The sequence below is a fragment of the Streptomyces sp. NRRL F-4489 genome, assembly GCF_001509485.1.
In the GTDB taxonomy this organism is placed as follows: domain Bacteria; phylum Actinomycetota; class Actinomycetes; order Streptomycetales; family Streptomycetaceae; genus Streptomyces.
The window spans coordinates 1-55,694 of sequence record NZ_LLZI01000268.1 but is presented as its reverse complement, the minus strand read 5'-3'; the positions used below and the strand labels follow the sequence as shown (position 1 = coordinate 55,694).

The window sequence follows — 55,694 nt, the reverse complement described above, 5'->3', positions numbered from 1 at the left end:
CTGTCGTTCCTGGACACCGAGGGCATCGAGGAGCGGATGCGGCAGGTGCTGACCACCGGCCGGCCGCTGCTGGACGACTTCTCCATCGGCCGCACCGCCAGCCACCCCGACGCCGACCAGGCGTGGTCGGTGTCGTACTACCGGCTGGAGGACGCCAAGGGCCGGGTGCTGGGCCTGGCCACCTCGGTCGTGGACGTCACCGAGCAGCACCGGGCGGCCACCGAGGCGGCCCGCGCCCGCCGCCGGCTGGCGGTGATCGCGGACGCCTCGGCGACCGTCGGCACCACCCTCGACGTCGGCCGGACCGCGCAGGAGCTGGCCGACGTCATCGTCCCCGAGCTGGCCGACCTGGCCGCCGTCGACGTGCTCGAAGCCGTCCTGGAGGGCCGCCGGCCCAGTCCGCCGGGCCGCGGCGGCCCGGCCCGCTTCCAGGCGCTGGCGGTGGCCGCGACCGGCCGCACCCCCGCCGTCCGGGCCGCCGACCCCACCGGTCAGCTCGCCGCGTACGAGACCGAGCGGCTGATCACCCGCTGCGTCACCGAGGCCCGGCCGGTGCTGGTCGCCGACGTCGGCCCGGACGATCTGCGGCATATCGCCGCCGACGCGCAGGGCGCGGAGCTGCTGCGCACCTGCGGACTGCACTCCTATCTGGCGGTGCCGCTGATCGCCCGCGGCGAGGTGCTGGGCGCGCTCTCCCTCTACCGGCTGGACAATCCGCTGCCGTTCGACGACGACGATGTGGTGCTGGCCGTCGAACTCGCCGCCCGGGCGGCCGTCTGCATCGACAACGCCCGCTCGTACCAGAGCGAACGCCGCACCGCGCTGACCCTCCAGCGCCATCTGATGAACCACCGCCCGCCGCGCCCCTCGGGCATGGACATCGCCTACCGCTACCAGCCCGCGCAGGCGGCCAGCGAGGTCGGCGGCGACTGGTTCGACGTGATCCCGGTGCCCGGCGACCGGACCGCGCTGGTGGTCGGCGACGTCATGGGCAGCGGCCTCAACGCGGCCGCCACCATGGGCCAGTTGCGCACCACCACCCGCGCGCTGGCCGATCTCGACCTCGCGCCCGACGAGGTGCTGCGCCACCTCGACCACATCGCCGGCGGCCTCGACCCGGCCTTCGCGACCTGCCTGTACGCCGTCCACGACCCGCACCGCGAGGAGTGCACCATCGCGGTGGCCGGCCACCTCCCGCCGGTCGTGGTCCGGCCCGGCCGCCCGCCGGAGCTGCTGGACCTGCCCACCGGCGCCCCGCTCGGCGTGGGCGGCGTCGGCGCGGTGGCGTTCGAGCAGACCACCGTGGAGCTGCGCCCCGGCGATCAGCTGGTCCTCTACACCGACGGGCTGATCGAGACCCGCGACGAGGCCATCGACACCCGGCTGGACCGCTTCCTGGCGCTGCTCGCCGAGCCCGAGCGGCCGCTGGAGGAGCTGTGCGACCGCCTCCTGGGGGAGCTGCGGCACGGCAACGACCACGACGACGTGGCGCTGCTGATCGCCCGGATCCGGGGCAGCGCGGACTGACGCCCGCCGGGCACGGCCGCCGCCCGCGAAATTCGCCGTCCGCCGGGGCGGAAGAATCCGCAGAACCCCAACCTCCCGCGAAATCCGCGCAGATCGTGGAAGAAAGCCGTGGATAGGGCCGCCATGTGGTTGATCGGCTGCGGATTCCGTTGCCATACAGCCTTAACGAACCCTTGACGGGAGGGGCCCGCGGAGGTTGTATTCCGGTCACCGCAGCGGCCCCGCGCAGTCATCCGACACGGCCGCTCGACCAGGCACGCACCCCCGTGACCGTGCCGCTTCCTGCCCTCCTGCACCGATGGGACACGGATGACCGATATGCCTACCACGCCAGTCGCTCCCGCCCCCGCGGCCCCGGAAATCCGGGGCGCGACACCGGCGGACAGCCCCAAACTCACCCGGTCGATCGGTGTGGTCGGCGGCACCCTGCTCACCCTGTCCTGCCTGACCCCGGCGTCCTCGCTCTTCGTCATCGTGCCGGACTCGTTCGCCACCCTCGGCACGGGTACGGCGCTCACCATCGCCATCGCCGGGCTGCTCTGCATAGGCGTCGCCTTCACCTACTCCGAACTGGGCACCCTGGTCCCCAGCTCCGGCGGCGAGTACGCGATGGTCGGCACCCTGATGGGCCGGCTCGCCGGATGGCTGGTTTTCATCCTCTCGCTGATCGTTGTCATGATCGTGCCGCCCATCATCGCGCTGGGCACCGCCGACTACCTCGCCCCGGTCGTCCACCTCGACAAGCAGATGACCGCCGCCGCGGTGATGCTGCTGGCCACCGCCATGGGCCTGCTCGATCTGCGCGCCAACGCCTGGATCACCGGCATCTTCCTCGTCCTGGAGGTGGTGGCCGCCGCGGTCGTGGCGTTCCTCGGCTTCACCCACACCCACCGCTCCGCCGCCACCCTCATCCACCCCGTGATGGACAGCGGGCACGGCACCAGTACGGCGGTCACCGGCGGGCTGATCATCACCGGCCTGGCCACCGCGCTCTTCATCCTCCAGGGCTTCTCCACCGCCGTGTACCTGGCCGAGGAGATGGAGAACCCGCGCCGCAACGTCTCCCGCACCGTCCTGTGGACGCTCGCCATCGGCGCCGCCGTCGTCCTCGTCCCGGTCATCGCCATCACCCTCGGCGCCCCCGACCTCAAAACCCTCGGCGCCGGCGACGTGGCCGGCATGGTGCAGAGCTGGAGCAACTCCGCGATCGGCACCTTCGTCAGCCTCTGCATCGCCCTGGCGATCATCAACGCGGCGATCGTGATGGTGATCCAGAACTCCCGGGTGGTCTTCTCCTCCGCCCGCGACGGCGCCTGGCCGACCCCGGTCAACAAGATCTTCTCGCACGTCGGCAAGCGCTTCGGCTCCCCGTGGGCCGCCACCCTCGCGGTCGGCGTCCCCGGCGCCGGGCTCTGCTTCGCCACCCTGGACACCCTCAACGAGGTCACCGGGGTCGCGGTCGCCGGAATGTACGTCTTCGTCGCCCTCGGCGCGCTGGTCTCCCGCCGCGGCGAGCACAAGCACCGGCCCGCCTGGCGGATGCCGCTGTGGCCGGTGATCCCCGCGCTGCTGATCGTCGTACTGGCCTGGGTGCTGTGCCAGCAGAGCGCCAAGAGCCTGCTGATCACCGGCGGGCTGGTCGCGGTCGCCACGCTCTACTGGGCGGTCTACCTCCGCCCGCGCCAGGCCACCCACTGGGTCATCTCGGTCCCCGAGGACGAACTCCCGGCCGCCGCGCCGACCGGCACCTGACGCCCCCGGCGCCTACCGGCCGCCCTCCGGCCGGGCCAGCGCCAGCGCGTCCAGCAGCAGGCACACGTGGTCGACGGCGTCCCGCCCGGCGGGGCCGTCGGCCGCGTCCGTGTCGTCCAGCAGCCCGGCGGTGCCGCGCAGCAGCGCCAGCAGCCCGGCGCTCACCGGCGCCGCCGGGTCCGCGGCGGCCAGCGCGGCGCGGATCTGCTCGCCGCCGAGCGGCCGCCCGGTCTCCAGGAAGCGGAACAGCGCGCCGGCCGTCCGGCGGTCGGCGCCGTTCGGCCGCCACACACCGCGCGCGTGGTGGTCGATGAGCACGGCCGCACCGGCACGGATCTCCTCTGCTGCAACATGCATGCCCACGAACGTCTCATACGCGCCCGGCGGCCCCCGGAACGCCTTCTTCCGCAAGGCCGCCGCCCCCGCGCCCGGCCCGACTCCCCGGTAACCGCCGCTGACCAGGCCCCTTGGCCGGCCCGCCGGGACCGCCCGGCAGATCCGCCGCCCCTCCGCAACCGTCCGGCGCTGTGGGAAGAGTTACACGCACCCGACGGGGGAGCGCACACCCGTAGCCGGGAAACATACCGACAGGTTTTACTGGCGGGGCACGCCGCACGGCCGCCCGGCGCCGCTGCGCTGCGCAGTGCGCGGCTCGCCCACCGTATGCGGGAGGTGTAGAAAGAGGACATGGCCGGACGCTACGGCCGCCCGCGTTCGGTTCCGAGGATGCGAACTGTCGCAGGCCAGGTCTTTCTCCTCCAGGTCGCGATCGTGGTCCTGCTCGTCGCCGCCGCGCTCGTCGCCCTGGTGCTCCAGTCCCGGACCGACTCCGACCGCGAGGCCCGCAACCGCTCGGTCGCCGTGGCGCGGACGTTCGCCGCCGCGCCGGGCCTCCCGGCCGCCCTGAAGAGCCCCGACCCCACCGCCGTCCTCCAGCCGCGCGCGGAGGCCGCCCGCAAGGGCTCCGGCGTCGACTTCGTCGTGGTGATGAACACCCGCGGCATCCGCTACACCCACCCGCTCCCGGACCGCATCGGCAAGAAGTTCGTCGGCGACATCGGCCCGGCGCTGAACGGCGGGATGGTCACCGAGAAGATCACCGGCACCATCGGCCCGCTCGTCCAGGCCGTGGTACCGGTCACCGGACCCGGCGGCAAGGTCGTCGGCCTGGTCGCCGCCGGCATCACCATCAGCAAGGTCAGCGGCGTCGTCAACGACCAGTTCCCGCTGATCTTCGGCTCCGCGGCCGGCGTGCTGCTGCTCACCACCGGCGGCACCGCCCTGGTCAGCCGCCGCCTGCGGCGCCAGACCCACGGCCTCGGCCCGGCCGAGATGACCCGGATGTACGAACACCACGACGCGGTGCTGCACGCCGTCCGCGAGGGCGTCCTGATCGTCCGCGGCGACGGGCGGCTGGTACTGGCCAACGACGAGGCCCGGCGGCTGCTCGGCCTGCCCGCCGACGTCGAGGGCCGCCGGATCGCCGAGCTGGGCCTGGACCCGGCCACCGCCGCGCTGCTGGAGTCCGGCCGGGTCGCCACCGACGAGGTGCACCCGGTCGGCGACCGGCTGCTGGCCGTCAACCAGCGCTCCACCGACCGCGCCGGCGGCCCGCCCGGCAGCGTCACCACCCTCCGCGACACCACCGAGCTCCAGGCCCTGACCGGCCGCGCCGACATCGCCCGCGGCCGGCTGCGGCTGCTCTACGACGCCGGCGCCGAGATCGGCACCACCCTGGATGTGGTGCGCACCTGCCAGGAGCTGGCGCGGTTCGGCGCCGAGCGGTTCAGCGACCTGGTCACCGTCGACCTCGCCGAGGCGGTGCTGCGCGGCGAGGAGCCCACCGCCGGCGGCCCGGTCATGGAGCTGCGCCGCACCGCCGTCGGCGGCGAGGTGCCCGACGGGTCCCTCTACCCGGTCGGCGAGCCGGTCCGCTTCCCGCCGGTCACCGTGCTCGGCACCCGCCTGACGGCCGGCGAACCGGTTCTGGAGCCCGACCTCGCCGCGTTCTCCGGCTGGCACCTCCAGGACCCCGAGCGGGCCCGGCTGATCGTCGAGAACGGCATCCACTCGCTGATCGCGGTGCCGCTGCGGGCCCGCGGCGCGATCCTCGGCGTCGCCCTCTTCTGGCGCTCGGAGACCCCCGAACCGTTCGACGAGGAGGACCTCTCGCTCGCCGAGGAGCTGGTCGCGCGGGCCGCGGTGAGCATCGACAACGCCCGCCGCTACACCCGCGAGCACACCATGGCGGTCACCCTCCAGCGCAGCCTGCTGCCGCGCGCCCTGCCGGACCAGGAGGCCGTGGAGGCCGCCTTCCGCTATCTGCCGGCCCAGGCCGGGCTCGGCGGGCTGGGCGGCGTCGGCGGCGACTGGTTCGACATCATCCCGCTGCCCGGCGCCCGGGTCGCCCTCGTCGTCGGCGACGTCGTCGGGCACGGCCTGCACGCCGCCGCCACCATGGGCCGGCTGCGCACCGCCGTCCACAACTTCGCCAACCTCGACGTCCCGCCCGACGAACTCCTGTGGCACCTGGACGAACTGGTCGCCCGGATCGACCAGGACGAGGGCGCGGAGTCCACCGGCGACGGCCCCAAGCTCCCGGTCACCGGCGCCACCTGCCTCTACGCCATCTACGACCCGGTCACCGGCACCTGCACCATGGCCCGCGCCGGACACGTCCAGCCGCTGCTGCTGCACCCGGACGGCGGCGCGGAGTTCGTCGACGTGCCCGGCGGCCCGCCGCTCGGCCTGGGCGGGATGCCGTTCGACACCTGCCGGCTGGAGCTGCCCGAGGGCAGCCGCCTGGTGCTCTACACCGACGGGCTGGTCGAGGACCGCGCCCGCGGCATCGACGAGGGCATGGCCGTGCTGCGCACCACCCTCGGCGACGCGCCCGCCCGGAGCCCGGAGGAGACCTGCGAGGCGGCGCTCGGCGCCCTGCTGCCGGACCGCCCGGCCGACGACATCGCACTGCTGGTCGCCCGCACCCGGCGGCTGGACCCGGCCCGGATCGCCGACTGGGAGGTCCCCGCCGACCCCGCCTCGGTCGCCCAGATCCGCGCCGCCGCGGTCCGCAAACTCATCGAATGGGGGCTGGCGGACGAGGCGTTCACCACCGAGCTGATCCTCAGCGAACTGGTCACCAACGCCATCCGGTACGCCGCCGGGCCGATCGGCGTCCGGCTGATCCACGACCGCTCGCTGATCTGCGAGGTGGCCGACCGCAGCAGCACCTCCCCGCATCTGCGGCACGCCGCCACCACCGACGAGGGCGGGCGCGGGCTCTTCCTCATCGCCCAGATGGCCGAGCGCTGGGGCACCCGCTACACCGGCGACGGCAAGGTCATCTGGACCGAGCAGGCGCTGCCCGACGGCGAGGCGCGCGCGGCGGACCGCGACGGCGCCTGACCGCGCCCCGGCCGGCTGCTACCCTCCGTGGCGCGCGACGGGCAACTGCCGTGGCAGCAGTGGCACTTGGGACGAAAGTGACGCCTGCCGCGGCCTCCCGCACGGCGCGGCCGCCCCCCCCCCCGCGCCGCGCCCCTCCCGAAAGGTGCTCGATGACCGACGCCCCACCGCCCGCGGCGGTCCCGGCCAGACGCTGGGCCTATGTCATCCCGGTCGCCGCCATCATGTACATGCTGGCGTACCTGGACCGGAACAACGTCTCCGTGGTCCTCCCCTACATGCACGGCGACCTGGACCTCTCCAACGCCGACAAGGGCCTGGCCGGCGGCATCTTCTTCCTCGGCTACGTCTTCCTCCAGATACCCGCGGCGGTCCTCGCCCAGCGCTGGAGCGCCCGGAAGACCGTGCTGATCCTCATGGTCGCCTGGGGGCTGTCCGCGGTGCTCTCCGGACTGGTGCGGACCCGGGGCCAGTTCTACGCCGCGCGGTTCGTGCTGGGCTTCTTCGAGGGCGGCGTCTGGCCCGCCGTCCTGATCCTGCTCGCCTCGTGGTTCCCGCTCCGCGAACGGGCCCGCGCCAACGCCCTGTGGATGGCCTGCCTGCCGCTGTCCTCGGTGCTGATGGCGCCGCTGTCCGGCTGGATGCTCGACCACGCCAGCTGGCGCTGGGTGCTGGTCCTCCAGGGGCTGCCGCCGCTGCTGTGGGCGGTGGTGTGGTGGTTCACGGTCGCCGACCGGCCCGCGCGGGCCCGCTGGATCTCGCCGGCCGAGGCCGCCCACCTGGAGTCGGCGCTGGCCGCCGACGAGGCCGCCAAGCCCGCGTCGGCCGGCGGCTCGTACCGCGCCGCGGTCCGCCAGCGGTCCGTCCTGGTCCTCATCGGCGTCTACTTCTTCTGGATCACCGGCTTCTACGGCTTCAGCCTGTGGCTCCCGGCCGTCATCAAGGAGCTGACCCACGACGGCTCCGCCACCGAGGTCGGGCTGCTGACCGCGGTCCCGTTCACCGTCGCGCTGGCCGCGATGATCGCCACCGCCGCCTGGTCGGACCGCACCGGGAACCAGCGGCGCGCGGTCGCCGTCCCGCTGGCCGCGGGCATCGCGGCGCTGCTGCTCGGCCAGGTGGTGGACGGGGCGCTGCCCCGGATGGTGCTGCTGTGCGTCACCGCCGCCGCGGTCTACGCGCCCTACGGCCCCTTCTGGGCGATCCCCGGCCGGCTGCTCCGCTTCGAGGTGGTGGCCGTGGCGATGGGCCTGATCAACGCGCTGGGTAACCTCGGCGGCTTCGCCGGTCCGTACCTGGTCGGGTGGCTGACCGACGCCACCGGCACCAGCCTGACCGGTTTCGCGGTGCTGGCCGGCTTCCTGGCGGTGGCGGTCATTCTGGTGATGTTCGGGTTGCGGCCCCCACAGCGGTTGCCCCGGACGGAGCCGGACGAGACCGCCGACCCCGCCCTCAATTCCCCTGCGGCATCCGGGAGTTGACGCCGCGGCGGCCCGGAGGTGCGGCGCCCGGGCCGCCGGGCGGCCGGGGAACGACCACACGATTGGCGGTAAGGCAGGTTTTAATAGCTTTCGCCAGGGTGATTCCTGAAAAGGTCGATATCCCCCCTCGATACTCCTGAGGAGCAGACATGCGCATCCGCGCCGCGATCGCAGCCAGCGCCCTGGCCACCACCATTGTCCTGGGCGGAGCGAGTGCCGCACTCGCCGGTGGCAAGCACCACCACGACCACTACGGCAAGGGCTGGTTCGGCGGCTGCTCGCTCTCCGCCGCCGTCCTCGAAGGCAACCCGGTCTTCAGTGAGGGCTGCGGCAAGGGCGGCTACGAGCACGGCAGAGAGCACCACCACCGCCGGTGAGCGGGCGGGCGTAGCTTCTGCGACGTAATCGGACACCCCGGCAGCGGGTGCCGGCCGGGACCCTCCCCCTCGGGGGCCCGGCGCCGGCACCCGCTGTTCCTGTGCGGGCCGCCGGTGCGCGCCCGGTCCCGGTCCGGTCAGGCGTCCGCGGCGGGCCGGTGCGGGGGGATCGCGGGCAGCGCGTGCAGGGCCAGCAGCGCCCGGACGAAACCCTGCCGGTCGGCGGCCGGCAGCCGGGCCAGCAACTCCTCCTCACCGCGCCGGATATCGGCCTGGACCGCGTCCCGGAGGCGCCGGCCCTCGGGGGTGAGGGAGAGCAGCCGCACCCGCCGGTCATCGGGGTCGGGGCGGCGGTCGATCAGCCCGCGCGCCTCCAGGTCGTCCAGGACGGGGATGATCCGGGTCTTGTCCGCGCGGATCGCCTCGGCCAGGGCGGCCTGGCTGCGGAACGGGGTCTCGCCCAGGCGCAGCAGCACCCCGTACCCCCACATCGTCACGCCGTGCGCGTCGAGCACCGGCCGCTCGGCGTCCACCAGCGCCCGGCACAGGGGCACCAGCAGGGCGGCCAGGTCGGGGCGGTCCGCCGGCCGCCCTCCGGTCGGGGTGTCCCGCTCGCTGTCGTTCTCGGCCATGGACAGGAAAATACCCGTTGACACATCGTGCGCCGGCGCCCATCGTAAGCGCATGCATACGAATAATGAGGGGGCGGCCCTGGACCGCCTGCGCGCACTCGACGCCCGCGCGGTACGCGGCAGCGTGGCCCTGGTGGACCGGCTGGCCCCCGGCGACCTCGCCCGGCCCACGCCCTGCGCCGGCTGGGACCTGGCCGCCCTGCTCGGCCATCTGACGGCCCAGCACCGGGGATTCGCGGCGGCCGCGCGGGGCCGCGGCGCCGATCCGGGGCACTGGGCGGTGCACCCGGTCGGTGACGACGTCCCGGCGGCGGTGGACCGCTACCGCCGCGCCGCCGAGGACGTCCTCACCGCCTTCGCGGCGGTGGACGGGCCCGGCCGGCCGTTCGCGCTCCCGGAGGTCAGCACCGAGCGGCCCGTACCCGCCGCCCGGGCCATCGGCTTCCACCTCGTCGACTACGTCGTCCACAGCTGGGACCTCGCCCGCGCCCTGGACCTGCCCTACGACCCGGACCCCGAACTCCTCGACGCCGCCCTGCCGATCGCCCGCGCCGTGCCCGACGGCGCGTCCCGGCAGGCCCCCGGCAGCTCCTTCCGTCCGGCGCTGCCCGAGCCGGACGGCGCCGGTGCGCTGGACCGGATCCTGACGATGCTGGGGCGTGCGCCGGGGTGGCGGGCAAACTGACGACTCGTCACATTGCCTTCTCTCGCTGCGTACTTGTCGGAGACGTGCGGGCCGACCGCCGCGACACCGCCACCCCCGCCAGGCACAGCGCGCCGCCGGCCAGGGTCAGCGGCCCGGGGACCTCGCCCAGTACCGGCCAGGACATCAGGACCACCAGCACCGGCACCGCGTAGGTGGTGGCGCCCATCCGGCCCGCGGTGCTGCGGGCCAGCGCGAACGCCCAGGTGGTGAAGGCGGCGGCGGTCGGGAAGACGCCGAGGTAGAGGACGTTCAGGGTCTGCGGGAGCGGGGCGCGGGCCGCCTCGGAGACCAGGGTGCCGGCGAACGGGAGGCAGGCGGCGGCGCCGGTCAGGCAGCCGTAGAAGGTCACCGTCAGCGCGCCGGTGTGGCGCAGCGCGGGCTTCTGCGCGACCACCCCGCCCGCGTAGCAGACCGCGGCCAGCAGGCACAGCGCCACGCCGAGCAGCGAGGACCGGCCGCCGCCGGACATCGACAGGCCCACCACCACCGCGCCCCCGAACGACACCGCCATCCCGGCCAGGAGCCGCCGCGGCAGCCCCTCGCCGAGCAGCCGGGCGCCGAGCAGCGCGACCAGCAGCGGGCCGGTGTTGACCAGCAGCGCGGCGGTGCCGGCGTCCACCTCGCGCTCGCCCCAGTTGAGCGCGACCGTGTACGCGCCGAACCACAGCAGCCCGGAGCAGAGGATGCCCGGCCAGGCGGCGCGCGGCGGGCGGCCGCCGCCGCGTATGAGCACCAGCACCCCCAGCACCAGGGAACCGGTGAGGAGCCGGCCGAGGGCCAGGGCGCCCGGTGAGTACGCGGCGCCGGCGCCGCGGATGGCGACGAAGGCGGAGGCCCACAGGACGACGGTGACGGCCGCGGCGGCCACCGCGGGCCAGGCGGCGGGGGAGCGGCCGGCGCGCGGTGCCCAGGGGCGGCGGACGGGGGTCCGCGGAGGGGTGGTCATGCGGGGAGGGTAGACCGGCGGCCGTTCGGTATCCGGCGAACTGTCGCCGTATTGCGAGGAGTTGGGAGGAGGTCTCGGCCAACCGGCGGCTGGTTTCGGCTGGTTCGGATCGGGGTCGTTAACAGGATGTTCATCAAACTGTTGAAACGGAAAGGGGTGGGTGGGCGCCGCACGGGAGTGCCGGCGCGTTGTCGGAGTGACCGGTGTGACGGAAGGAAGGCTTGCGATGGGCAGGGCCACGGCCGTGAACGGGGTACTGGACGTACCCGTCATCGACATCTCCGCATGGGCGGGCGGAACCGCCGCCGACCGGGACCGCATCGCGGCCGAGGTCGACCGGGCGGCCCGCACCGTCGGCTTCATGCAGATCGCCGGACACGGCATACCGGACGCCGCGGTGGACGCGTTCGCCGCGGCGCAGGACGCGTTCTTCGGGCTGCCGATGGCCGAGAAGAAGGCGCTGTGCGCGCCGTCCCCGGACGTCAACCGCGGCTACACCCCGCCGCGCACCGAGAAGCTGAGCCTGAGCCTGGGCGTGCCGGCGGCGGCCGAGGATCTTTTCGAGGCGTTCAACGTCGGTGCGGAGGCGGCCGCGTTCCCCGGGCTCGGGCTGCCCGAGGAGCACTACCCGGCCAACATCTGGCCGCCGCTGCCGGGCTTCCGGGACGCGGTGGAGGAGTGGTGCCGCCAGGCCGGCGGGCTGGCCCGGCGGCTGACCGGGATCTTCGCGCACGCCCTGGGGCTGGCGGTGGACCATTTCGTTCCGTTCACCGACCACTCCCTCGATGTGCTGCGGATGAACCACTACGCGCTGCCCGAGACGGAACTGGTCATCGACCGGGACCGGATGGGCATGGGCGCCCACACCGACTACGGCATCGTCACGGTGCTCTGGGCCGACCGGGTGCCCGGGCTCCAGATCCTCGACACCGAGGGCCGCTGGCACGATGTGCTGCCCGAGCCGGGCTGCCTGCTGGTCAACCTCGGTGATCTGCTGGCCCGTTGGACCAACGACCGGTGGCTGTCCACGCTGCACCGCGTGCTGCCGCCGGCCGATGCCAGCGGGCGGGTGGGGCGCCGCCGGTCCGCCGCGTTCTTCCACGACGGCAACTGGGACGCGGAGATCGCCTGCCTGCCCGGCTGCGTCCCGGCCGGCGCCGAGCCGCTGTATCCGCCCACCACCGTCGGCCGCCACCTGGCGGAGAAGCTGGGCGGTTCGCGCGCCGGGAAGCTCAACGCCAACTCGCCCCGGGAGGCGGCCCGGCTGCTCGCCGCCCGGACCGACGGCCCGTGACCCTGACCCCGCGCCGCACCACCCCGCGCCGCGCCGCCTCGCGCCGCCCCCGGCCCGTCCGCCCGGGCGGCGCGCACCACCCCGGTGCCGGACGGACCATCGGCCTCGGGGTGCAGCACGCCCTGGTGATGTACGCGGGCGCGATCGCGGTCCCGCTGATGTTCGGCGCCGGGGCGGGCCTGGACACCGCGGCCGTGAGCACCCTGGTCAACGCGGACCTGTTCGTCGCCGGAATCATCACCATCGTCCAGAGCCTGGGCGCGGGGCGGTTCCTGGGCGTGCGGCGGCCATTGGTGACCGGCGGCTCGTTCGTCTGCGTCACCCCGATGATCATGATCGCGCGGGAGTACGGGATGCCCGCGGTCTACGGCTCGATGATCGCGGCCGGGGTCTTCGGGATGCTGGTCGCGGTCCCGTTCGCCCGGCTGCTGCGGGCCTTCCCGCCGCTGGTCAGCGGGGTGGTGATCACCGTCGTGGGGCTGGCGCTGATCGGTGCCGCGCCCGGCATGATCGCCGGCGACGACCCGGCCGCAGCGGACTACGCGCCGCCCGTGCACCTCGCCCTGGCCGGCGGGGTGATCGGGTGCCTGCTGCTGCTCCGCCGCCTGCTGCGCGGGTTCCTGGCGCAGGTCAGCGTGTTGCTGGCGCTGCTCGCCGGGACGCTGGCGGCGGTCCCGGCGGGGCTGATCGACTTCTCCGGGGTCGGGTCAGCGGACTGGCTGGGGATCGTCACGCCGTTCCGCTTCGGGGCACCGGAGTTCCCGCTCGCCGGCGTGGTGTCGATGTGTGTGGTGATGCTGGTGGTGTTCGCCGAGTCGACCGCGCAGATGATCGCGGTCAGCGAGGCGGTCCAGCAGCCGCTCACCGACCGGGAGCTGGGCCGCGGGCTGGCCGCTGACGGCCTGTCAGGTGTGCTGGGCGGCGCGATGAACTCCTTCCCGGACACCGTCTTCGCCGGGAACATCGGCCTGACCATCATGACCGGCGTCCGCAGCCGGTACGTCACCGCGGTCGGCGGCGCCCTGATGATGTTCCTGGGCACGCTGCCCAAGCTCGGCGAGCTGATCGCCTCGCTGCCCCGGCCGGTGGTCGGCGGCGCCTCGCTGATCTGCTTCGCCACCGTCGCCATGGTCGGCGTGGACATCCTGCGCCGGGCCGGACTCGACCGCGGCGACAACCTCCTGATCGCCGCGGCCGCCATCGGTACGGGCATGCTGCCGGTGGTCGCGCCGCGGATCTACCACGCCTTCCCGCAGTGGTGGCAGCTGGTCTTCGGCAGCCCCTCGACCGCGGCGCTGGTGGTCGCCCTGGGGCTCCACCTGCTCTTCCGCCGGCGCCGGGCCGAGGAACCGCCGGAGCGGGCCGCCTGAAACGGCCTGCTCGACAAGGGAGTTGACGGTGCGTCAGGCCAGCTGCTGGATGCGGCGGGCCACCCGCTCGTGCTCCCGCAGCTTCTCCGCCAGGGCCGGCAGCCGCAGTTCACCGCCGTCCACCAGGACCCGGCCGCCGACGACCGTGGTCCAGGCCCGGGACGGGGCGCAGCGCAGCCACGCCTCGACCGGGTCGGTGAGCGCACCGGCCAGCGCGACCTCGGGGGTGTCCCAGACCACCAGGTCACCGCAGGCGCCCGGGCGCAGATGGCCCAGTTCGTCGTCCCGGCCCAGGCAGCGGGCCGAGCCGCGGGTGGCGATGTCCAGCGCGTCCCGGGCCGTCATCGCCGCCGGGCCGCCGCGGTAGCGGCCCAGCAGCAGGGCGTTGCGGGTCTCCAGCCACAGCGAGGCGTGGTCGGTGGAGGCCGAACCGTCGCAGCCGAGGCCGACCGGCATGCCCAGCCCGCGCATCTCCTGGACCGCCGCGGTGCCGCCCGCGATCAGCATGTTGGAACTGGGGCAGTGCGCCACGCCCACCCCGGCGGCGGCGAGCCGTTCGCGCTCCTCCTTGTCGGGGTGGACGCAGTGCGCGACCCAGGTGCGGTCGGTCATCCAGCCGACCGATTCGAAGTACTCGACGGGCCGGCAGCCGTAGTTCTCCAGGCAGTAGGTGTCCTCGTCGGGGTCCTCGGCGAGGTGGGTGTGCAGCCGGACGTCCAGCCGCTCGGCGAGTTCGGCGGTGGCGGTCATCACGTCCCGGGTGACCGAGAACGGCGAGCAGGGGGCCAGCGCGACCCGGATCAGCGCGCCCGGCTCCGGGTCGTGGTACGCCTTCACCAGCCGCTCGCTGTCGGCGAGGACCTCCTCGGCGGTCTGGGTGACCGAGCGGGGCGGCAGTCCGCCGTCCTCGGTGGAGCGGGTCATCGAGCCGCGGGTGGCGTGGAAGCGGAAGCCGAGGTCCCGGGCGGTGCGGATCTGGGCGTCGATCAGGCCGGGGCGGGGGTGGACGTAGTGGTGGTCAGCCGACGTCGTACAGCCGCCCATCAGCAGTTCGGCCAGGCCGACATAGGTGGAGAGGTGGACGGCCTCCTCGTCGAGGCCGGCCCACAGCGGGTAGAGGGTGGTGAGCCAGTTGAAGAGGGTGCCGTTGACGGCGGGGCCGTAGGAGCGGGTGAGGTTCTGGTAGATGTGGTGATGGGTGTTGATCAGGCCGGGGGTGACCAGGCGGCCGGCCGCGGAGAGCGTGCGGGCGGCCCGCTCCGGCTCGGTGCCGGGGGACCCGTACGCCGCGACGCGGCCGTCCCGCAGGGCGATCCAGCCGGCGGGGATCTCGGTGCCGCCGTCGATGACGAGCAGCCGGGCGTCGCGGACGAGCAGGTCGCCGCCGGCGGCCGGCTCTGCGGGGGTCTCCGGGTGGGGGCGGGTGTCGGCCATGCGTGAACTCCTGTGAGGCGGTGTGCCGGTGGGTGCCGGCACGGACTCGTGGGGTGCGCGCGGGGCCCTGTACCGGTGTGCTGCGCGGCCACCGGATCGGCACCGCCGGGCGGACCGGCGGACGGGCACTCCTCGTTGCGTTGTGCGGCGCGGCGGTCGGACGCCGCCGCCGTGGAAGCCCTGCCCGGAATTCGGCCGGGCACTCCCTACGGGCTCACGCGGGCCGTTCGGCCGGCAGCGGGCGGCGCAGGACGTAGCCGCCGACCGCGACCGCCACCGCGATCACGCAGCCGGCGAAGACCAGCCCGGCGCCGCGCAGCCCCAGCCCCTCGGTGAGCGCGCCGACGCCCACCACCGGCAGGGAGATGCCGAGGTAGGCGACGAGGAAGAAGGCCGAGAGGGTGCCGCCGCGGTGTTCCTCGGGGGCGGCGGCGCCGACCGCGGTCAGGCCGGCGCGGAAGGCGAGGCCCTGGCCGGTGCCGCCGCAGATCGCGCCGGCGACCAGCAGCGGAAGCAAGGTCGCGGCGAGCGAGGCGCCGACGAGCACGAGACCGGCGACGAGGACCAGGCAGCCGGCCGGCAGGGCGCTGCGGGGGCCGAGGCGCCCGGTGAGGGCCTGGCCGAGCGTGGAGCCGGCGAAGACCGAGCAGACGATCGCGCCGGACACCGCGAGGTTCGTGACGCCCAGGGTCTGCGCGACGAAGCTCGGCGCGACCGCGGTGAACAGCCCCAGCAGCGCGAATCCGGCGAACGCGGCGACCGCGGCGGGTGCGAACACCCCGCGGACCTCCGGCGGCACCCGCAGCCGCTGGAGGCCCGGCGAACGCGGCCGGTGCGCGACGGTCTCCGGCAGCGCCCAGGTCAGCCCGGCGGCGAGGACGAGCAGTCCGAGGTGGACGAGGAAGGGCAGGGCCAGCGGGCGCGGCGCGTACTGGGCGAGGATCCCGGAGAGCAGCGGGCCGCAGCCCAGGCCGCCCATGTTGGCGGCGGTGGCGGCGAAACCGGCCCGGGACTCCCGGCCGGGGCGGGCGAGTTCGAGGACGGCGGCGGTGGCGGCGCCGCTGAACAGCCCGGCGGCGAAGCCGGACAGCAGCCGGCCGGCCAGCAGCAGCGGCAGCCCGCCCTCGAAGAGGAAGCACAGCGCGCTGGCGGCGGAGAGGGCCAGCCCGGTGAAGAGCACCGGGCGGCGGCCGGTGCGGTCGGAGACGTTGCCGGCCAGGGCCAGGACGGCGATGACGCCGGCCGCGTAGGTGGCGAAGACCACCGTCACCATGAGTTCGGAGAAGCCGAGCTGGCGGCGGTAGAGGCCGTAGAGGGGGGTTGGCAGGGTCGTCCCGGCCATGCCGATCGCGAAGACGGCCGCGGCGGCGGCGCTGCCGGGGCGGTGGTTCCGGAGGCGGGGCACGGTCATGGCGTCAACGTAGGCGCGGGGGACCGCCGGTGCGAGGAGGCGGTGCGCCCGCGCGTGGCGGTGCCCCCGCGCGTGGGCGGGGGCACCGGTGCGTCCTTCCCCGGGGGCGGGGTCAGCGCGTGGGGGTGTTGGCGGCGGTGACGTTGACCGCCGCCCAGGCGCGGTCCACCGCCCGGTACGCCGCGCTGTCCGCGCCGTAGAGGTCCTTGGCGGCCTGGAGGGTCGCCACGCGGGCGCCGTGGAAGTCGGTGGTGGAGACCATGTAGCGGGTCAGCGCCCGGTAGAAGATCGCGGTCGCCCTGTCCCGGCCGATACCGGTGACCTTGCCGCCGTCGTAGGTGGGGGAGTCGTAGGCGACGCCGCCGATGGTCTTGCGGCCGCTGCCCTCGGCCAGCAGGTAGAAGGCGTGCGAGGAGACCCCGGAGCCGGCGTGCACCTCGGTGTCGTAGGTGTCCTTCGACCAGTAGTCGACGGTGCCTTCGAGGGTGTCCAGGGAGGGCCGGTCCATCCGGCGCAGGAACTTCTGGGCCAGGCCCAGCTTCTCGCCCATGAGGTAGTTCGGCGGGTTCTTCGGGTTGTCGGTGGCGAATTCCACCGCGGTGCCGAAGATGTCCGCCAGCGACTCGTTGAGCGCGCCGGGCTCGCCGAACTGGCGGCCCTCGGCGTCGACCCGGGTGGGCTCCAGGCGGGCGGTGGCGTCCACCACGCCGTGGGTCAGCTCGTGGCCGGTGACGTCCAGGACGACCAGCGGCTTGGTGAAGACCTTGCCGTCGCCGTCGCCGTAGAGCATGCAGCCGCAGTCCGAGGACCAGAAGGCGTTGCCGACGTTGCGGCCGTAGTGGACCAGGGCGTGCGCGCCGGCGCCGTCGTTCTTGATGCCGTTGCGGCCGAAGGTCTTCTTGTAGAAGTCCAGGGTGCTGGTGATCCCGTACTGGGCGTCGACCGCGGCGGTGACGCGGTTGGCCGCGGTGCCGTCGCCCCAGCGGTTGGTGCCGCTGGTGACCGGCCGGCCGGCGATGAAGGTGTCCAGCTCCCGGCCGCCGGCGTCGCGGGTCTCGGTGTTGCCGCGGGTGGTGTCGCGCAGCACGTAGGCGTGCGCGGCGGTACGGGTGGTGGACAGCTTCACCGGGCCGACGAAGAAGGAGGCGCCGGTGCCGGTGGCGGGTGCCGGGTAGCGGGCGGCCGGCGGGGCCGGCGGGGTGGCCGGGGTGGTGGCGGCCGGGGTGCCGGGCTTCGGCCGCTCGCCGCGCTGCCGGAGCTTGTGCAGCACGGTCGGCGAGAGGAACGGTTCGTTGACCGGGATGTCGCTCAGTACGCGGCCGGTGGTGGCGTCGATGACGACGGTCCGGGCGCCGCCGGTCTCGTCGGTGCGGCTGTCGGCGACCTGGACCTGGTACGCGAGGGTGGAGCGGCCGTCGCGGGCGTCCACCACGAGGCGGGGCTCGCCGGCCGTGCCCTGGGCCACCGCGGCGGCCTTGTCCGCGGCCTGGCGGCCCGACAGCTTCGGGCTGTCGGCGGGGGGTTCGACCTGGTGGCGGGCGGCCCGGGTGACGCCCTGGTAGGCGAAGTCCGCGCCCAGGTGGATGACCAGGTCGCCGCCGAGCACCGGCATCCCGCGGTGGGTCCGGACGAACCGCACGTGCCGGCGGCCGTCGGGGTCGGTGAGGGTGTCGGTGGCCTGGAGGGTGTCGTCCCGGCCGACGCCGGTGGCCGCGGCGTGGGCGTAGGCGGCGGCGCGGGCGGTGTCGACGACCGAGGGGGTGGCCGCGGTGGAGGCGGCGGGGGTGGCGGTGGCCGCGGCGGCGACGCCCGCGGTGAGGCCGGCCGCCGTGGTGACCGCCAGGGCTATCGCCAGGCGGCGGTTGCGTATGTGGGGTCTACGCACTGATTCGTTCCTTATGTGCTGTGGGCGGCGGTATGCGGCAACCGCCCGTACACGCGGTGCCGTTGCGCACCGCGGGGGCCGTCCGGCCCCGCACCGACCCTGGTATGCCTGGCATGGGCATGTAAAGGAAAATGATCGATTTTCCGCACCAGGAAGCCAAAAATTGATAATTGATCGACTTTGGGTAGTCGGAAGATGACCAATCGTGGTCCGGGAACGGAGACTCACGTCACGGCCCGAAGGTTGCACCGCGCGGGCCGGAAAATTTCCGGGCACGGCGAAGGCCGGGACCGCGCGGACGCCGTCCCGGCCTTCTGCTGCGTCTGGCCGCCGCCCCGCTAGCCCGTGCGGAAGAGCTCCTCCAGCGACGCCTCGGCCTTCTCACCGCCGCGGACGGCCTCCACGACGGCCTGGTGGAAGGCCCGGCTGTCCGCCTCGGAGTGGCAGGGGACGGGGCTGCCGACCATGGTGTACCAGTCCGAGGACCCGGTGTACTGGACGGCGACGTGCGCCTCGTCCTCCGACCACGTGGTGTGGATGGTCAGATCGCCCTGCATCGGGCCGATCTCCTCGGTCTGCACCGCGCCGGGGCGGGCGTGGATCCCGACCGTGGTCCAAGATGCCCAGGTCATGTCGTTCCCCTCGTCCCAGGGCCCCGGCCGGCAGCCGGGCACGGTGCTTCAAGTCTGGCACCCGACCTGCCGCCGCGCACCGCATCGACGGCCCGCCACGACGCCCCCGCACACTGTCACCATCCTCGCCACCGGGCTCTCACCGGCTCGTCACCCCGCCGTCACACAGGGTGCCGGCCAGCCAGTCGCCGATCGCGTCCAGGGCGGTGTCCGCGGCCGGCAGCGCCCCGGCCGCGCCGAGGAAGCCGTGGAAGGTGCCGGGGTGTTCGTCCACCCGCACCGGGACGCCGGACGCCCGCAGCGCCCGCCCGTAGGCGCGCCCCTCGTCCCGCAGCGGATCGCACTCGGGCAGCACCAGCAGCGCGGGCGGCAGCCCGGACAGGTCCCCGGCCAGCCCCGGCGAGGCGTAGGGGTGGTCCCGGTCGCCGTCCGGGCCGAGGTACTGGTCCCAGTACCACCGCATATGCGCCGTGGTGTGGAAGAAGCCGGTGGCGTAGGCGGTGGCCGAGGCGCCCTGGAGGCGGTGGTCGAGGACCGGGTAGACCAGCAGCTGGGCGGCGAGCGGCGGGCCGCCGCGGTCCCGGGCCATCAAGGTGACCGCGGCCGCGAGGTTGCCGCCGCTGGAGTCGCCCGCGACCGCCACCCGGTCCGGGTCGCAGCCCAGCTCCGCGGCGCGCGCGGCGGCCCACCGGGTCACCTCGTAGGCGTCCTCGGCGGCGGCCGGGAAGCGGTGCTCGGGGGCCCGGCGGTAGTCCACCGAGACCACCACCGCCCCGGCGCGCCGGGCGAGTTCGCGGCACAGCCCGTCGTGGGTGTCCAGATCGCACAGGACCCAGCCGCCGCCGTGGCAGAAGACGATCAGCGGGCGCGGTCCGGCGGCGGGCGCGCCGGGTTGGTAGATCCGGACCGGGACGGCGGGCGCCCCGGGCGGGCCGGGCACCGTCCGGTCGGCCGCGGTCACCCCGCCGGCGCCGGGCTCGGGCGGCGCGGCCCGTGAGGCGCGGCGCAGCGCCCCGGCGTCCAGCGGGCCGTCCGCCGGGTCGGGGAAGCCGGCCGCCATCGCGTCCACGATCCGCCGGGCGGCCGGGGAGAGCGGATCGGGGGCGGCGGATCCGGGCGGGGTGGCGGTCATCCGGTCGTCAGCCCCCCGTCCACCGCGAACTCCGCGCCGGTGATGTACGCGGACGCGTCCGAGGCCAGGAAGCGGACCAGTTCGGCCACCTCCTCCGGCTGCCCGACGCGGCGCAGCGGCACCCGGGGCGCCTGCCGCCCGGCGGGGCCCGCGCCGAGGACCTCGGCGATCATCGGGGTGTCGATCATGCCCGGGTGGACGGAGTTGACCCGGATCCGGTCCGCCGCCAGGTCCAGCGCCGCGGACTTGGTCAGTCCGCGCAGCCCGAACTTGCTCGCCCCGTACGCCGAGTGCCCGGGGATGCCGCGCAGGCCGGCGGTCGAGGAGATGTTGACGATCGAGCCGCCGCCCGCCCGGCGCAGCTCCGGGACGGCCGCCTGGATGCCCAGGAACGGGCCGATCAGATTGACCCGCAGCAGCCGCGCGAAGTTCTCCTCGGTCTCCTCCTCCACCGGCGCGGTGCGCCACAGCGCGGCGTTGTTGACCAGGATGTCGAGGCGGCCGAAGGCGTCGACCGCGGTGCCGACGACCGCCCGCCAGCCGTCCGCGTCGGTGACGTCGTGCCGGACGAAGCGGGCCGCGTCGCCCAGTTCGGCGGCGAGCGCCCGGCCCTCCTCCTCGCGGACGTCGCCGAGCACCACCCGGGCGCCGGACGCCGCGAACAGCCGGGCCTCGGCCGCGCCCTGCCCGCGCCCGGCCCCGGTGATCACCGCGACCTTGCCGTCCAGCCGCACGGCGTCGCTCATGCGGTGGCCTCCAGCGCGCGGAAGTGCGGGATGACCGTCTCGCCCCACTGCCGGATGGTCTCCAGGCAGGCTTCCTGCGGGACGCCGCCCATCTGGATCAGGCACATCACCTCGTCCACGCCGATGTCCCGCAGCTGCTCGACGTAGGCGATGGCGTCCTCGGCGGTGCCGTAGGCGTGCCGGGCGTTGTAGGTGCCGGTGTCGACCGGGCGGGCCGGGATGTTGGCCTCGTGCAGCTTGGCGACCAGCTGGTCGCGGCCCCGGTCCAGCGCCGCCACGTGGTCGTCGTGCTCGTCGTGGATGGTGGGCGCCGGGCCGTTGCCGTACCAGTGGGCGATCGCCTCGGCGAAGAACCGCTGGCCGCGGGTGCCGATGCGGTACGCGGCCGGGCCGTCGTCCAGGACGATGGTCGGGCAGAGCGCCGAGAAGTGGTCGTTGGCCTCGGTGGAGACGAACCGCTCCCCGTCGCGGGTGGCGATCGCCTCGTCGTAGACCTTGCGCATCGCGCGGACGTCGTCGGCGCCGGCGAACCCCATCACCAGCGCGCCGATGCCGAGTTCGGCGGCGAGCTTGAGGGTGTCGTGCTTGCTGCACGCCATGAACAGCGGCGGGTGCGGGTCCTGCACCGGCCGGGGCAGGATCGCGCCGGGGCCGATGTCGAGCGTGCCGTGCCACTCGAAGGTGTCGTCCCGCCAGGCGTTGCTGAAGATCCGCAGGGCTTCTTCCATCTGCGGATAGGTGTCCTCGGGCCGGACGCCGTACATCGACATCTCCTGCTTGGTGGCGCCGCGTCCGGCGCCGATGTCGACCCGGCCGCCGGAGAGCACGTCGAGCATCGCGGCCCGCTCGGCGACCCGGACCGGGTGCTGGTAGCCGAACGGCATGGTGACCACGCCGTGGCCGATCCGGATCCGGGAGGTCCGGGCGGCGACCCAGGTGAGGAAGATCTCCGAGGCGCTCATGTGCGCGTACTGGGTGAGGGAGTGGTGCTCGACCGCCCAGATGCGGTCGAAGCCCATCTCCTCGGCGTAGACGGCCTGTTCGACGCAGTCGTGGAGGACCTGGCGCTCGCGTTCGGGCGTCGGGTCGGCCAGCTGCGCCTCGAAGATCATCGAGAACTTCACGGAACTGCCTCCTCGTTCTGGAGGGTGGAGAGACTATTTCTAATAGGAATATGTCTAGCAGGTATACGTGCCCGGGGGAAGGGGGTCCGGTGATGTCCCGTCCGGGCCCGGACCGGGAGGTCGTAGACTGCGGAGCGTGACGGAGAAGAAGGCGCGCGGAGCGCAGGCCGGGGACGGCGCGGAGCGGCCGGCGCTGCCGGCGACCAGCTGGGCGGTGCTCGGACTCCTCTCCTTCGGCGAGGAGTTGTCCGGCTACGACCTCAAGAAGTGGTCGGACTGGTCGCTGCGCTTCTTCTACTGGAGCCCGTCGTTCAGCCAGATCTACGGCGAGCTCAAGCGCCTGGAGAAGGTCGGCTACGTCAGCTCGCGGATGGTCGCCCAGGAGACCGGCAACCGCGACAAGCGGGTCTACGTCATCACCGACGAGGGCATGGCGGCGGTCCGCCACTGGGCGCGCGAGGCGCCGGTCGAGCCGCCGGTGCTCAAGCACGGCGTCATGCTGCGGCTCTGGCTGGGGCATCTGCTGGAGGCCGACCAGATGCGCGAAGTCCTCGGCCGGCACCGGGAGTACGCCGAGACGATGCGGCAGCGCGCCGAGGTGGACGCCGCGGGCGCCCGCGCCGAGGCGGCCTGGGCCTACCCCTCGCTCGTCCTGAAGTGGTCCGAGCGGTACTACGCCTCCGAGCGCGACCTCGCCGACGCGATGCTGGCCGACCTGGATGAGATGGCGGCCGCGGAGGGTGCCGGCGAGGCCGGCGACGCGGGGCGCAGGCGCCCGTAGGTGCGCCGGAAGTAGAGCAGCGGGCCGGTCTCGCGCAGCCGCTCCGGCGGGGTGAGCGCGGTGACCCGGCCGAGCGCGATCAGGTGGTCGCCGCCGGGCAGCGCGTCCACCAGCTCGCATTCGAGGGTGGCGAGCGCCGCGGTGAGCAGCGGGGCGCCGTTGACGCCGGACCGCCAGTCCACGCCGTGGAACTTGTCGCCGCCGGTCACCGCGAACTGCCGGCACAGCTCCTGCTGGTCGGCGGCCAGGACGTTGACCGCGAACCGCCCGGCCTCGCTGATCGCCGGCCAGGTCGTGGAGGTCAGGGCCGGGCAGAAGCAGACCAGCGGCGGGTCCAGGGAGACCGAGGAGAAGGACTGGACGGCCATCCCCACCGGGCTGCCGTCGGGCCGGCGGGCGGTGATCACGGCCACGCCGGTGCAGAAGCGGCTGAGCGCCTCGCGCATCGCGGTGTCGTCGAACGGGACGGTGGGGGCGGTGGTGGACGGGGTGAAGGCGGGCATATCGGCCTCCCGGGAGTGGAGTTTTTCTCCGGACTATTTCTACTAGGTATATGCCTAACAGAAACACTGTGATTGGATACCGGCCACGTCCGCACGTCAAGTAGGCGGCACCGCATCGCAGCCGCCGCCACCTCCGAGCAAGGGAGCGGGAGGGCCAATGACCTGGGCACACCACCACTCACACGAGCCGCCGCAGCCGGCGGCACCGGAAACCGTCGCGGCGCTCGCCGCCCACGCCGCCCGCGTTCACGGCGACCGGGAAGCACTGGCCGACGGCGAAGTCCGCTGGACCTTCGCCCAGTTGGCCGCCGAGATCACCGCCGCCGCCCGTGCCGCCGTAGCCCACGGCATCCGGCACGGCGACCGGATCGCCGTCTGGGCACCCAACAGCCGCCAGTGGATCACCGCCGTCCTCGGGGCGGTGTCCGTAGGCGCCGTCCTCGTACCCCTCAACACCCGCTACAAAGCCGCCGAGGCCGCCGACATCATCCGCCGCAGCGGCGCCACCCGCCTCTTCACCGCGCGCGGCTTCCTCGGCTGCGACTACGACGATCTGCTGCACGACTCCGGGGAGGACCTGGGCGGGCTGCGCGGCACCGTGGTGCTCCGCGACGACGGGCCGCCCGGCCGGCCCGCCCGCCCCGGCACCCTGTCCTACGCCGACTACCTCGCCGCCGGCCACCGCGTCGGCGACGCCGAACTCGCCGCCCGCACCGCCGCCGTCCGCCCGGACGACCTGGCCGACATCCTCTTCACCTCCGGCACCACCGGCCGCCCCAAGGGCGTACTGGCCACCCACGGCCAGACCATGCGGGTCTTCGACGCCTGGGCGCGGCTGGTGACCCTGCGCCCCGGGGACCGCTATCTGCTGGTCAACCCCTTCTTCCACACCTTCGGCTACAAGGCCGGGGTGCTGGCCTGCCTGCTGCGCGGCGCCACCATGCTGCCCGAGGCGGTCTACGACGCCGACCGGATCCTGCGCCGCACCGCCGAGGAGCGGGTCAGCGTCCTGATGGGCCCGCCGACCGTCTTCCACGGCCTGCTCAACCACCCCGACCGGGCCCGGCACCGGCTCAGCTCGCTGCGGCTGGCCGGCACCGGCGCCGCCCTCGTGCCGGCCGAACTCGTCGTGCAGATCCGCGAGCAGCTGGGCATCCCGGACGTGTTCACCGCCTACGGGCTGACCGAGTCCGCCGGCGTGGTCACCGTCTGCCCGACCGACGCCGACGCGGAAACCCTCGCGCACACCGTCGGACTGCCGCTGCCCGGCACCGAACTGCGGATCGTGGACCCCGCCGGCCGGCCGCTGCCGCCCGGCGAACCGGGCGAGGTGGTGGTCCGCGGCTACCACGTCATGCCCGGCTACCTCGACGACCCGGCCGCCACCGCCGCCGCCGTCGACCCGGACGGCTGGCTGCACACCGGCGACGTCGGCGTCCTCGACGACCGCGGCTTCCTCACCCTCACCGACCGCCTCAAGGACATGTACGTCGTCGGCGGCTTCAACGCCTATCCGGCCGAGGTGGAACGGGTGCTGCGCGGCCATCCGGAGATCGCCGACGTCGCCGTGGTCGGCGCGCCGGACGCCCGGCTCGGCGAGGTCGGGGTGGCATTCGTCGTCCCCGCGGCGGGCAGCGCACCCGATCCGGGGGAACTGAACCGGTGGGCCCGCGAACGGCTCGCCAACTTCAAGGTGCCCCGGCGCTACCACCTCGTCCCGGAACTGCCGCGCAACGCCGGCGGCAAGGTCCTCAAGGGCGAACTGCGCCGGACGGCCCGGAACGAAGGGAGGAACGGCGGATGAGACCGACCGGCGAACAGGAGGAACTCCGCGCCGCGGTACGGCAGTTGCTGGCCAGGAACCCCGGCCCGGACGCCTGGGGCCCGCTCACCGGGCAGATCGGCGCGGCCGGACTGGCCGTCCCCGAGGAGCACGGCGGCGCGGGCTGCGGTCCGCTGGAGATCCATGTGGTGATGGAGGAGCTGGGCCGGGCGCTGACCCCCGTACCGTTCCTCGGGTCCGCGGTCCTGACCACCCATGCCCTGCTCGCCACCGGCGACACCGCGCTGCTGCCCGGGCTGGCCGAGGGCACCTCCGTGGGCGCGCTGGCCTGGGCCGAGGACGGTTCGTGGGAGCCGTCCACCGTACGCGCCACCGCCCGCCCGGGACCGGACGGCGGCTGGCGGCTCTCCGGTGCCAAGGACCACGTCCTGGACGGCGCGGACGCCGATGTGCTGGTGGTGGCCGCCCGCACCGCCGCCGGCGTCTCCCTCTTCCACGTCCCGGCCGGCGGACCCGGCGTCCGCCGCGAGCGGCTGGTGCCGATGGACACCACCCGCCCGCAGGCCCGGGTGGTCCTGGACAGCGCCGAGGGCCGGCTGCTGGGCGCGGACGGCGACGGCGAGCGGGTGCTGGCCCGCGTACGGGACCTGGGGTGCGTGGCGCTCGCCGCCGAACAGGTCGGCGCGGCCGAGCGCTGCCTGGAGCTGACCGTCGCCTACGCCAAGGAGCGGGTGCAGTTCGGGCGGCCGATCGGCTCCTTCCAGGCCGTCAAGCACCGGCTGGCGGACGCCTACGTCCAGGTGGAGGCGGCCCGGTCGATCGCGCTGGGCGCCGCGTACGAGGCCGCGGGGGAGGGCGGCGGGGAGGGCCTGGCCCGCTGCGCGGCGGCCGCCAAGTCGGCCTGCTCGGAGGCGTTCTCGGCGGTGGCCGGGGAGATGATCCAGCTGCACGGCGGGATCGGCATCACCTGGGAGCACGACGCCCACCGCTACTTCAAGCGGGCCCACGGCAGTGCCCAGCTCCTGGGGTCCCCGGCCGCCCATCGCGGTCGGCTGGCCGCCGAGCTGGACCTGACGTCACGTCAAGTAGCTTGAAAACGGCGTATATAGCGCGGCCCCGGGCCGCCGGAGGTGATCCGGCGGCCCGGGGCCGCGCTGGTGCCCGGACTGCCGGTTATCCGGCCAGGACCCGGGCCCGGCACTCGGCCGGGGTGCCCCAGGCGTCCCGGAGCGGGCGGGCCTTGCGGATCCACAGGGACAGGTCCGGTTCGTCGGTGTAGCCGACCGCGCCGTGCAGCTGGAGCGCGGTGCGCGCCGCCGCGTAGCACGCCTCGCCCGCCGCCGCCTTGGCCGCCGCGGCCTCCGCCCCGGCCGAGGGCGCGCCGGCCGCCAGGGTCAGGGCCGCCGCGTGCACCAGCGGCTGGGCGAACTCCAACCCGATCAGGGTGTCCGCGAGCCGGTGCTTGACCGCCTGGAACGAGCCGATCGCGCGCCCGAACTGGGTGCGCTGCCGCACATAGGCCACGGTCGAGTCCAGCAGGGCCCGGCCGGTGCCGAGCGCCTGCGCGGCGGTGAGCAGCCGGGCCAGGTCGGTGGCGTGGCCGGCCGCCGCGGTGACCTCCGGGCCGCGGGCCAGGACCGTCCCGCCGAGCGGCCGGGAGAGCCGCCGCACCGGGTCGAGGGCGGGCTGTACGGGGCCGTGCGCCTCGGTGGTGCACACCGTGTCGCCCCGGACGACGAAGACCGTGTCGGCGGCGTCGGCGTCCAGGGCGTACGGGGCCCCGTCGGCGCACAGGCCGACGAGCGCGTCACCGGCGGCGATCCGCGGCAGCCAGGCGGCGGCCGCCGCGCGGTCGCCGAGCCGGTGCAGGAAGACCGCGGCGGCGGCCGTCTCCACCAGCGGACCGGGCACCGCATGGCGCCCCAACTCCGTGAAGGCGACGGCGAGTTCGAGGGGCAGCGGGCCCATCCCGTCGTACTCCTCGGGGGCCGCGAGGGCGAACACCCCGGTCTCCGCGAGCCGGGCCCACAGATCGCGGCCCGGCTTGTGCTCGCCGGCGGCCCAGGCGCGGGCGGCGGCCGGGGTGCCGGCCGCGCCCAGCAGGGCGTCCAGCGTACGGGCGAAGTCCCGCTGCTCCGCGCTCAGCAGGAACCGCATGGCAGCCGCCCTTCGCAGAAGCCGCCGGGCCCGGAAAGGCCCCTGTCCGTACGGCAGTTGACCCTCATCCCCGGGCCTCCTTCGGCAGGCCGAGCAGCCGCTCGGCGATGATGTTGCGCTGGATCTCGTTGGTGCCGGCGTAGACGGGGCCGGCGAGGGAGAAGGTGTAGCCCTCGGCCCAGCCGCCGTGCGCCGGGGCCTCGTCGGCGTCGTCGGCGAGGGTGCCGGCGGGGCCGAGCAGGTCCAGGGCGGTCTCGTGCAGGGCGATGTCCAGTTCGGACCAGAAGACCTTGTTGAGGCTGGACTCGGCGCCGACGCCCGCCCCGTCCGCGAGGCGGGAGGCGGTGGCGTAGGTGAACAGCTGGTAGGCGCGGGCGCCGATCACCGCGTCGGCGACCCGGTCGCGCAGCGCGGTGTCCGCCGGGTCCGCCGCCTCCCGCCACAGGGCGGTGAGCCGGTCGGCGGCGGCGGTGAAGCGGCCCGGGCTGCGCAGGGTCAGGCCGCGTTCGTTGCCGGCGGTGCTCATCGCCACCCGCCAGCCCTGGCCCGGCTCGCCGATGACGTCCTCGTCGGGGACGAAGACCTCGTCGAGGAAGAGCTCGGCGAAGGCCGGTTTGCCGTCCAGCCGGCCGATCGGGCGGACCGTCACACCGGGCGCGTCGAGCGGGAACATCAGATAGGTCAGACCCTGGTGCGGCCGGGGCGTGCCGGGCTCGCTGCGGAACAGGCCGAAGGCGCGGTCGGCGAAGGCGGCCCGGGACGACCACGTTTTCTGGCCGCTCAGCAGCCAGCCGCCGTCGGTCCGGACCGCCGTCGAGCGCAGCGACGCCAGGTCGGAGCCGGCCTCCGGCTCGGACCACGCCTGGGCCCAGATCACCTCGCCGGTCGCCATCGGGCCGAGGACCCGGGCGCGCTGCTCGGGGGTGCCGTGCTCGAAGAGGGTGGGGGCGAGGAGGTTGATGCCGTTCTGGCTGACCCGGCCGGGCGCGCCCGCCGCGTAGTACTCCTCCTCGAAAATCAGCCACTGGAAGAGGGAGGCGCCCCGGCCGCCGTACTCCTCGGGCCAGGAGACCACCGACCAGCGGGCGTCGGCGAGTTGGCGCTCCCACGCGCGGTGCGCCGCGAAGCCCTCGCGGGTCTCCAGCGACGGCAGCGGCGTCGCGGGCACGTGCGCGGCGAGCCAGGCGCGGGCCTCGGCCCGGAACGCCGCGTCGGCCTCGCTTGCGTCCAGATCCATCAGGAACCGGCCTCCTTCATCTTGGCGATGTCCATCCCGCCGAGGGAGTCCCGGGCGGTCTCGGCGTTGTGCGCGTGCGCGAGGTGGTGCAGTCCGAAGACCGAGTCCAGGCCCGGGTGCAGGCCCTGGAGGTCCTCGGCCTGGTTGACCGCGCGCTTGGTCAGCGCCAGCCCCATCCGCGGCATCTCGGCGATCCGCTCGGCCAACTCCCGTGTGCGGTCGGTGAGTTCGGCGCGCGGTACGACGCGGTTGACCCACCCCAGTTCGTAGGCCCGCCGGGCCGGCATCCGGTCGCCGGTGTAGAGGAACTCCTTGGCGATCCGCGGCGGCATCACCCACGGGTGGGCGAAGTATTCGACGCCGGGGATGCCCATCCGGACGACCGGGTCGGCGAAGAAGGCGTCGTCGGCGGCGACGATCAGATCGCAGATCCAGGCGAGCATCAGCCCGCCGGCCACGCACGCCCCCTGCACGGAGGCGATCAGCGGCTTGGGGAGTTCCCGCCAGCGGCGGCACATGCCGAGGTAGACCTCGGACTCGCGGGCGTAGCGGCTCTCCGCGCCGGCCTTGTCCGAGTGGTCCCACCACAGTCCGGCCTTGCGGTCGAACGGGAGGTGGGCGTCCCGGCCGGGGCTGCCGATGTCGTGGCCGGCGGAGAAGTGCCGGCCCTCGCCGGCCAGCACCACGACCTTGACCTCGTCATCGTCCGCGGCGCGGTAGAAGGCGCGGTCCAGGGCGTAGGTCATCGCGGAGTTCTGGGCGTTGCGGTAGTCCGGGCGGTTCATGGTGACGGTGGCGACCGGGCCCTGCCGGACGTAGCGCACCACGGGCGTCTCTTCACCGGCGGTCATCGGCGACTCCTTCCCTAACAAGTGTTTGGTAGGTTAACGTACGGCCATGAGCAGCGTCGAGGCCCCCACCACCGTCGAGAGCTTCCGCACCGAGATCCGCAGCTGGCTGCGGGCCAACCTCACCGGGGAGTTCGCGGCCCTGCGCGGCCGCGGCGGCCCCGGCCGCGAACACGAGGCGTTCGCCGAACGCCTCGCCTGGGAACGCCATATGGCCGCCGCCGGCTGGACCTGCGTCGGCTGGCCCGAGGAGTACGGCGGGCGCGGCGCCACGCTGGAACAGCAGGTCGCCTTCCACGAGGAGTACGCGCTGGCCGGCGCGCCCGCCCGGGTCAACCACATCGGCGAGCAGCTCCTCGGCCCCACCCTGATCGCCTTCGGCACCGACGAGCAGCGGGCCCGCTTCCTGCCGGAGATCGCCGCCGTACGGGAGCTGTGGTGCCAGGGCTACAGCGAGCCGGACGCCGGCTCGGACCTGGCCAACGTCCGGACCCGCGCCGCCTGGGACGAGGAGCGCGGGGAGTGGGTGGTGGACGGCCAGAAGATCTGGACCTCGCTCGCCCAGGAGTCCCAGTGGTGCTTCGTCGTCGCCCGCACCGAACCGGGGTCGGCGCGCCACCGGGGGCTGTCGTACCTCCTCGTCCCGCTCGACCAGCCCGGTGTCGACATCCGGCCGATCACCCAGCTCACCGGCACCTCGGAGTTCAACGAGGTGTTCTTCGACGGGGCGCGGGCGCCGCACGTGGTCGGCGCGCCCGGCGACGGCTGGCGGATCGCGATGGCCACGCTGGGCTTCGAGCGCGGGGTGTCCACCCTCGGCCAGCAGGTCGGCTTCCGGCGCGAACTGGAGGCGCTGATGGAGCTGGCCCGGCGGAACGGCGCGGTGGACGACCCGCTGATCCGCGACCGGCTGGCCCGCGCCTGGATCGGCCTGGAAACCATCCGCTGCAACGCCCTGCGGATGCTGGACGGCGTCGCGGCCGGCGCGCCCGGCCCGGAGGCGTCCATCGGCAAGATCTTCTGGGCGACCTGGCACCGCGAGCTGGGCGAACTGGCCATGGACGTCTGCGGCGCCGGCGGCCTGCTCGCCGCCGGCGAGCCGTACGACCTCGACGACTGGCAGCGGCTCTTCCTCTTCTCCCGCGCCGACACCCTCTACGCGGGCTCCAACGAGATCCAGCGCAACATCATCGCCGAGCGGGTGCTCGGCCTGCCGAAGGAGGCGAAGGCATGACGGGGTCCGGGGCGCCGGCGTATGTGGCCGGGCACGAACTGCTGGCGGGGCGGACGGCGGTGATCACCGCCGCGGCCGGGGCCGGGATCGGCGGGGCGACCGCGCGGCGCTTCCTGGAGGAGGGCGCCCGGATCGTCATCGGCGACGCGCACGCCCGGCGGCTGGCGGAGAGCGCCGCCGCGCTGGCCGGGGAGTTCGGCGCCGACCGGGTCGCCGGGCTGCCCTGCGACGTGACCGACGAGGCGCAGGTGGCGGCGCTGTACGCGCTCGCCGAGGAGCGCCACGGCCGGCTGGACATCGTCGTCAACAACGCCGGCCTGGGCGGCACCGCCGAGCTGACCGAGATGACCGACGAGCAGTGGGACAAGGTCATCGACGTCACCCTCAACGGCACCTTCCGCTGCACCCGGGCCGCGCTGCGCCGGATGAAGGCCGCCGGACAGGGCGGAGTGATCGTCAACAACGCCTCCGTCATCGGCTGGCGCGCCCAGCGCGGCCAGGCCCACTACGCCGCCGCCAAGGCCGGGGTGATGGCGCTGACCCGCTGCGCCGCGGTGGAGGCCGCCGACTACGGGGTGCGGGTCAACGCGGTCGCGCCGAGCCTGGCCATGCACCCGCACCTGGTGAAGGTCACCACCCCCGAGCTGCTGGCCGAGCTGACCGAGAAGGAGGCGTTCGGCCGCTACGCGGAGCCGTGGGAGGTGGCCAACGTGATCGTCTTCCTGGCCGGGGACTACGCCTCGTACATGACCGGGGAGACCGTGTCGGTCAGCTCCCAGCATGCGTGAGGAGCGCCGCGGCGAACTCCTGGCCACCGCGGCCGAGGTGTTCGCCGCCCGGGGCTACAACGCGACCACGGTCCGCCGGCAGCCTCTACTACCACTTCGACTCCAAGGAGTCGATGGTGGACGAGATCCTCTCCGCCTTCCTGGACGAGCTGTGGGCCGGCTACGACGCGGTACTGGCGGCCGCGCTCGGGCCCCGGGAGACCATCGAGGCGCTGGTCACGGCGTCGTTCCGGGGGATCGACCGGCACCGGGCCGCGGTCGCGATCTACCAGAAGGAGGCCCGGCACCTCGCCGCCCGCCACCCCCGCTTCGGCTATCTCGCCGACGCCCGGCGCCGGTTCGCCCGGGCCTGGCTCGGCACGCTGGAGCGCGGGGTGGCCGGCGGCGCCTTCCGCGCCGACCTCGACATCCGGCTGACGTACCGCTTCGTCCGCGACACCGTCTGGGTCGCGGCGTCGTGGTACCGGCCGGGCGCACAGCACAGCCCCGAGGAGATCGCCCGCCAGTACCTGTCGATGGTGCTGGACGGGATCGCGGTGCGGGACTGGGCGGTGCGGACCTGAGCGTTGCGGGCCTGTCCCGCACCTCCGCAGAATGTCAATCAAGGACCAAGGAGTTCACCATGCCCGAGGCGTATCTCGTCGATGCCGTCCGCACCCCGGTGGGGAAGAAGGGCGGCGGGCTGGCCGCCGTCCATCCGGCCGACCTCGGCGCCCATGTGCTGTCCGCGCTGATGGAGCGCACCGGAATCGATCCGGCCGCCGTGGAGGACGTCGTCTTCGGCTGCCTGGACACGGTCGGGCCGCAGGCCGGGGACATCGCCCGGACCTGCTGGCTGGCCGCCGGGCTGCCGGAGGAGGTGCCCGGCGTCACCGTCGACCGGCAGTGCGGCTCCTCGCAGCAGGCCGTGCACTTCGCCGCCCAGGGAGTGCTGTCCGGCACCCAGGACCTGGTCGTGGCCGGCGGGGTGCAGAACATGTCGCAGATCCCGATCGCCTTCGCCAGCCGCCAGGCCGCCGAGCCGCTGGGCCTCACCCAGGGCCCGTACGCCGGGTCGGCGGGCTGGCGGGCCCGCTACGGCGACCAGCCGGTCAACCAGTTCCACGGCGCCGAGCTGATCGCCACCAAGTGGGACATCTCCCGGGAGCAGATGGAGGAGTTCGCGCTCCGCTCGCACCAGCGGGCGGTCCGGGCCGCCGACGAGGGCCGCTTCGACCGGGAGATCGTCGCGTACGGCGAGGTCACCGCCGACGAGGGCCCGCGCCGGAACACCTCGCTGGAGAAGATGGCGCAGCTGGCGCCCGTGGTCGAGGGCGGCCGGCTGACCGCCGCGGTCTCCTCGCAGGTCTCGGACGGCGCCGCCGCGCTGCTGCTGGCTTCCGAGCGGGCGGTGGCCGAGCACGGCCTGACCCCGCGGGCCCGGATCCACCACCTCTCGGTCCGCGGCGAGGACCCGATCCGGATGCTGTCCGCGCCGATCCCGGCCACCGCGTACGCGCTGAAGAAGACCGGGATGACGCTGGACGACATCGACCTGGTGGAGATCAACGAGGCGTTCGCGCCGGTGGTGCTGGCCTGGCTGAAGGAGACCGGCGCCGACCCGGAGCGGGTCAACGTCAACGGCGGCGCCATCGCGCTGGGCCATCCGCTGGGCGCGACCGGCGTCCGGCTGATGACCACGCTGCTGAACGAACTGGAGCGCACCGGCGGCCGGTTCGGGCTGCAGACCATGTGCGAGGGCGGCGGCCAGGCCAATGTGACGATCATCGAGCGGCTGTGACGGCGGCGGGGCGGTGAATCAGCGGAGACCGCCGGGGCGGTGCGGGCCGTCCCGGCGGTCTCCGTGCGTTCCGGCGGTCTCGTACGTCGTGGCGGTCTTATACGTCCTGGCGGGGCCGGGCGCCCCTCAGTGCAGCAGCCGGGCGCGGAGCCGGGCCAGGGTCGAGGTGTGCAGGCCGAGGCCGGCGCTGAGGTAGCGGGGGATGTCGCCGTAGTCCTGCCGCAGTTGGTCGAGGCCGGCGGCCAGATAGCCGGAGCGGACTTCTTGGAGCGGGATGAGCAGGTCGGTGTCCTGCATCAGCCCGGCCTGCTTGAGCTGGGCGCGTACGGCCGCGTCGGCGTCCCGGCGCAGGGTGTTGGTGAGCAGGTAGTCCTGTTCGGCGGTGGCGTGCGGGACGCCGAGCAGCCGCAGCAGGAGGTAGGTCAGCCAGCCGGTGCGGTCCTTGCCCGAGGTGCAGTGGAAGAGCAGCGGCAGCCGGTCCTGGTCCGCGAAGCGGGTGAGCATGGTGGCGAAGGCGGCGCGGTTGGCGGCACTGGTGACGAATGTCGGGTACACGTCACGCATAAGGGCCTCACCGCGGCCGTCGCCCAGTCTGCGCTGCTGCTCGACCGGGTCCTTGGTGGCGATGGCGGCCTGCATCGCGGCGAACAGCCCGGTGTCGTTGACCGGCAGCGAGGTCACCGCGAGCCCGGCGGGCAGCCGGTCCGCGCCGTCGAACGAGACCTCCGACGGCACCCGCATATCGATCACGGTACGCAGTCCGAGGCGGTGCAGGACGGTCAGGTCGTCGGGGGTCAGCTTGGGGAGCGAGTCGGAGCGGAACAGCCGTCCGTAGCGGACCGTCCGGCCGTGGTCGGTGCGGTAGCCGCCCAGGTCGCGGCAGTTGACCGCGCCGTGCAGGGGGACCCGGCGGGCGGGCGGCGGGGTGCTGCGCCGGGCGCGCGGGGTGGCGGCCGCGCCGGCGGCGTCGGCCGGTGCGCCGCAGCCGGCGGCGGCGAGGCCGCCGACGCCGAGGGCGGAGCCGAGGAGGAGGGTGGTGACGCGTCGTCGGGAGGGGAACACGCGGCAGCTCCTGGGGGGAGGGGGAGGGGAGAGCCCTGGGGAGGGCCCCGCTGAAGGGGCCCGGGGGAAGGGGCCCGGGCGCGGGCCGTGGGCCGGTCCGCGCCCGGGTGGCCGGTCAGCGGGGCAGGCCCGCCAGCGTGCGGTGCGCCTCGGTCATGATCCGGGCGACCAGTTCGGCACACGAGGGAAGGTCCTCGATCACCCCGGCGACCTGGCCGGAGGCCATCACGCCGAGGTCGGTGCGGCCGTCCACCATCGACGCCTTGAGCAGCATCGGGGTGTTGGCCGCCAGCAGCACCTGACTCCACGTCAGGTCCTTGCCGTGCTTCATCGCCAGTCCGTCGCGCACCATCCGCGACCAGCTCAGACCGGACAGCTTGCGGAACGACGCGGCGTGCCGCACCGCCCGCACCAGCGCGGACGCCCGCCCGGACCGCTCCAGCGTCCGGACCAGCTCACTGCGCAGCATCCGGTGCGGCAGCCCGTCCACCTTGGTGGTGACGGTGACGTCGGTGACCGCGGCGGCCAGATAGCGGTCCTGGACGGCCGGCGGCACGGTGCTGTCGGAGGTCAGCAGGAAGCGGGTGCCCATGGCGATCCCGGCGGCCCCGTAGGCGAGCGCGGCGACCAGGCCGCGGCCGTCGAAGAAGCCGCCCGCGGCGATCACCGGGATGTCCACCGCGTCCACGACCTGCGGGAGCAGCACCGTGGTGGCCACGCTCCCGGTGTGCCCGCCGCCCTCGCCGCCCTGGACGACGACCGCGTCCGCGCCCCAGGCCGCGACCTTCTCGGCGTGCCGCCGGGCCCCGATGGACGGGATCACCACCACCCCGGCGTCCTTGAGCCGGGCGATCAGCTCCCGGGAAGGCGCCAGCGCGAACGAGGCGACCCGGACGCCCTCCTCGATGATGATCCGCACCCGGTCCGCCGCGTCGCCCGCGTCGGCCCGCAGATTGACGCCGAACGGCTGGTCCGTACGGGACTTGACCTCGCGGACCGCCGACCGCAGCTGGCCGGGCGTCATGGTCGCCGAGGCGAGGATGCCCAGCGCGCCCGCCTCGGCGGTGGCGGAGACCAGCCGGGGGCCGGCCACCCAGCCCATCCCGGTCTGCACGATCGGGTACCGGACGCCGGTCAGCTCGGTCAGCGGGGTGGCGAGAGCCGGGACGGCGCCGGTGTCCGGGTCGCTTCCGGTGGCCGGTGCGGCCTCCCGGCTCATGCCGGCACCTCGCGGTCGCGCAGCCCCCGCGGGTCCAGCACCTCGCGGATCAGCCGCAGCTCCTCCTCGGACGGCTCCCGGGTGTACGGGATCTCGTCCGGGAGGGCGAGCGCGAAGCCGGTGGCGTCCCGCACCTCCGCGACGGTGACGCCGGGGTGCAGCGAGGCCAGGCGCATGCGGTGGTCGGGGGTGGCGAAGTCGAACACACCGAGGTTGCTGACGACGCGGGGGATGCGGTGGTAGCGGGTGGCGGACGGCCCGGCGGCCGCCGCCCGGTCGTAGCCCACCCCGCAGACCATGTCGACCTTCTCCACGAACACCCGCGGCGAATGCCGGGGGACCCAGTAACTCGTCGGATTGTTCAGGGTGTTGACCGGCGCTCCGCGCACGCCGAGGAGCTGCCGGGCGGGCCGCTCCCAGTCACCGATGCAGGAGATGTTCTGGTTGCCGTAGCGGTCGAGCTGACTGGCGCCCATCATCACGTGCCGCCGCCCGCCGGTGACCATGGTCAGGTGCTGGCGGTACGGCAGCCAGCCCTCGGGCCGGCCGTCCGCGTCGACGAGCATCGCCTCGCCGTCGGTCAGCAGCAGGTCGGGGGCGAAGGTGCGCCGGGCGAGCCGGGCGCCCAGACCCGGCACGATGCCCATCGGGCTGGCCAGTACCTCCCCGTCGCCGCGCCAGGCGTCGGCGCAGGCGATCACGCAGTATTCGGCGCGGCTGGTCATCGCGTCTCCTCGTGCCAGGTCTGGACGGCCTGCTGGTAGCTCTTCTCGTCGCCGCGCAGGAACCGCTCGGCGAACTTTGGCCAGGGCGTGCCCGCGTAGAGCTTCTGGAACGCCTCGTCGCGGTCGTAGTCCGGTACGCAGGAGGTGAAGTGCGCGCCGTTGGGCGTCTCCACGACACCGGTGACGGCATGCCGTTTGACCAGCAGCGTCTGCGGGGGCGCGCCGTCGAAGCCGCCCGCGTCCACGAGCCGTTCGCAGGAGACGTACGCGGTGTCCGCCGCCTCGCAGAACAGGTCGTCGAAGTACGGGTCCGGGCCGAGGTACTGGCCGTTGCCGAGCCGGTCGGCGCGGTTGACGTGGACCAGCGCCGCGTCCATCCGCAGCGCCGGCATCGCCACCAGCGTCTCCCCGTCCTCGTACGGCGACGTCACCGTCTTCAGCTCGGGGTTGACCCGCATCACGTCCGAGCCGAGGCCGGCCCGGACCGGCAGGAACGGCAGCCGGTTGGCGGCGGCGTGCAGCCCCCACATGAACATCGCCTCGTCGATCTCCATGAGGCCGAACGCGCCGGACTCGCGGGCCGCGCGGAAGTGCGGCTCCAGCGGGATCGAGTCCAGCGTGGCGAACGCGGTGACCAGCTTGCGGATCTTCCCGGCGGCGGCCAGCAGGCCCACGTCGGGACCGCCGTAGGAGATCACCGTCAGGTCGGTGACGTCGGAGCGGAGCAGCGCGCGGACCAGGGCCATCGGCTTGCGGCGCGAGCCCCAGCCGCCGATGCCCAGGGTCATGCCGCTGTGCAGCCGCGCCACGACGTCCTCGGGGGTCATGGTCTTGTCGGTCACGGTCGATCCGGTCCTTCCGTGTGCCCGGCGCCGCCGAAGGTGTCACGCACCCGGTCGGCGACGCCGCTGAGGTTGGCCTCGAAGGTGAAGCCCTGCTCGAAGCGGTAGCTGCGGCGGACGTCCACCGGGTCGATGCCGTTGATGGCGGCCTTGGCGAGCCGGAGCAGATAGCCGTCCTTGCGGGCGATCTCCCGGGCCAGTTCCAGGGCCGCGTCGTGCAGTCCGGCGCGCGGGACGACCCGCCAGACCGAGCCGTGCGCGTGGAGCTCCTGCGCGGTGGCGGTCCGGGAGGTGTAGTACAGCGCGCGCATCAGGTGCTGCGGGACGAGCCGGGCCAGGTGGGTGGCGGCGCCCAGCGCGCCGCGGTCCAGCTCCGGCAGCCCGAACGTGGCGTCGTCGCTGGCCACGATGGCGTCGGCGTTGCCGACCAGGCCGATGCCGCCGCCCAGGCAGAAGCCCTGCACCGCGGCGACCACCGGCACCTCGCACTCGTAGACCGCGGCGAACGCCTCGGCGCAGCCGCGGTTGGCGCCGATCAGCGCCCCGTGGCCGCCCGCGGCGGTGTCCCGCTGCATCTCCTTGATGTCGACGCCGGCGTTGAAGCCGCGGCCCGCGGCGGCCAGTACGACGCAGCGCACGGCGGGGTCGCGGCCGGCGGCCCGTACCGCGTCGGCGAGGTCGTACCAGCCCTGTACGGGCAGCGCGTTGACCGGGGGGAAGTCCGCGGTGACGACCGCGACGCCCTGGTCGGGTGCGGAGGTGGAGACACCCATGAGCAGATCAGCTACCTTTCCACCAAGCGTTTGTTAGGTAGCGAAGTTAGCAGCGGATCGCCCGCCGCGGGAGGTACCAGTTGTCCCTGATCCTCGATCTCACCGGACAGGTCGCCGTCGTCACCGGCGGCACCCGGGGCGTCGGCGCCGGCATCGCCCGCGCCTTCCTCCGGGCCGGCGCGGAGGTCATCGTCTGCGCCCGGCGGCCCCCCGACGAACCGGTCGCCGAGGTCGGCCGCACCGCCCGCTTCCACCCCGTCGACCTGCGAGAACCGGCCGCGGTGCGGGAGTTCTTCGCCCGCGTCGCCACCGACCACGGGCGGCTGGACTGCCTGGTCAACAACGCCGGCGGCACGCCCTACCGGCTGCTCGGCGAGAGCGCCGCCGAGCGCCACGCCCGGGTCGTCGAGCTCAATCTCACCGCCCCGATGACCGCCTCGCTCGCCGCGTACGAGGTGATGCGCGGCCAGCCGCAGGGCGGTTCGGTCATCATGATCGGCAGCGTCAGCGGCACCCGGCCCTCGCCCGGCACCGCCGCCTACGGCGCCGCCAAGGCCGGGCTGGAGAACCTCGCCCGCTCCATGGCCGTCGAATGGGCGCCCCTGGTCCGCGTCAACACCCTCGTCCTGGGGATGGTCCGCACCGAGCTGTCGGCGCTGCACTACGGGGACGAGGCGGGGGTCGCGGCGGTCGGCGCGACCGTGCCGCTCGGGCGGCTCGCGGAGCCGGCGGAGATCGGCGACGCGTGCGTGTTCCTCGCGTCGGGGCGGGCCGGGTACGTCAGCGGGGCCAGTCTGCTGGTCCACGGGGGTGGGGAGCGGCCGGCGTTTCTGGAGGCCGCGACCGTCAATCGCGTTGAAAACGTCAAGTGAGCCTGAAACGCCAATTGCGTCGAAATCGTCAGTCGCGTTGAAACCATCAGTCACACTGAGGAGTCCTGATATGACCGGAATATGCGCTGGACGCGTCGCCGTCGTCACCGGGGCCGGCCGCGGGCTGGGCCGCGCCCACGCCCTCGCCCTGGCCGCCGAAGGGGCCGCCGTCGTCGTCAACGACCTCGGGGTCGCGGCCGATGGCGCCGGGGCCTCGGCCGGGCCCGCCCAGCAGGTCGTCGAGGAGATCCGCGCCCGCGGCGGGCGGGCCACCGCGCACACCGGCGACATCACCACCGAGGAGGGCGCCGCCTCGCTCGTCGCCACCGCCCTGGACGCGTTCGGCCGGCTGGACGCCCTGGTCAACAACGCCGGGTTCCTGCGCGACCGGATGCTGGTCAACCTCGCCGAGGACGACTGGGACGCGGTGATGCGGGTCCATCTCAAGGGGCACTTCCTGCCGCTGAAGCATGCCGCGGCGCACTGGCGCGCCGAGGCCAAGGCCGGGCGGACGCCGGACGCCCGGGTCGTCAACACCAGCTCCGGCGCCGGGCTGCTGGGCAGCGTCGGGCAGGGCAACTACTCCGCCGCCAAGGCCGGCATCCTCGGGCTGACGCTTGTCGCCGCGGCCGAGATGGGGCGTTACGGCGTGCAGGTCAACGCGATCGCGCCGGCGGCCCGTACGCGGATGACGGAGCAGACGTTCGCCGACACGATGGCCGCGCCGGAGGACGGTGAGTTCGACGCGATGGCGCCGGAGAACGTTTCGCCGCTGGTGGTGTGGCTGGCCTCCGGTGACAGTGCCGGGGTCACCGGGCGGGTCTTCGAGGCGGAGGGGGGCCGCATCACGGTGATGGAGGGGTGGCGGCCCGGGCCGACGGCCGACAAGGGGGCCCGGTGGGCCCCGGATGAGGTGGGTGGGGTGGCCCGGAAGCTGCTGGCGGAGTCGGCGGTGCCGGGGCCGGTGTACGGGGCCGGTTCGCTGCGCTTGGCCTGACTCCCACGTTGTCGGCTTTCCCGCCGGTTCGCTGCGCTTGGCTGGCTTCCCACGTTGTCGGCTGTCCCGTCGTGGTTGTTTTTGCGCCTGCGGCGCTGGAGCCGCTGCGCGGGGCCGGTTCGCTGCGCTTGGCCTGACTCCCACGCTGTCGGCTTTCCCGCCGTGGGTGGTTTTTTGCGCCTGCGGCGCTGGAGCCGCTGCGCGGGGCTTTTGGGGTGCGGTGACGGGCCGGAGGGGGTGGTGTGCCGGACTGCTTCGCTTTACGTCCGGCACACCACCCCCTCCGGCCCGTCCCCTCCCGTGGGTGGGTGATGTTCGGTGGGTGGGGGTGCTGTGGGTGGGTTGGTGCGGGTTGGTGGGGGAGGGGTTGGTGTTTCGGATCGGAATAGGTTGGTGGGGGGGAATTCCCGCTGAGCGGGAACGCGCGCTCCCCGTGCGTTCGTCGTCGCGCTTAGCCTCCGGGCACAGACCTACCCCCGGCCCGCGGAGGACCCCATGCTCACGGACCACCAACGGCACCTCGCGGCACGGCGGTTGCGTGACGCGGAGCGCGCCGGCCGGCCCGTTGACCCGCTCACCGAGACGTTCGGCGGGATGGACGCCGAGGACGCGTACGAGATCCAGCTGATCAACATCCGGGAGCGGCAACGGGCGGGCGCCACCGTCACCGGCCACAAGGTCGGACTGTCCTCACCGGTCATGCAGCGGATGATGGGCGTCGACGAGCCCGACTACGGCCATCTGCTGGACGATATGGAGCTGCACTCCGGCACCGCTGTTTCCCTTGCCCGCTACTGCGCCCCGCGCATCGAGGTCGAGGTCGGCTTCGTGCTCGGCGACGATCTGCCCGGCGAGGGGTGCGCGGTGGCCGATGTGCTGGCGGCGACCGAACGTGTGGTGCCGGCTCTTGAGTTGATCGACAGCCGGATTTCTGACTGGCGGATCACGTTGCCGGATACGGTCGCGGACAACGCCTCGTCCGCCGGGTATGTGATCGGTGAGGGGCGTGATCCGGGTGAGCTGGATCTCAAGGCCATTGATGCCGTGTTGCGGTGCGGCGATGAGCTGATCGCCGAGGGGCGCAGTGACGCCGTGCTCGGGGATCCGGCGGTCGCCGTTGCCTGGCTCGCCCGGACCGTGGCCCGTTTCGGGGTGCCTCTGAAGAAGGGGCATCTGGTGCTGCCCGGTTCCTGCACCCGCGCCGTGGACGTCGCCCCCGGTGCGACCTTCACCGCTGACTTCTCCGGGCTCGGCCCGGTCTCGCTCTCGTTCATCTGAGGACGCGCCCTCGGGCCCCCTCAGCCCTCCTTCACCCGAGGTGATGATGACCCGCACGACCAAGGCCACCGCGGCCATCGTCGGTTCCGGCAACATCGGCACCGACCTGCTCTACAAACTCCGGCGCTCGGAGCTGATCGAACCCCGCTGGATGATCGGCGTCGATCCGGAGAGCGAAGGACTGGCCCGGGCGCGCCGCGCCGGGATCGAGGCCAGTCACGAGGGCGTGGACTGGCTGCTCGCCCAGGACGAGACGCCGGATCTGGTCTTCGAGGCCACCTCCGCCGGCGTCCACCGCGCCAACGCCCCCCGCTACGCCGAACGCGGCATCAAGGCCATCGACCTCACCCCGGCCGCCGTGGGCCCCGCCGTCGTCCCGCCGGCCAACCTCAGCGCGCACCGGGACGCCGGCAACGTCAACATGATCACGTGCGGGGGGCAGGCCACCATCCCGATGGTGTACGCCGTCTCGCGGGTGGTGCCCGTTCCGTACGCGGAGATCGTCGCGTCGGTGGCCTCGGTGTCGGCCGGGCCGGGGACGCGGGCCAATATCGATGAGTTCACCCGTACCACCGCGCGGGGCATCGAGGAGATCGGCGGCGCCGGGCGCGGTAAGGCGATCATCATCCTCAACCCGGCCGAACCGCCGGTCATCATGCGCGACACGGTCTTCTGCTCGATCCCCGAGGACGCCGACCGGGACGCCATCGCGCAGTCCGTCAAGGAGGTCGCCGAGCAGGTCGCCACCTATGTGCCCGGCTACCGGCTGCGCTCCGAGCCGCAGTTCGACGACCCGTCGGTGGTCAACGGCGGGATGGCCCGGGTCGCCGTCTTCCTGGAGGTCGAGGGCGCGGGCGACTTCCTCCCGCCGTACGCCGGGAACCTCGACATCATGACCGCCGCCGCCACCAAGGTCGGCGAGGAGTTCGCGAAGGGCATGGGCATCCAGGCATGAAGAGCTACTCCGACACCCTCGACATCCGCGTCACCGACTCCTCGCTGCGGGACGGTTCGCACGCGAAGCGGCATCAGTTCACGGTGGAGCAGGTGCGATCCGTGGTGGGGGCGCTGGATGATGCCGGCGTGCCTGTCATCGAGGTGACGCACGGTGACGGGCTGGGCGGGTCGTCGTTCACGTATGGGTTCTCGAAGACTCCGGAGCAGGAACTGATCAAGGCCGCGGTGGAGACCGCGCGGCGGGCGAAGATCGCGTTTCTGATGCTGCCGGGGCTCGGGGTGAAGGACGACATCCGGGCCGCGCACGGCAACGGCGCGACCGTCTGCCGGATCGCCACCCACTGCACCGAGGCGGATATCGCCGTCCAGCACTTCGGGCTGGCGCGGGAGATGGGGCTGGAGACCGTCGGCTTTCTGATGATGGCGCACTCCACCACTCCGGAGGCGCTGGCCAGGCAGGGGCGGATCATGGCCGATGCCGGCTGCCAGTGCGTCTATGTGGTGGATTCGGCCGGTGCGATGGTGATGGATGATGTCACCGCGCGGGTTCAGGCGCTGGTCGCGGAGTTGGGTGACGACGCCCAGGTGGGGTTCCACGGGCACGAGAATCTGGCGTTGGGGACCGGGAATTCGATTGCTGCCATTCAGGCCGGTGCGCGGCAGATCGACGGGTCCACCCGGCGGCTGGGTGCGGGGGCCGGCAACACCGCGGTGGAGGCGCTGGTCGCGGTCTGCGCCAAGATGGGGATCCGTACCGGTATCGACGTTCTGAAGATCATCGACGCGGCGGAGGACGTGGTCCGCCCGGTCATGGACGGCGAGTGCCAACTCGACCGGCTCGCCCTCCTGATGGGCCACGCCGGGGTCTACTCCAGCTTCCTCAAGCACGCCTTCCGGCAGGGCGAGCGCTACGGCGTCCCCGCCGCCCAGATCCTGCTCCGCGCGGGCGAACGCCGCCTCGTCGGCGGCCAGGAGGACCAGCTCATCGACATCGCCGTAGAACTCGCGGCGCAGAAGTAGCAGGGAGAGAACGATGACCGCACTCAACGAAGAGGCCCGTGTCATCGAGGCGGCCGCGCCGCCCACCCGGTTCGCCCGGGGCTGGCACTGCCTGGGGCTCGCGGACACCTTCAAGGACGGCCGGCCGCACGAGATCGAGGCGTTCGGCACCAAACTCGTGGTCTTCCAGGGCGAGGAGGACCGCGCGCTGCACGTCCTGAACGCCTACTGTCCGCACATGGGCGGCAACCTCGCGCGCGGCAGCGTCAAGGGCGACACCGTCGCCTGTCCGTTCCATGACTGGCGCTGGTCCGGCAACGGCCGCTGCGCCGGTATCCCGTACGCCCGCCGGGTCCCGCCGCGCGCCCGCACCCGTGCCTGGACGACCCTGGAGCGCAACCAGCAGCTCTACGTCTGGCACGACCCCGAGGGCAATCCGCCGCCGCCCGAGGTGACCATCCCCGAGATCGAGGGCGCCGGGCACCCCGACTGGTCCGCCTGGTCCTGGAACACCCTGCGGGTGGAGAACTCCAACTGCCGGGAGATCGTCGACAACGTCGTCGACATGGCGCACTTCTACTACATCCACTACTCCTTCCCGACGTACTTCAAGAACGTCTTCGAGGGGCATATCGCCACCCAGTACATGGAGTCCTCGCCGCGCGAGGACATCGACATCAGCACGCCTTCCTCGGTCGGCGACCTGCGATCCGACGCCTCGTACTTCGGTCCCTCGTACATGATCGACAAGCTGTGGACCGATGTCGGCGCCGGCGTCGAGATGGAGTCCGTGCTCATCAACTGCCACTACCCCGTCGACGCCAACAGCTTCGTGCTGATGTACGGCGCGATCATCAAGAAGCTGCCCGGCATGTCCGACGAGGAGGCCGCCGAGGCCGCCCGCCTCGCGTCCGAGGGCCTGAAGGTGGGCTTCGAGCAGGACGTGGAGATCTGGCAGAACAAGACCCGCATCGACAACCCGCTGCTCACCGAGGAGGACGGGCCGGTCTACCAGCTCCGCCGCTGGTACGAGCAGTTCTACGTCGATGCCGCCGACGTCAAGGACGAGATGGTGCGCCGCTTCGAATTCGAGATCGACACCGAACGGGCCAACACGGCCTGGCGCGCGGAGGTCGCCGGCAACCTCGCCCGCCGCGCGGCCGGGGCCTGACCGTGCGGCCCGTAACCTGCCGGACCTGCGGCAACGAGGTCCTGTGCGAGAAGTACAGCCCCGCCCACACCCAGGTGCAGTGGACCGGCGACGCCGCCGAGGTCTGCCCCCGGATCGGGGAGCGGGTCGCGGCCGGGGAGCCCAGCGCCCGGGTCCGCTCCTGCGAGGCGCTGCGGGAGAGCATCGCCCGCGCGGTGGCCGACGGCACCCTGGTGATAGCCGACAAGGACGGCAATCCCGTACCGGGCACGGCGCCGGCGGTGGCCGATGCCTGAGCCGCGCACCCACCGGCTGCGGATCGCCGAGGTGGTTGAGGAGACGGCGGACGCCCGGTCGCTGGTCTTCGATGCCGAGCATCAACTTCCTTACGCGCCAGGGCAGTTCCTCACGTTCAAGCTGCCGGGGCGGGACGGGGGAGTGGCGGCGCGCTGCTACTCGCTCGCCAGCTCGCCGGACACCGGGGAGCCGATGAAGGTCACCGTCAAACGGGTCCCGGGCGGGCACGGTTCCAACTGGCTGTGCGACCACGCCCGGCCCGGTGCCGAGCTGGAGGTGCTGGCGCCGGCCGGCACCTTCACCCCGGCCGGTCTGGACACCGATCTGCTGCTGATCGCCGGCGGCAGCGGCATCACGCCGGTGATGTCGGTGCTGAAGTCCGCGCTCACCCGGGGCACCGCCCGGGTCGTCCTGCTCTACGCCAACCGCGCCGAGTCCGCCGTGATCTTCCGCGGCGAACTGCGGGAACTGGCCGAGGACTTCCCGGACCGGCTGCTCGTCCTGCACTGGCTGGAGAGCCTCCAGGGGCTGCCCGACCCGGCCCGGCTGGCCGCCGTGCTCGCCCCGTACGCCGGGCACGAGGCGTATCTGTGCGGGCCGGGGCCGCTGATGGACGCCGTGGAACTGGCCCTGCGGAGCCTGGGCGCGCCCCGCGAACGGGTGCACCGGGAGCGGTTCTTCTCGCTCAGCGGGGCGGCGGCGTTCGAGGGGACCGGTCCGGCGGATGACGCGGGCGCCGACGGTGCCACCGCGCGGGTGGAGCTCGACGGCACCGTCCACGAGGTCCGCTGGCCGGCCGGCACTCCGCTGCTGGACGCGCTGCTGGCCGCCGGGGTCGATGCCCCGTACTCCTGCCGGGAAGGTGCCTGCGCCGCCTGCACCTGCCGGGTGGTCAGCGGCGAGGTGACGATGGACCGCAACGAGGTGCTGGACGCGGCCGATCTCGCCGAGGGGTACGTCCTGGCGTGCCAGGCGCGGGCGGTCGGCGGTGAGGTGGAGATCAGCTACAGCTGAGGGTCGGTGACAGCTGAGGGGCGGGGGTCGCTACGGGCGGCCCCCGCTCCGCCGTTCGTCCGGGTAACCCCGACCGCCTCACACCCACTCGCTGTCGCGCAGCCAGGCCAGGGTGTTGGCCATCGCCGCCGGGGACAGCACCGGGCCCGGATGGGGTGCCTCGGCGGGGCGGTGCGGGCGGGTGGTGCGCCGGCCCGGGCCGAACAGGGCGCGCCATACCGTGCGGGCGCAGTCCGCGACCGCCGGGGCCAGCCGGTCCAGGTCGCGGTGCGCGCCGTTCCCGGAGAGCGAGACCGCGCCGATCGCCCGGCCCGCCCCGCGCAGCGGCGCCGCCACGCAGGACACCCCCCGGTACGCCTCCTCGTGGTCGTAGGCCACCCCGCGCGACCGCGCCGCCGCCAGTTCGCTGCGCAGCACCTCGGGCCGGCAGATGGTGCGCGGGGTGCGGGGCCGCAGACCGCGCCGCACCACCTGCTCCACCACCGCGTCGTCGCCGAACGCCAGGATCGCCTTCCCGGACGCGGTGCAGTACGCCGGCTGCCGGCCGCCCACCCGCGTGGGCACCGCGGTGTCCGCCGCCCCGCCGATCCGCGCCACGTGCACCACCTCGGCGCCGTCCAGCACCGCCAGGTGCACCAGATGGCCGGTGGCCTCGTGCAGCTCGTGCAGATGCGGCAGGGCCGCGCGGCGCAGCCGGTGGTGGTGCGCGGCGAGCGCGCCCAGCTCCAGGACGCCCATGCCCAGGCGGTAGCCGCGGCCCTCCCGCTCCAGCCAGCGCAGCCCGAGCAGCTGCTCCAGGATGCGGTGCGCCGAGGAGCGCGGGACGCCCGAGCGCCGCACCACCTCGGTCAGGGTCAGCCGGGCGTCGGTACTGCTGAACGCGTTCATCACCCGCGCGGCCTTCTCCAGCAGCGACAGCGGCGGACAGTCACCTCCGGCGGACTGCTCCGGCATCGGCACACCTCCCACAGGAACGGCGAAACCCCAGGTCCGGGCCTGCATGGCGGCCGGGTGCCGGGCTTTCGCGGGTTGCCGGGAACGTTGCCAGCCCTCCCGCTGAGTGGGAAGAGGGTATTTCGTTTCGGAATAGTAAAGCGTAGGTTCCTGCCACCCCTGCCGCGGGACGGCGCGGCAGGGGCCCTACCTCACGAACCGAGAGGGGATGCGCATGCGCGACGACGACGTACTCGCAGCGGTCCGCGAACTGGCACCCACCCTGCGCGAACGCGCCGCCGAGGCGGAAAGCCTGCGCCGGGTGCCCGACGCCTCCATCAAGGACCTCGCCGAAACCGGCTTCTTCCAGCTCCTCCAGCCACGCGCCTACGGCGGACTCGCCGCCGACCCGCTGGTCTTCTACCGCGCGGTCCGGGAGATCGCCCAGGCGTGCGGCTCCACCGGATGGGTCGCCTCCGTCGTCGGCGTGCACCCCTGGCACGTCGCGCTCTACGACCGCCGGGCCCAGGACGAGGTCTGGGGCGAGAACCCGCACACCCGGATCAGCTCCTCCTACGCCCCCACCAGCCAGGTCACCGCGGTGCCCGGCGGCTTCCGGATCTCCGGCCGCTGGCACTTCTCCTCCGGCTGCGACCACACCGACTGGGCGCTGCTCGGCGGCCTGGTCACCGACGACGGCGGCAAGCCCGTCGAGGTCTACACCTTCCTCGTCCCGCGCGCCGACTACCGCATCATCGACGTCTGGGACACCGTCGGCCTGCGCGGCACCGGCAGCAACGACATCGTCGCCGACGACGTCTTCGTCCCCGAGCACCGCGCCCTCGGCTTCGGCCCGGTCAGCGCCCGGGACTGTCCCGGCCACCGCACCAACCCCGAACCCCTCTACCGCCTCCCCTACGCCGCGGTCTTCACCACCACCATCTCCACCCCCATCGTCGGCATCGCCCAGGGCGCCCACGACGGCTATGTCGCCGCCACCCGCGAACGCTTCCGGGTCTCCTACGGCCAGAAGGTCGCCGACGACCCCTTCGCGCACGTCCGGATCGCCCGCGCGGCCAGCGACATCGACGCCGCCTGGCTCCAGCTCACCCGCAACATCGGCGATATGTACGAGCGGGTGGTACGCGGCGAGGACCTGCCGATGACCCTGCGCACCCGCGCCCGCCGCGACCAGGTGCTGGCCACCGAACGCGCGGTGGCCGCCGTGGACCTGCTGATGGAGAACGCCGGCGGCAGCGCCATGCGCACCGGCCCCAACCCCGTCCAGCGCGCCTGGCGCGACGTCCACACCGGCCGCGGCCACGCCGCCAACGACCCCGAACGGGCACTGTCCCTCTACGGACAGGGCGCCCTCGGCCTCGACATCCAGGACACGATGCTGTGAGCACCCCGGACGACCTCACCTACGAGAAGACCTCCAAGACCGCCACCGCCGGCGGCCTCACCCTCCACTACAACGAGGCCGGCGACCCCGCCGCGCCCGCCGTGATCATGCTGCACGGCGGCGGCCCCGGCGCCTCCGGCTGGTCCAACTTCGGCCGCAACCTGCCGGTCTTCGCCGAGCACTTCCGCACCCTGCTCGTCGACCAGCCCTGCTACGGCGCCTCCGACAAACCCGAGCCCACCAAGGACTTCTTCTCCTTCGCCGCCGACGCCGTCGCCGCCCTCATGGACGAACTCGGCCTGGAGAAAGCCCACTTCATCGGCAACTCGCTCGGCGGCGGCACCGCCACCCGCATGGCGCTGAACCACCCCGGCAAGGTGGCCAAGCTCCTGCTGATGGGCCCCGGCGGCATCTCCGTCAACCTCTTCGCCCCCGACCCCACCGAAGGCATCAAGAAGCTCTTCGCCTTCAACGGCACCACCGAACCCACCCGCGCCATGATGCGCGACTTCCTCACCACCCTCGCCTACGACCCGGCCCTGGTCACCGACGAGTTCGTCGAGGAGCGCTACTCCCGGGCCATCGACCCCGAGGCCAAGCTCGGCAACGACCGGATGGCCGCCTCGTTCGCCAAGTGGCCGGCCGACACCATGCTCTGGCGCGAGGCCCACCGCATCACCCACCCCACCCTGCTCACCTGGGGCCGGGAGGACCGCGTCAACCCGCTCGACGGCGCCCTCGTCGCCCTCAAGACCATCCCCGACGCCCGGCTGCACGTCTTCCCGCACTGCGGCCACTGGGCGCAGACCGAGCGGTTCGACGAGTTCAACCGCCTCGCCCTCGACTTCTTCCGGCACTGACGCCACACCATCGAAAGGCACGTCCATGGACATCCGTTCGCTGGGCTATCTGCGCATCGAGACCGCCCGCCTCGCCGAGTGGCGCCGCTACGCCCTCGACCTCCTCGGCATGGTGGAGGCCGAGGGCAGCACCGACGAGGTGCTGCACGTCCGGATCGACGACCGGATCCGCCGCCTCTCCTTCGAGACCGGTGAACAGGACCGGCTGCTCGCGGCCGGCTTCGAGGTGGCCGGCGCCGCCGCGCTCGCCGAGGCCGCCGCCGAACTGGAGGCCGCCGGCGTCACCGTCAAGCACGCCGACGACGCCACCCTCGCCGACCGCCGCGTCCAGGGTCTGATCCACTGCGCCGACCCGGCCGGCAACCCCCTGGAGATCTACTGGGGCCAGGCCCAGGACCACACCCCGCTCGGCACCCCCTACGGCAACCGCTTCGTCACCGGCGACCACCTCGGCCTCGGCCACGTCGTCCTGCCCGCCCCCGACATGGCCGCCGCCCTCACCTTCTACGAGGACCTGCTCGGCTTCCAGCTCCGCGACCGGATGAAACTCCCCCCGGCCGCCGTCCCGACCGGCGAACCCGGCCGCGACCACTACTGGATGAACTTCCTCAGCCCCAACCCCCGCCATCACAGCCTCGGCCTCTACCCCGGCGCCCTGCCGCCCGGCATCGTCCACTTCATGGTCGAACTGGAAACCCTGAACGACGTCGGCTTCTGCCTGGACCGCATGCGCCAGGCCGGCGTCCCCATCGCCTCCTCCCTCGGCCGCCACACCAACGACCACATGGTCTCCTTCTACGCCCAGGCGCCCGGCGGCTTCCAGGTCGAGTACGGCTGGGACGGCCTGATCGTGGACCCCGCCACCTGGGTCACCAAGGAAATCACCGCCGACAGCTTCTGGGGCCACCAGTGGAACGGCTGATCGAACCCGGCGCGTTCCGCGACGTCCTCGGCCGCTTCGCCAGCGGTATCACCATGGTCGCCGCGCTCGGCCCGGACGGCCAACCGGCCGGCCTGGCCTGCCAGTCCTTCGCCTCGCTCTCCCTCGACCCGCCGCTGATCCTGCTCTGCGTCGGCAAGGGCTCCACCAGCTGGCCGAAGATCGCCGCCGCCGGGCACTTCGCGGTCAGCATCCTCGCCGAGGAGCACCGGGACGCGTGCGCCGCGCTCGCCGCGCCCGGCACCGACAAGTTCGCCGCCCTGCCCTGGAGCGCCACCCCGCACGGCACCGTCCACCTCGACGGCGCGCTGGCCACCGTCGACTGCGCCCTGGAAGCCGTCCACGAGGCCGGCGACCACCTCCTCGTCACCGGCCGGGTCCTCGACCTCACCGCCCGCGAGGACGGCACCCCGCTGCTGTACTTCCGCGGCGGCTACGCGACGGGAGCCTTCTGATGGGCGACCCCGTACTGAGCCAGGACGCCGCACCGCCGATCGACGCGGCCCGCGTCATCGCCGCGCCCCCGGTCCGCACCGAGGTCACCTGGGACGACCGCGACGTCCGGCTCTACCACCTCGCGCTCGGCGCCGGCGTCCCCGAGACCGACGACCGCGAACTGGCCTACGTCTACGAACGGCACACCCGCGGCCTGGCCGTGCTGCCCACCTTCGGCACCGTCGCCGGCGGCACCGGCGGTATCGGCTTCCAGGTCTTCGACCTGCCCGGCGTCCGCGTCGACCTGGCGCGGGCGCTGCACGGCGGCCAGGAGATCACCGTGCACCGCCCGCTGCCCGCCGCCGCCCGCGCCACCGCCGTCACCCGCGTCCCGGCCGTGTACGACAAGGGCCGGGCCGCCGTCATCATCCAGGAGTCCACCCTCCTCGACGAGGACGAACAGCCGCTGCTGACCCAGCGCAACCACATCTTCGTGCACGGCGCCGGCGGCTTCGGCGGCGACCGCGGCCCCGCCGACCCCACCCCCGTCCCCGACCGGGCCCCCGACCACGTCTTCGACCTCCCCACCCTGCGCCAGCAGGCCCTGCTCTACCGGCTGACCGGCGACTGGAACCCGCTGCACGCCGACCCCGCCACCGCCCGCGCGGCCGGCTACGACCGCCCCATCCTGCACGGCCTGTGCACCTTCGGCATGGCCGTCAAGGCCGTCACCGACCGGCTGCTGCGCTCCGACCCCGGCCGCGTCACCGGCTGCCGCACCCGCTTCGCCGGCGTCTTCTTCCCCGGCGAGACCCTGCGGCTGCACGTATGGGACCACCCCGGCGGCAACGGCTACCTGCTCCGCGCCACCGCCCCGGACCGCGACGACGCGATCGTCCTCAGCCACGCCGCGGTCACCGTCCGCTGACCGACCGCCGACCTTTCACCGCACCAACGGAGCTGCCATGAAAGACAGTTGGGACCACACCTACGACGTCGTGATCGCCGGATCCGGCGCGGCCGGCTTCGCCGCCGCGCTCACCGCCCGGCTGCGCGGCCTGCGCCCCCTCATCATCGAGAAGACCGACCGCTACGGCGGCTCCACCGCCCTGTCCGGCGGCGCGATCTGGGTCCCCACCAACTTCCACCTCGACGCGGCCGGCCTCGGCGACACCCCCGAGAAGGCCCGCGCCTACCTCGACGCCACCGTCGGCGACCGCGTCCCCGACGCCCTCAAGGACGCCTACCTCACCCACGGGCCGCGTATGGTGCGGGAGTTCCACGACCGCACCGCCGTCCGCTTCGTCTACACCCCCGGCTACTCCGACTACTTCCCCGAGCGCCTCGGCGGCTACCCGCAGGGCCGGTCCATCGAACCCGCCGTCTTCGACTTCACCTCCCTCACCCCCGAACAGCGCGGCACCATGCGCCGGGCCGGTCTGCCCACCTACGGCCTGACCATCACCAGCTACGACTTCCGCTACCTCAACATGGTGGCCCGCACCTGGGCCGGTCGCCGCGCCTCCGTCAAGGTCGGCCTGCGCGCCGCCAAGGCCCTGGCCACCGGCGCGAAACCGCTCTCCCTCGGCGAGGCCCTGATCGCCCGGATGCGGTACTCGCTCGCCGCGCTCGGCGGGGACCTGTGGCTGTCGACACCGCTCACCGGCCTGGTCGAGGAGAACGGCCGGATCACCGGCGTCCACGCCCGCCGCCACGGCCGCGACGTCACCATCCGCGCCACCGGCGGCGTGATCCTCGCCTCCGGCGGCTTCTCCCACAACCAGGAGCTGCGCGAGAAGCACCTGCCCGCCCCCACCTCCGCCGCCTGGTCCTCCGCCTCCGAGGGCCAGACCGGCGACGCCCTCCAGCTCGGCATCGAGGCCGGCGCCGCCACCGACCTGCTGGACAAGGTCTGGGGCGCCCCCTCCGTCTGCCCGCCCGGCGAACGCCCCTTCTTCCTCGTCGCCGACCGCGGCATCCCCGGCATGGTCATCGTCAACCAGGCCGGCGACCGCTACGCCAACGAGGCCGCGCCGTACCACGAGTTCGTCGACGCGATGTACGCCGCGCACACGGAGGAGGCGTCCACCGTCCCGTCCTGGCTCATCCTCGACGCGCGCGCCAAGGCCCGCTACCTCTTCCTGGGCCTCTTCCCCGGCCAGCCGTTCCCCCGCAAATGGCTCGACAGCGGCTTCGTCAAGAAGGCCGGCTCGGTCGCCGCCCTCGCCGAGACCACCGGCATCCCGGCCGATCGCCTCGCGGCCACCCTCGACCGCTTCAACGGGTTCGCGTGCGCGGGCCGGGACGACGACTTCCGCCGCGGCGAGAGCGTCTACGACCGCTACTACGGGGACCCCACGCTCCCCAATCCCAACCTCGCCCCCCTCACGAAGCCGCCGTTCTACGCGATCCCCGTCCATCCCGGGGACATCGGGACCAAGGGGGGCCTGGTCATCGACGCGGACGCGCGCGTTCTGCGGCCGGATGGGACGCCGCTCGACGGTCTGTACGCCGCCGGTAACGTCTCGGCGGCGGTCATGGGCGCGACGTATCCCGGGCCGGGGGCGACGATTGGGCCCGCGATGACCTTCGCATGGGCGGCGGTTGACGCCATTTCGCGGCGTCGTTGATCCCCACGTTGCTGGCTGCCCCGCCGCGGGGGGCGTTTCGTTTGCGCCTTGCGGCGCTGGTCGGCAGCGGTGCCGGGCCTGCGGGGTGGGGGTGTGCCGGACTGCTTCGCTTTACGTCCGGCACACCCCCACCCCGCAGACCCGTCCCCTCCCGACGGGGGTCAATTCACCTGTCCGTTGGGGCCGAACACGGTGGGCCGGTGCGGCTCGTCACTGGTTGCCGGGCGCTCACCCTCAACGAGACGAGCCGCACCGACCCACTTACGCCAGCCCCCACCGGCCTGGAAACTCACCCACCGGCGGGAGGTGGCGGGTCTTCGGGGGTGGTGTGTCGGACGTAAAGCGACAGCAGTCCGACACACCACCCCCGAAGACCCGTCACCGCACCCCGAAAGCCCCGCGCAGCGGAATACAAGCAATGCGCCGCAGGCGCACAGGAAAGCCCCCCACGGCGGGAAAGCCAACAACGTGGTCACCCGGCCAAGCGCAGCGAACCGGCCCCGCGCAGCGGAATCGAAGCCCGCGCCGCAGGCGCACACGAAACGCAACCCGCGGCGGGAAAGCCGACAACGTGGGACGACGGCCACCCAGGGGCAACCGTGCGGAAGGCCGGCGAAGCCACCGTGCAGCCGGTGGTGGCGACCGCGGCGGTCAGGACAACGGCGGCGAGGAGCGGAGCGGAACGGCACACGCCCCCACCGTGCGGGCCCGGAGGCCAGGCGCCAAGCGGCGCGCCGGGGTGTCACGCGGATGAACGACAGGGGGAACCCTCGCGCGCGCGTGCCGGGCGGCCCGCCCGGGCTGCGGTTAGCGTCGGGGCGACCGTGGCGTCGGGACGACGGTGGCGGCGGGGTGACCGTGGGCGCCGGGGCGCCGGGTAAGGAAAGAGGTGGGCGCGTGGCCACATGGGCGGCCGTCGTCTCCGCGCTGCTGGCGGCGGCCTGCAACGCACTGTCCGTCGTGCTCCAGCGCCGCGCGGCCCGTACCGTGCCGGTCTCGGCGCGGCTCAGGCTCGGGCTGATCGCCGATCTGCTGCACCGCGCGGTATGGCTGGTCGGCATGCTCATGGTGCTGCCGGCCGCCTGCTTGCAGGCGCTCGCGCTGTCGTTCGGCGCGCTCTCCGTCGTGCAGCCGCTCTTCGTGATGGAGCTGCCGCTGGCGCTGCTGCTCGGGCGGATGCTGCTGGGCGGGCTGCCCCGGCGGGTGTCCCGGCGCGGCTGGGCGGGGGTGGCGCTGCTGGTCGTCGGGCTGGGCACGGCGCTCGCGGCGGCGGCGCCCGGCGCGGGGCGGGACCACGCGGCGCTCGGCAGCTGGGTGCCGGCGCTGGTGGTGTGCGCCGCGGTGATGGCCGTCAGCGTCGGCGCGGGGCTGCGGCGCGGGGCCGGCAGCGTGCGGGCCGCCCTGTTCGGGGCGGGCACCGCGGTCGCGTACGCGCTGACCGCGGCGCTGCTGAAGGACGCCACGCATGCCTGGAAGCAGGGCGGGGCGGGCGGGTTCTTCACGGCCTGGCAGAGCTACGGGTTCGTGGTGGCCGGGATGGTGGCGCTGTTCCTGATGGAGAACGCCATGCAGTCCGGGCCGCTGACCGCCTCGCAGCCGGTGCTGACCCTGGGGGACGCGCTGGTCAGCCTGTCCCTGGGGGTGACGCTGTTCGATGAGCGGGTGCGGGCCGGCTGGTGGCTGGTCCCGGAGGCGCTGGGCTGCGGGCTGGTCCTGTGGGGCGCGGTGCTGCTCTCGCAGGTGTCGCTGGCGCGTGATCTGGCGGTGGGGGAGGTGGGGGAGCGGCTGCCGCGCGGCGGGCGGAGCCGGCGGCGGGGCTAGGGGTGCGCCGCGGGCTCGATGTACGCGGGGGCGACCGCGGACGGCATGAGGCGGCGGGGGGTGCCGGTGCCGTCGGCGGGGACGGTCCACAGGTCGGAGCCGTAGTCGCCGGGGAGGGCGTAGACGAGGGTGTGGGCGGAGGACCAGAGGGCCTGGTCGTCGATGGTGCGGTGTTCGGCGGTGGGGGTCTCGTGGCCGGTGGCGAGGTCGAGGACGTAGAGGCGCCAGGGGGCGTCGGGGGAGGCGCCGGGGACTCGTTTCTTGTAGGCGACGCGGGTGCGGTCGGGGGAGAGGGAGGGGCATTCGACGTTGGTGTGCAGGGTGGTCAGGGTGCGGGCGGCGCGGTCGCCGCGGACGAGGTAGGTGCGGCCGCCGGTCGCCAGGGTGGCGTAGAAGCGGGTGTCGTCGGCGAAGGTGACGCCCCAGACGTTGGTGTCGGCGGCGTGGTACGGGCGGCCGTCCTTGGTGACGGCGTAGTCCTCCAGGTTGTCGTCGAGGGCCCAGGTGCGGGTGTCGGCGATCGCGGTGCGGGTGGAGAAGGCGGTGCCGGCGTACGAGTCGCCGCTGACGAAGACGGTCCAGGCGACGGTGCGGCCGGAGGGGGAGACCCGGGCCCGGGTGGGGATGCCGGGGGCCGGGAAGCGGTGCCGGACGCGGAGGCGGGAGTCGAGGACCAGCGCGCGGTAGGTGTCGGTGAGCGCGCCGCGTTCGGCCTGGAGGCAGATGCCGGTGCCGGCCGCGGCGTGGAAGCGCAGGCAGTGCAGGCCGGAGGCGGTGCGGGGGCCGGTGGGGCGGTCGGCGGGGACGGCGGTGATCTCGTCGCGGTGCGGGCCCCAGGCGAGGTTGCGGACCAGCAACTGCCGGTCGCTGGTGGGCTGGAGGGAGACCGGACCGGGGTGGACGGGTGGGCCGCCGGCCTGCTGGTGGTCGCGGTCGGCGGAGCGGCCGGCGGCCCGCAGGACCGCCGCGGTGCCTACGGCGGCCAGCACGGCGACCGCGAGCAGGAGCACGGCCAGGCGGGTGCGGCGGGTCATCGGGGTCCTTCCTGGGGGCGGTCGGCGGTGCGGAGCAGACGGGTGGCGGTCAGGGCGGCGGCCGCCAGCGCCACGGCGGCCACCGCCAGCGCGGTCCGCCCGTCCCACAGGGTCCAGGCCGCCCCGAACACCAGGGAGCACACGAAGCGGGCCAGTGCCTGGCCGGTGCCCACCAGGGCCTGTCCGGCGCCCTGCCGCTCGGGCGGCACCACCCCGGCGGTGGCGGCGGCCAGTACGCCGTCGGTGGCGGCGTAGAACGCGCCGTGCAGGACGAGCACCGCGAGGACGACGGGCAGCCCGCGCGCGGGCGCGAGGACCAGCCCGTACGCCAGGAGCAGCGCGGCGTGCCCGGCGAGGAAGAGCCGGCCGCGGCCAACCCGGTCGGCGAGGGCGCCCAGCGGCACCGCGAGCAGCAGGAAGACCGCCGCGGTGCCCAGCGGCAGCAGCGGGAACAGCGCGGCGGGGACGCCCAGTTCGCGCTGG

General features: G+C 73.8%; 51 protein-coding genes and 1 pseudogene (1 of these 52 running past the window's edge). 30 read left to right on the top strand and 22 right to left on the bottom strand.

Annotation, left to right across the window (positions count from 1 at the left end; all coding sequences use genetic code 11):
• Both ADL22_RS28875 and ADL22_RS28870 read left to right on the top strand, forming a co-directional pair.
• Positions 1-1,527, top strand: the 3' portion of a protein-coding gene (locus ADL22_RS28875) for a SpoIIE family protein phosphatase (RefSeq protein ID WP_066986246.1). The gene continues 567 nt to the left of window position 1, outside the view; only the last 1,527 of its 2,094 coding nucleotides appear in the window; its start codon lies off the left edge, out of view; its stop codon occupies positions 1,525-1,527.
• A gap of 309 nt (positions 1,528-1,836) precedes the next feature.
• Complete coding sequence (locus ADL22_RS28870) at positions 1,837-3,279, top strand: APC family permease (protein ID WP_066986243.1); 1,443 nt, start codon at positions 1,837-1,839, stop codon at positions 3,277-3,279.
• A gap of 12 nt (positions 3,280-3,291) precedes the next feature.
• Here the strand turns inward: ADL22_RS28870 and ADL22_RS28865 are convergent, their stop codons facing one another.
• On the bottom strand, positions 3,292-3,636 hold the full coding sequence (locus ADL22_RS28865; RefSeq protein ID WP_066986317.1) for a hypothetical protein: 345 nt from the start codon (positions 3,634-3,636) through the stop codon (positions 3,292-3,294).
• 330 nt (positions 3,637-3,966) lie between these two features.
• On the opposite strand from ADL22_RS28865, the gene ADL22_RS28860 reads away from it, so the two are divergent.
• The 3 genes from ADL22_RS28860 to ADL22_RS28850 all read left to right on the top strand — a co-directional run bounded on the left by ADL22_RS28860 (position 3,967) and on the right by ADL22_RS28850 (position 8,545).
• A complete protein-coding gene (locus tag ADL22_RS28860; RefSeq protein WP_066986240.1) occupies positions 3,967-6,687 on the top strand; it encodes a SpoIIE family protein phosphatase/ATP-binding protein in 2,721 nt (906 codons plus the stop codon).
• A gap of 152 nt (positions 6,688-6,839) precedes the next feature.
• Positions 6,840-8,168 carry an MFS transporter gene (locus tag ADL22_RS28855; RefSeq protein WP_066986237.1) on the top strand — a complete coding sequence of 443 codons (1,329 nt, stop codon included), beginning with the start codon at positions 6,840-6,842 and terminating at the stop codon, positions 8,166-8,168.
• Between the two features lie 149 nt (positions 8,169-8,317).
• Positions 8,318-8,545 (top strand): hypothetical protein, encoded by a 228-nt coding sequence (locus ADL22_RS28850; protein ID WP_066986234.1) that lies wholly within the window; start codon positions 8,318-8,320, stop codon positions 8,543-8,545.
• 137 nt (positions 8,546-8,682) lie between these two features.
• On the opposite strand, the gene ADL22_RS28845 is transcribed toward ADL22_RS28850, so the two are convergent.
• Complete coding sequence (locus ADL22_RS28845; protein ID WP_066986231.1) at positions 8,683-9,177, bottom strand: MarR family winged helix-turn-helix transcriptional regulator; 495 nt, start codon at positions 9,175-9,177, stop codon at positions 8,683-8,685.
• A gap of 52 nt (positions 9,178-9,229) precedes the next feature.
• Between ADL22_RS28845 and ADL22_RS28840 the strand changes: the two genes are divergently transcribed.
• Complete coding sequence (locus ADL22_RS28840) at positions 9,230-9,862, top strand: TIGR03086 family metal-binding protein (protein WP_066986227.1); 633 nt, start codon at positions 9,230-9,232, stop codon at positions 9,860-9,862.
• Positions 9,863-9,869: 7 nt separating this feature from the next.
• Here ADL22_RS28840 and ADL22_RS28835 read toward each other — a convergent pair whose 3' ends face one another.
• Positions 9,870-10,829 (bottom strand): DMT family transporter, encoded by a 960-nt coding sequence (locus tag ADL22_RS28835; RefSeq protein WP_066986224.1) that lies wholly within the window; start codon positions 10,827-10,829, stop codon positions 9,870-9,872.
• A gap of 226 nt (positions 10,830-11,055) precedes the next feature.
• Here ADL22_RS28835 and ADL22_RS28830 point away from each other — a divergent pair, with 226 nt between their 5' ends.
• Both ADL22_RS28830 and ADL22_RS28825 read left to right on the top strand, forming a co-directional pair.
• On the top strand, positions 11,056-12,123 hold the full coding sequence (locus ADL22_RS28830; protein ID WP_066986221.1) for an isopenicillin N synthase family dioxygenase: 1,068 nt from the start codon (positions 11,056-11,058) through the stop codon (positions 12,121-12,123).
• Positions 12,120-13,493: a nucleobase:cation symporter-2 family protein gene (locus ADL22_RS28825; RefSeq protein WP_234430891.1), complete on the top strand. Its 1,374-nt coding sequence runs from the start codon at positions 12,120-12,122 to the stop codon at positions 13,491-13,493. The genes ADL22_RS28830 and ADL22_RS28825 overlap by 4 nt, the downstream gene beginning before the upstream one ends.
• Positions 13,494-13,526: 33 nt before the next feature.
• Here ADL22_RS28825 and ADL22_RS28820 read toward each other — a convergent pair whose 3' ends face one another.
• From ADL22_RS28820 to ADL22_RS28790, 7 genes are all read right to left on the bottom strand, one after another.
• On the bottom strand, positions 13,527-14,927 hold the full coding sequence (locus tag ADL22_RS28820) for an 8-oxoguanine deaminase (protein ID WP_066986218.1): 1,401 nt from the start codon (positions 14,925-14,927) through the stop codon (positions 13,527-13,529).
• 214 nt (positions 14,928-15,141) lie between these two features.
• Complete coding sequence (locus ADL22_RS28815) at positions 15,142-16,338, bottom strand: MFS transporter (RefSeq protein ID WP_066986215.1); 1,197 nt, start codon at positions 16,336-16,338, stop codon at positions 15,142-15,144.
• Positions 16,339-16,450: 112 nt separating this feature from the next.
• Entirely contained in the window at positions 16,451-18,223 is a 1,773-nt protein-coding gene (locus ADL22_RS28810; protein WP_066986212.1) for a M4 family metallopeptidase, read from the bottom strand.
• Positions 18,224-18,561: 338 nt separating this feature from the next.
• Complete coding sequence (locus ADL22_RS28805) at positions 18,562-18,855, bottom strand: hypothetical protein (protein WP_066986209.1); 294 nt, start codon at positions 18,853-18,855, stop codon at positions 18,562-18,564.
• 139 nt (positions 18,856-18,994) lie between these two features.
• Positions 18,995-19,987: an alpha/beta hydrolase gene (locus ADL22_RS28800; protein ID WP_066986205.1), complete on the bottom strand. Its 993-nt coding sequence runs from the start codon at positions 19,985-19,987 to the stop codon at positions 18,995-18,997.
• Complete coding sequence (locus ADL22_RS28795) at positions 19,984-20,733, bottom strand: glucose 1-dehydrogenase (RefSeq protein ID WP_066986202.1); 750 nt, start codon at positions 20,731-20,733, stop codon at positions 19,984-19,986. Before ADL22_RS28795 ends, ADL22_RS28800 begins: the two co-directional genes overlap by 4 nt.
• Positions 20,730-21,857 carry an LLM class flavin-dependent oxidoreductase gene (locus tag ADL22_RS28790; RefSeq protein ID WP_066986199.1) on the bottom strand — a complete coding sequence of 376 codons (1,128 nt, stop codon included), beginning with the start codon at positions 21,855-21,857 and terminating at the stop codon, positions 20,730-20,732. The genes ADL22_RS28795 and ADL22_RS28790 overlap by 4 nt, the downstream gene beginning before the upstream one ends.
• Before the next feature lie 136 nt (positions 21,858-21,993).
• On the opposite strand from ADL22_RS28790, the gene ADL22_RS28785 reads away from it, so the two are divergent.
• Positions 21,994-22,638: a PadR family transcriptional regulator gene (locus ADL22_RS28785; RefSeq protein ID WP_066986196.1), complete on the top strand. Its 645-nt coding sequence runs from the start codon at positions 21,994-21,996 to the stop codon at positions 22,636-22,638.
• On the opposite strand, the gene ADL22_RS28780 is transcribed toward ADL22_RS28785, so the two are convergent.
• On the bottom strand, positions 22,530-23,141 hold the full coding sequence (locus tag ADL22_RS28780; protein ID WP_066986193.1) for a flavin reductase family protein: 612 nt from the start codon (positions 23,139-23,141) through the stop codon (positions 22,530-22,532). The genes ADL22_RS28785 and ADL22_RS28780 overlap by 109 nt on opposite strands.
• A 157-nt stretch (positions 23,142-23,298) precedes the next feature.
• Between ADL22_RS28780 and ADL22_RS28775 the strand changes: the two genes are divergently transcribed.
• Positions 23,299-24,945, top strand: coding sequence for a FadD3 family acyl-CoA ligase (locus ADL22_RS28775; protein WP_066986190.1), 1,647 nt, complete (start codon positions 23,299-23,301; stop codon positions 24,943-24,945).
• Positions 24,942-26,018: an acyl-CoA dehydrogenase family protein gene (locus tag ADL22_RS28770; protein ID WP_066986186.1), complete on the top strand. Its 1,077-nt coding sequence runs from the start codon at positions 24,942-24,944 to the stop codon at positions 26,016-26,018. The genes ADL22_RS28775 and ADL22_RS28770 overlap by 4 nt, the downstream gene beginning before the upstream one ends.
• Before the next feature lie 79 nt (positions 26,019-26,097).
• On the opposite strand, the gene ADL22_RS28765 is transcribed toward ADL22_RS28770, so the two are convergent.
• The 3 genes from ADL22_RS28765 to ADL22_RS28755 all read right to left on the bottom strand — a co-directional run bounded on the left by ADL22_RS28765 (position 26,098) and on the right by ADL22_RS28755 (position 29,169).
• A complete protein-coding gene (locus tag ADL22_RS28765) occupies positions 26,098-27,081 on the bottom strand; it encodes an acyl-CoA dehydrogenase family protein (protein ID WP_066986182.1) in 984 nt (327 codons plus the stop codon).
• A gap of 64 nt (positions 27,082-27,145) precedes the next feature.
• Entirely contained in the window at positions 27,146-28,318 is a 1,173-nt protein-coding gene (locus ADL22_RS28760; protein WP_066986179.1) for an acyl-CoA dehydrogenase family protein, read from the bottom strand.
• Positions 28,318-29,169: an enoyl-CoA hydratase gene (locus ADL22_RS28755; RefSeq protein ID WP_066986176.1), complete on the bottom strand. Its 852-nt coding sequence runs from the start codon at positions 29,167-29,169 to the stop codon at positions 28,318-28,320. The genes ADL22_RS28760 and ADL22_RS28755 overlap by 1 nt, the downstream gene beginning before the upstream one ends.
• 46 nt (positions 29,170-29,215) lie before the next feature.
• Between ADL22_RS28755 and ADL22_RS28750 the strand changes: the two genes are divergently transcribed.
• From ADL22_RS28750 to ADL22_RS28735, 4 genes and pseudogenes are all read left to right on the top strand, one after another.
• A complete protein-coding gene (locus tag ADL22_RS28750) occupies positions 29,216-30,400 on the top strand; it encodes an acyl-CoA dehydrogenase family protein (RefSeq protein ID WP_066986174.1) in 1,185 nt (394 codons plus the stop codon).
• Entirely contained in the window at positions 30,397-31,188 is a 792-nt protein-coding gene (locus ADL22_RS28745; protein ID WP_066986172.1) for an SDR family oxidoreductase, read from the top strand. Before ADL22_RS28750 ends, ADL22_RS28745 begins: the two co-directional genes overlap by 4 nt.
• Positions 31,181-31,751 (top strand): annotated as a pseudogene (locus ADL22_RS28740) (TetR/AcrR family transcriptional regulator). Before ADL22_RS28745 ends, ADL22_RS28740 begins: the two are co-directional and overlap by 8 nt.
• Before the next feature lie 59 nt (positions 31,752-31,810).
• Positions 31,811-32,968 (top strand): acetyl-CoA C-acetyltransferase, encoded by a 1,158-nt coding sequence (locus tag ADL22_RS28735; protein WP_066986170.1) that lies wholly within the window; start codon positions 31,811-31,813, stop codon positions 32,966-32,968.
• A gap of 126 nt (positions 32,969-33,094) precedes the next feature.
• Here ADL22_RS28735 and ADL22_RS28730 read toward each other — a convergent pair whose 3' ends face one another.
• From ADL22_RS28730 to ADL22_RS28710, 5 genes are all read right to left on the bottom strand, one after another.
• Positions 33,095-34,030 (bottom strand): tyrosine-protein phosphatase, encoded by a 936-nt coding sequence (locus ADL22_RS28730; protein ID WP_066986168.1) that lies wholly within the window; start codon positions 34,028-34,030, stop codon positions 33,095-33,097.
• A 115-nt stretch (positions 34,031-34,145) separates the two neighbouring features.
• Entirely contained in the window at positions 34,146-35,249 is a 1,104-nt protein-coding gene (locus tag ADL22_RS28725; protein WP_066986166.1) for an NAD(P)H-dependent flavin oxidoreductase, read from the bottom strand.
• A complete protein-coding gene (locus ADL22_RS28720; protein WP_066986163.1) occupies positions 35,246-35,974 on the bottom strand; it encodes a CoA-transferase subunit beta in 729 nt (242 codons plus the stop codon). The genes ADL22_RS28725 and ADL22_RS28720 overlap by 4 nt, the downstream gene beginning before the upstream one ends.
• Positions 35,971-36,816 carry a CoA transferase subunit A gene (locus tag ADL22_RS28715; RefSeq protein ID WP_066986160.1) on the bottom strand — a complete coding sequence of 282 codons (846 nt, stop codon included), beginning with the start codon at positions 36,814-36,816 and terminating at the stop codon, positions 35,971-35,973. Before ADL22_RS28715 ends, ADL22_RS28720 begins: the two co-directional genes overlap by 4 nt.
• Positions 36,813-37,589, bottom strand: a complete 777-nt coding sequence (locus tag ADL22_RS28710) for an enoyl-CoA hydratase family protein (RefSeq protein WP_066986157.1) — start codon at positions 37,587-37,589, stop codon at positions 36,813-36,815. The genes ADL22_RS28715 and ADL22_RS28710 overlap by 4 nt, the downstream gene beginning before the upstream one ends.
• Positions 37,590-37,669: 80 nt before the next feature.
• Here ADL22_RS28710 and ADL22_RS28705 point away from each other — a divergent pair, with 80 nt between their 5' ends.
• From ADL22_RS28705 to ADL22_RS28670, 8 genes are all read left to right on the top strand, one after another.
• A complete protein-coding gene (locus ADL22_RS28705) occupies positions 37,670-38,461 on the top strand; it encodes an SDR family oxidoreductase (RefSeq protein ID WP_066986154.1) in 792 nt (263 codons plus the stop codon).
• Between the two features lie 70 nt (positions 38,462-38,531).
• On the top strand, positions 38,532-39,458 hold the full coding sequence (locus tag ADL22_RS28700; protein ID WP_066986151.1) for an SDR family oxidoreductase: 927 nt from the start codon (positions 38,532-38,534) through the stop codon (positions 39,456-39,458).
• A gap of 495 nt (positions 39,459-39,953) precedes the next feature.
• Entirely contained in the window at positions 39,954-40,736 is a 783-nt protein-coding gene (locus ADL22_RS28695) for a 2-keto-4-pentenoate hydratase (RefSeq protein WP_066986148.1), read from the top strand.
• A 46-nt stretch (positions 40,737-40,782) separates the two neighbouring features.
• On the top strand, positions 40,783-41,691 hold the full coding sequence (locus tag ADL22_RS28690; RefSeq protein ID WP_066986145.1) for an acetaldehyde dehydrogenase (acetylating): 909 nt from the start codon (positions 40,783-40,785) through the stop codon (positions 41,689-41,691).
• Positions 41,688-42,713: a 4-hydroxy-2-oxovalerate aldolase gene (dmpG, locus tag ADL22_RS28685; RefSeq protein ID WP_066986142.1), complete on the top strand. Its 1,026-nt coding sequence runs from the start codon at positions 41,688-41,690 to the stop codon at positions 42,711-42,713. The genes ADL22_RS28690 and dmpG overlap by 4 nt, the downstream gene beginning before the upstream one ends.
• Positions 42,714-42,726: 13 nt before the next feature.
• Complete coding sequence (locus ADL22_RS28680) at positions 42,727-43,863, top strand: Rieske 2Fe-2S domain-containing protein (protein WP_066986139.1); 1,137 nt, start codon at positions 42,727-42,729, stop codon at positions 43,861-43,863.
• A gap of 2 nt (positions 43,864-43,865) precedes the next feature.
• Entirely contained in the window at positions 43,866-44,138 is a 273-nt protein-coding gene (locus tag ADL22_RS28675; RefSeq protein ID WP_066986136.1) for a hypothetical protein, read from the top strand.
• Positions 44,131-45,153: a ferredoxin--NADP reductase gene (locus ADL22_RS28670; RefSeq protein ID WP_066986133.1), complete on the top strand. Its 1,023-nt coding sequence runs from the start codon at positions 44,131-44,133 to the stop codon at positions 45,151-45,153. The genes ADL22_RS28675 and ADL22_RS28670 overlap by 8 nt, the downstream gene beginning before the upstream one ends.
• Before the next feature lie 78 nt (positions 45,154-45,231).
• On the opposite strand, the gene ADL22_RS28665 is transcribed toward ADL22_RS28670, so the two are convergent.
• Positions 45,232-46,107: an IclR family transcriptional regulator gene (locus ADL22_RS28665; RefSeq protein WP_066986130.1), complete on the bottom strand. Its 876-nt coding sequence runs from the start codon at positions 46,105-46,107 to the stop codon at positions 45,232-45,234.
• A 208-nt stretch (positions 46,108-46,315) separates the two neighbouring features.
• Here ADL22_RS28665 and hsaA point away from each other — a divergent pair, with 208 nt between their 5' ends.
• The 7 genes from hsaA (at position 46,316) to ADL22_RS28630 (ending at position 54,177) form a co-directional block, all read left to right on the top strand.
• Complete coding sequence (gene hsaA / locus ADL22_RS28660) at positions 46,316-47,491, top strand: 3-hydroxy-9,10-secoandrosta-1,3,5(10)-triene-9,17-dione monooxygenase oxygenase subunit (protein ID WP_107116424.1); 1,176 nt, start codon at positions 46,316-46,318, stop codon at positions 47,489-47,491.
• Positions 47,488-48,351 (top strand): 4,5:9,10-diseco-3-hydroxy-5,9,17-trioxoandrosta-1(10),2-diene-4-oate hydrolase, encoded by an 864-nt coding sequence (gene hsaD, locus ADL22_RS28655; RefSeq protein WP_066986128.1) that lies wholly within the window; start codon positions 47,488-47,490, stop codon positions 48,349-48,351. The genes hsaA and hsaD overlap by 4 nt, the downstream gene beginning before the upstream one ends.
• A 25-nt stretch (positions 48,352-48,376) precedes the next feature.
• Positions 48,377-49,273 carry a VOC family protein gene (locus ADL22_RS28650; RefSeq protein ID WP_066986125.1) on the top strand — a complete coding sequence of 299 codons (897 nt, stop codon included), beginning with the start codon at positions 48,377-48,379 and terminating at the stop codon, positions 49,271-49,273.
• Positions 49,261-49,746, top strand: coding sequence for a flavin reductase family protein (locus ADL22_RS28645; protein ID WP_066986122.1), 486 nt, complete (start codon positions 49,261-49,263; stop codon positions 49,744-49,746). The genes ADL22_RS28650 and ADL22_RS28645 overlap by 13 nt, the downstream gene beginning before the upstream one ends.
• Positions 49,746-50,654, top strand: coding sequence for a MaoC/PaaZ C-terminal domain-containing protein (locus tag ADL22_RS28640; RefSeq protein WP_066986119.1), 909 nt, complete (start codon positions 49,746-49,748; stop codon positions 50,652-50,654). Before ADL22_RS28645 ends, ADL22_RS28640 begins: the two co-directional genes overlap by 1 nt.
• Before the next feature lie 37 nt (positions 50,655-50,691).
• Positions 50,692-52,356, top strand: coding sequence for an FAD-dependent oxidoreductase (locus ADL22_RS28635; RefSeq protein WP_066986116.1), 1,665 nt, complete (start codon positions 50,692-50,694; stop codon positions 52,354-52,356).
• Between the two features lie 897 nt (positions 52,357-53,253).
• Positions 53,254-54,177 (top strand): DMT family transporter, encoded by a 924-nt coding sequence (locus tag ADL22_RS28630; RefSeq protein WP_066986113.1) that lies wholly within the window; start codon positions 53,254-53,256, stop codon positions 54,175-54,177.
• Here the strand turns inward: ADL22_RS28630 and ADL22_RS28625 are convergent.
• Together ADL22_RS28625 and ADL22_RS28620 are read right to left on the bottom strand one after the other, a co-directional pair.
• Positions 54,174-55,211 carry a TolB-like translocation protein gene (locus ADL22_RS28625; RefSeq protein WP_066986098.1) on the bottom strand — a complete coding sequence of 346 codons (1,038 nt, stop codon included), beginning with the start codon at positions 55,209-55,211 and terminating at the stop codon, positions 54,174-54,176. The two genes, ADL22_RS28630 and ADL22_RS28625, sit on opposite strands and share 4 nt — an antisense overlap.
• Positions 55,208-55,694, bottom strand: a 487-nt coding sequence (locus tag ADL22_RS28620; protein WP_159048736.1) for an MFS transporter, incomplete at its 5' end; no start/stop codon positions are given. The genes ADL22_RS28625 and ADL22_RS28620, both read right to left, overlap by 4 nt.

Excerpts from the sequence above, each read along its gene's own strand:
- ADL22_RS28870 (WP_066986243.1), top strand. The coding sequence starts at position 1,837 with ATGACCGATATGCCTACCACGCCAGTCGCTCCCGCCCCCGCGGCCCCG.
- ADL22_RS28865 (WP_066986317.1), bottom strand. The coding sequence starts at position 3,636 with ATGCATGTTGCAGCAGAGGAGATCCGTGCCGGTGCGGCCGTGCTCATC.
- ADL22_RS28860 (WP_066986240.1), top strand. The coding sequence starts at position 3,967 with ATGGCCGGACGCTACGGCCGCCCGCGTTCGGTTCCGAGGATGCGAACT.
- ADL22_RS28855 (WP_066986237.1), top strand. The coding sequence starts at position 6,840 with ATGACCGACGCCCCACCGCCCGCGGCGGTCCCGGCCAGACGCTGGGCC.
- ADL22_RS28850 (WP_066986234.1), top strand. The coding sequence starts at position 8,318 with ATGCGCATCCGCGCCGCGATCGCAGCCAGCGCCCTGGCCACCACCATT.
- ADL22_RS28845 (WP_066986231.1), bottom strand. The coding sequence starts at position 9,177 with ATGGCCGAGAACGACAGCGAGCGGGACACCCCGACCGGAGGGCGGCCG.
- ADL22_RS28840 (WP_066986227.1), top strand. The coding sequence starts at position 9,230 with ATGCATACGAATAATGAGGGGGCGGCCCTGGACCGCCTGCGCGCACTC.
- ADL22_RS28835 (WP_066986224.1), bottom strand. The coding sequence starts at position 10,829 with ATGACCACCCCTCCGCGGACCCCCGTCCGCCGCCCCTGGGCACCGCGC.
- ADL22_RS28830 (WP_066986221.1), top strand. The coding sequence starts at position 11,056 with ATGGGCAGGGCCACGGCCGTGAACGGGGTACTGGACGTACCCGTCATC.
- ADL22_RS28820 (WP_066986218.1), bottom strand. The coding sequence starts at position 14,927 with ATGGCCGACACCCGCCCCCACCCGGAGACCCCCGCAGAGCCGGCCGCC.
- ADL22_RS28815 (WP_066986215.1), bottom strand. The coding sequence starts at position 16,338 with ATGACCGTGCCCCGCCTCCGGAACCACCGCCCCGGCAGCGCCGCCGCC.
- ADL22_RS28805 (WP_066986209.1), bottom strand. The coding sequence starts at position 18,855 with ATGACCTGGGCATCTTGGACCACGGTCGGGATCCACGCCCGCCCCGGC.
- ADL22_RS28800 (WP_066986205.1), bottom strand. The coding sequence starts at position 19,987 with ATGACCGCCACCCCGCCCGGATCCGCCGCCCCCGATCCGCTCTCCCCG.
- ADL22_RS28795 (WP_066986202.1), bottom strand. The coding sequence starts at position 20,733 with ATGAGCGACGCCGTGCGGCTGGACGGCAAGGTCGCGGTGATCACCGGG.
- ADL22_RS28780 (WP_066986193.1), bottom strand. The coding sequence starts at position 23,141 with ATGCCCGCCTTCACCCCGTCCACCACCGCCCCCACCGTCCCGTTCGAC.
- ADL22_RS28775 (WP_066986190.1), top strand. The coding sequence starts at position 23,299 with ATGACCTGGGCACACCACCACTCACACGAGCCGCCGCAGCCGGCGGCA.
- ADL22_RS28770 (WP_066986186.1), top strand. The coding sequence starts at position 24,942 with ATGAGACCGACCGGCGAACAGGAGGAACTCCGCGCCGCGGTACGGCAG.
- ADL22_RS28765 (WP_066986182.1), bottom strand. The coding sequence starts at position 27,081 with ATGCGGTTCCTGCTGAGCGCGGAGCAGCGGGACTTCGCCCGTACGCTG.
- ADL22_RS28760 (WP_066986179.1), bottom strand. The coding sequence starts at position 28,318 with ATGGATCTGGACGCAAGCGAGGCCGACGCGGCGTTCCGGGCCGAGGCC.
- ADL22_RS28755 (WP_066986176.1), bottom strand. The coding sequence starts at position 29,169 with ATGACCGCCGGTGAAGAGACGCCCGTGGTGCGCTACGTCCGGCAGGGC.
- ADL22_RS28750 (WP_066986174.1), top strand. The coding sequence starts at position 29,216 with ATGAGCAGCGTCGAGGCCCCCACCACCGTCGAGAGCTTCCGCACCGAG.
- ADL22_RS28745 (WP_066986172.1), top strand. The coding sequence starts at position 30,397 with ATGACGGGGTCCGGGGCGCCGGCGTATGTGGCCGGGCACGAACTGCTG.
- ADL22_RS28735 (WP_066986170.1), top strand. The coding sequence starts at position 31,811 with ATGCCCGAGGCGTATCTCGTCGATGCCGTCCGCACCCCGGTGGGGAAG.
- ADL22_RS28725 (WP_066986166.1), bottom strand. The coding sequence starts at position 35,249 with ATGAGCCGGGAGGCCGCACCGGCCACCGGAAGCGACCCGGACACCGGC.
- ADL22_RS28720 (WP_066986163.1), bottom strand. The coding sequence starts at position 35,974 with ATGACCAGCCGCGCCGAATACTGCGTGATCGCCTGCGCCGACGCCTGG.
- ADL22_RS28710 (WP_066986157.1), bottom strand. The coding sequence starts at position 37,589 with ATGGGTGTCTCCACCTCCGCACCCGACCAGGGCGTCGCGGTCGTCACC.
- ADL22_RS28700 (WP_066986151.1), top strand. The coding sequence starts at position 38,532 with ATGACCGGAATATGCGCTGGACGCGTCGCCGTCGTCACCGGGGCCGGC.
- ADL22_RS28695 (WP_066986148.1), top strand. The coding sequence starts at position 39,954 with ATGCTCACGGACCACCAACGGCACCTCGCGGCACGGCGGTTGCGTGAC.
- ADL22_RS28690 (WP_066986145.1), top strand. The coding sequence starts at position 40,783 with ATGACCCGCACGACCAAGGCCACCGCGGCCATCGTCGGTTCCGGCAAC.
- dmpG (WP_066986142.1), top strand. The coding sequence starts at position 41,688 with ATGAAGAGCTACTCCGACACCCTCGACATCCGCGTCACCGACTCCTCG.
- ADL22_RS28680 (WP_066986139.1), top strand. The coding sequence starts at position 42,727 with ATGACCGCACTCAACGAAGAGGCCCGTGTCATCGAGGCGGCCGCGCCG.
- ADL22_RS28670 (WP_066986133.1), top strand. The coding sequence starts at position 44,131 with ATGCCTGAGCCGCGCACCCACCGGCTGCGGATCGCCGAGGTGGTTGAG.
- ADL22_RS28665 (WP_066986130.1), bottom strand. The coding sequence starts at position 46,107 with ATGCCGGAGCAGTCCGCCGGAGGTGACTGTCCGCCGCTGTCGCTGCTG.
- hsaA (WP_107116424.1), top strand. The coding sequence starts at position 46,316 with ATGCGCATGCGCGACGACGACGTACTCGCAGCGGTCCGCGAACTGGCA.
- ADL22_RS28650 (WP_066986125.1), top strand. The coding sequence starts at position 48,377 with ATGGACATCCGTTCGCTGGGCTATCTGCGCATCGAGACCGCCCGCCTC.
- ADL22_RS28640 (WP_066986119.1), top strand. The coding sequence starts at position 49,746 with ATGGGCGACCCCGTACTGAGCCAGGACGCCGCACCGCCGATCGACGCG.
- ADL22_RS28635 (WP_066986116.1), top strand. The coding sequence starts at position 50,692 with ATGAAAGACAGTTGGGACCACACCTACGACGTCGTGATCGCCGGATCC.
- ADL22_RS28625 (WP_066986098.1), bottom strand. The coding sequence starts at position 55,211 with ATGACCCGCCGCACCCGCCTGGCCGTGCTCCTGCTCGCGGTCGCCGTG.